This window comes from Nocardia testacea NBRC 100365 (assembly GCF_000308775.1).
Taxonomy (GTDB): Bacteria; Actinomycetota; Actinomycetes; order Mycobacteriales; family Mycobacteriaceae; genus Nocardia; species Nocardia testacea.
Genome location: NZ_BAGJ01000126.1, coordinates 1 through 57,671 on the forward strand (window position 1 = coordinate 1; position 57,671 = coordinate 57,671).

54 protein-coding genes (1 of these 54 running past the window's edge) are annotated in these 57,671 nt (G+C 69.2%); 13 read left to right on the top strand and 41 right to left on the bottom strand.

Going from position 1 to position 57,671, the window contains the following annotated elements; all coding sequences use genetic code 11:
* The 3 genes from ON38_RS17075 to mqo all read right to left on the bottom strand — a co-directional run.
* The coding region (locus ON38_RS17075) for a magnesium chelatase ATPase subunit I (RefSeq protein WP_039825860.1) at positions 1 to 1,246 on the bottom strand (1,246 nt) is incomplete at its 3' end.
* Between the two features lie 101 nt (positions 1,247 to 1,347).
* Positions 1,348 to 1,797 carry a GNAT family N-acetyltransferase gene (locus ON38_RS17080; protein WP_030521743.1) on the bottom strand — a complete coding sequence of 150 codons (450 nt, stop codon included), beginning with the start codon at positions 1,795 to 1,797 and terminating at the stop codon, positions 1,348 to 1,350.
* 129 nt (positions 1,798 to 1,926) lie between these two features.
* Positions 1,927 to 3,387: a malate dehydrogenase (quinone) gene (gene mqo / locus ON38_RS17085; protein ID WP_051164892.1), complete on the bottom strand. Its 1,461-nt coding sequence runs from the start codon at positions 3,385 to 3,387 to the stop codon at positions 1,927 to 1,929.
* Positions 3,388 to 3,714: 327 nt separating this feature from the next.
* Between mqo and ON38_RS17090 the strand changes: the two genes are divergently transcribed.
* Entirely contained in the window at positions 3,715 to 4,746 is a 1,032-nt protein-coding gene (locus ON38_RS17090) for an alpha/beta hydrolase (protein WP_083872749.1), read from the top strand.
* Position 4,747: 1 nt separating this feature from the next.
* Here the strand turns inward: ON38_RS17090 and ON38_RS17095 are convergent, their stop codons facing one another.
* The 5 genes from ON38_RS17095 to ON38_RS17115 all read right to left on the bottom strand — a co-directional run bounded on the left by ON38_RS17095 (position 4,748) and on the right by ON38_RS17115 (position 9,240).
* Positions 4,748 to 5,311 carry a hypothetical protein gene (locus tag ON38_RS17095; protein WP_039825826.1) on the bottom strand — a complete coding sequence of 188 codons (564 nt, stop codon included), beginning with the start codon at positions 5,309 to 5,311 and terminating at the stop codon, positions 4,748 to 4,750.
* 87 nt (positions 5,312 to 5,398) lie between these two features.
* The gene (locus ON38_RS17100) at positions 5,399 to 7,000 is read right to left on the bottom strand and encodes a cobyric acid synthase (RefSeq protein WP_039825827.1); all 1,602 of its coding nucleotides are present in this window, start codon (positions 6,998 to 7,000) and stop codon (positions 5,399 to 5,401) included.
* Positions 6,997 to 7,860 (bottom strand): type I methionyl aminopeptidase, encoded by an 864-nt coding sequence (gene map, locus ON38_RS17105; protein ID WP_039825828.1) that lies wholly within the window; start codon positions 7,858 to 7,860, stop codon positions 6,997 to 6,999. Before map ends, ON38_RS17100 begins: the two co-directional genes overlap by 4 nt.
* A gap of 82 nt (positions 7,861 to 7,942) precedes the next feature.
* Positions 7,943 to 8,590, bottom strand: coding sequence for a GntR family transcriptional regulator (locus ON38_RS17110; protein ID WP_373281228.1), 648 nt, complete (start codon positions 8,588 to 8,590; stop codon positions 7,943 to 7,945).
* 290 nt (positions 8,591 to 8,880) lie between these two features.
* Positions 8,881 to 9,240 carry a DUF4254 domain-containing protein gene (locus ON38_RS17115; protein ID WP_039825863.1) on the bottom strand — a complete coding sequence of 120 codons (360 nt, stop codon included), beginning with the start codon at positions 9,238 to 9,240 and terminating at the stop codon, positions 8,881 to 8,883.
* Positions 9,241 to 10,008: 768 nt separating this feature from the next.
* Between ON38_RS17115 and casG the strand changes: the two genes are divergently transcribed.
* The 6 genes from casG (at position 10,009) to ON38_RS17145 (ending at position 15,762) form a co-directional block, all read left to right on the top strand.
* Entirely contained in the window at positions 10,009 to 11,646 is a 1,638-nt protein-coding gene (gene casG, locus ON38_RS17120) for a steroid-24-oyl-CoA synthetase (RefSeq protein ID WP_039825829.1), read from the top strand.
* A 124-nt stretch (positions 11,647 to 11,770) separates the two neighbouring features.
* Positions 11,771 to 12,640: a helix-turn-helix domain-containing protein gene (locus ON38_RS17125; protein ID WP_039825830.1), complete on the top strand. Its 870-nt coding sequence runs from the start codon at positions 11,771 to 11,773 to the stop codon at positions 12,638 to 12,640.
* 166 nt (positions 12,641 to 12,806) lie between these two features.
* Positions 12,807 to 14,132: an APC family permease gene (locus tag ON38_RS17130; protein ID WP_083872751.1), complete on the top strand. Its 1,326-nt coding sequence runs from the start codon at positions 12,807 to 12,809 to the stop codon at positions 14,130 to 14,132.
* A gap of 99 nt (positions 14,133 to 14,231) precedes the next feature.
* On the top strand, positions 14,232 to 14,759 hold the full coding sequence (locus tag ON38_RS17135; protein ID WP_063126668.1) for a hypothetical protein: 528 nt from the start codon (positions 14,232 to 14,234) through the stop codon (positions 14,757 to 14,759).
* A 68-nt stretch (positions 14,760 to 14,827) separates the two neighbouring features.
* Positions 14,828 to 15,322 carry a peroxynitrite isomerase gene (locus tag ON38_RS17140; RefSeq protein WP_039825864.1) on the top strand — a complete coding sequence of 165 codons (495 nt, stop codon included), beginning with the start codon at positions 14,828 to 14,830 and terminating at the stop codon, positions 15,320 to 15,322.
* 212 nt (positions 15,323 to 15,534) lie between these two features.
* Positions 15,535 to 15,762, top strand: a complete 228-nt coding sequence (locus tag ON38_RS17145; protein ID WP_039825833.1) for a hypothetical protein — start codon at positions 15,535 to 15,537, stop codon at positions 15,760 to 15,762.
* A gap of 25 nt (positions 15,763 to 15,787) precedes the next feature.
* Here ON38_RS17145 and ON38_RS17150 read toward each other — a convergent pair whose 3' ends face one another.
* The 4 genes from ON38_RS17150 to ON38_RS17165 all read right to left on the bottom strand — a co-directional run bounded on the left by ON38_RS17150 (position 15,788) and on the right by ON38_RS17165 (position 20,229).
* Positions 15,788 to 17,575 carry a penicillin-binding transpeptidase domain-containing protein gene (locus ON38_RS17150; RefSeq protein ID WP_039825865.1) on the bottom strand — a complete coding sequence of 596 codons (1,788 nt, stop codon included), beginning with the start codon at positions 17,573 to 17,575 and terminating at the stop codon, positions 15,788 to 15,790.
* Between the two features lie 61 nt (positions 17,576 to 17,636).
* Positions 17,637 to 18,500 (bottom strand): GNAT family N-acetyltransferase, encoded by an 864-nt coding sequence (locus tag ON38_RS17155; RefSeq protein WP_083872752.1) that lies wholly within the window; start codon positions 18,498 to 18,500, stop codon positions 17,637 to 17,639.
* 124 nt (positions 18,501 to 18,624) lie between these two features.
* Positions 18,625 to 19,782 (bottom strand): flavodoxin-dependent (E)-4-hydroxy-3-methylbut-2-enyl-diphosphate synthase, encoded by a 1,158-nt coding sequence (gene ispG / locus ON38_RS17160; RefSeq protein ID WP_039825834.1) that lies wholly within the window; start codon positions 19,780 to 19,782, stop codon positions 18,625 to 18,627.
* Between the two features lie 180 nt (positions 19,783 to 19,962).
* Positions 19,963 to 20,229 (bottom strand): DUF2631 domain-containing protein, encoded by a 267-nt coding sequence (locus tag ON38_RS17165; RefSeq protein WP_039825835.1) that lies wholly within the window; start codon positions 20,227 to 20,229, stop codon positions 19,963 to 19,965.
* A 95-nt stretch (positions 20,230 to 20,324) separates the two neighbouring features.
* Here ON38_RS17165 and dxr point away from each other — a divergent pair, with 95 nt between their 5' ends.
* Complete coding sequence (gene dxr, locus ON38_RS17170; RefSeq protein WP_039825836.1) at positions 20,325 to 21,464, top strand: 1-deoxy-D-xylulose-5-phosphate reductoisomerase; 1,140 nt, start codon at positions 20,325 to 20,327, stop codon at positions 21,462 to 21,464.
* A gap of 125 nt (positions 21,465 to 21,589) precedes the next feature.
* A complete protein-coding gene (locus tag ON38_RS17175; RefSeq protein WP_039825837.1) occupies positions 21,590 to 22,792 on the top strand; it encodes a M50 family metallopeptidase in 1,203 nt (400 codons plus the stop codon).
* Between the two features lie 24 nt (positions 22,793 to 22,816).
* Here the strand turns inward: ON38_RS17175 and lhgD are convergent, their stop codons facing one another.
* The 3 genes from lhgD to rlmN form a co-directional block, all read right to left on the bottom strand.
* The gene (gene lhgD / locus ON38_RS17180) at positions 22,817 to 24,028 is read right to left on the bottom strand and encodes an L-2-hydroxyglutarate dehydrogenase (RefSeq protein WP_039825838.1); all 1,212 of its coding nucleotides are present in this window, start codon (positions 24,026 to 24,028) and stop codon (positions 22,817 to 22,819) included.
* A 51-nt stretch (positions 24,029 to 24,079) separates the two neighbouring features.
* A complete protein-coding gene (locus ON38_RS17185) occupies positions 24,080 to 24,679 on the bottom strand; it encodes a Uma2 family endonuclease (RefSeq protein WP_039825839.1) in 600 nt (199 codons plus the stop codon).
* A gap of 92 nt (positions 24,680 to 24,771) precedes the next feature.
* Positions 24,772 to 25,881, bottom strand: a complete 1,110-nt coding sequence (gene rlmN / locus ON38_RS17190; protein ID WP_039825840.1) for a dual-specificity RNA methyltransferase RlmN — start codon at positions 25,879 to 25,881, stop codon at positions 24,772 to 24,774.
* Between the two features lie 131 nt (positions 25,882 to 26,012).
* Between rlmN and ON38_RS34965 the strand changes: the two genes are divergently transcribed.
* Complete coding sequence (locus ON38_RS34965) at positions 26,013 to 26,408, top strand: LapA family protein (RefSeq protein ID WP_039825841.1); 396 nt, start codon at positions 26,013 to 26,015, stop codon at positions 26,406 to 26,408.
* A gap of 3 nt (positions 26,409 to 26,411) precedes the next feature.
* Here ON38_RS34965 and ON38_RS17200 read toward each other — a convergent pair whose 3' ends face one another.
* The 5 genes from ON38_RS17200 to rpsB form a co-directional block, all read right to left on the bottom strand.
* Positions 26,412 to 27,380, bottom strand: a complete 969-nt coding sequence (locus ON38_RS17200; RefSeq protein ID WP_039825842.1) for a phosphatidate cytidylyltransferase — start codon at positions 27,378 to 27,380, stop codon at positions 26,412 to 26,414.
* 245 nt (positions 27,381 to 27,625) lie between these two features.
* On the bottom strand, positions 27,626 to 28,183 hold the full coding sequence (gene frr, locus ON38_RS17205) for a ribosome recycling factor (protein WP_039825843.1): 558 nt from the start codon (positions 28,181 to 28,183) through the stop codon (positions 27,626 to 27,628).
* Positions 28,184 to 28,233: 50 nt separating this feature from the next.
* Positions 28,234 to 28,962, bottom strand: coding sequence for a UMP kinase (gene pyrH, locus ON38_RS17210; protein WP_039825844.1), 729 nt, complete (start codon positions 28,960 to 28,962; stop codon positions 28,234 to 28,236).
* A gap of 277 nt (positions 28,963 to 29,239) precedes the next feature.
* Positions 29,240 to 30,064 carry a translation elongation factor Ts gene (gene tsf / locus ON38_RS17215; RefSeq protein ID WP_039825845.1) on the bottom strand — a complete coding sequence of 275 codons (825 nt, stop codon included), beginning with the start codon at positions 30,062 to 30,064 and terminating at the stop codon, positions 29,240 to 29,242.
* 147 nt (positions 30,065 to 30,211) lie between these two features.
* On the bottom strand, positions 30,212 to 31,051 hold the full coding sequence (gene rpsB, locus ON38_RS17220; RefSeq protein ID WP_039825846.1) for a 30S ribosomal protein S2: 840 nt from the start codon (positions 31,049 to 31,051) through the stop codon (positions 30,212 to 30,214).
* Between the two features lie 1,799 nt (positions 31,052 to 32,850).
* Between rpsB and ON38_RS17230 the strand changes: the two genes are divergently transcribed.
* On the top strand, positions 32,851 to 33,357 hold the full coding sequence (locus ON38_RS17230; RefSeq protein WP_039825867.1) for a M23 family metallopeptidase: 507 nt from the start codon (positions 32,851 to 32,853) through the stop codon (positions 33,355 to 33,357).
* An 86-nt stretch (positions 33,358 to 33,443) separates the two neighbouring features.
* Here ON38_RS17230 and ON38_RS17235 read toward each other — a convergent pair whose 3' ends face one another.
* From ON38_RS17235 to ON38_RS17295, 13 genes are all read right to left on the bottom strand, one after another.
* Complete coding sequence (locus ON38_RS17235; protein WP_039825848.1) at positions 33,444 to 33,767, bottom strand: DUF202 domain-containing protein; 324 nt, start codon at positions 33,765 to 33,767, stop codon at positions 33,444 to 33,446.
* A 10-nt stretch (positions 33,768 to 33,777) separates the two neighbouring features.
* The gene (locus ON38_RS17240; RefSeq protein WP_051164894.1) at positions 33,778 to 34,137 is read right to left on the bottom strand and encodes a YidH family protein; all 360 of its coding nucleotides are present in this window, start codon (positions 34,135 to 34,137) and stop codon (positions 33,778 to 33,780) included.
* A gap of 656 nt (positions 34,138 to 34,793) precedes the next feature.
* Entirely contained in the window at positions 34,794 to 35,717 is a 924-nt protein-coding gene (locus tag ON38_RS17245; protein WP_039825849.1) for a tyrosine recombinase XerC, read from the bottom strand.
* A gap of 650 nt (positions 35,718 to 36,367) precedes the next feature.
* Positions 36,368 to 37,552 carry a DNA-processing protein DprA gene (dprA, locus tag ON38_RS17250; protein ID WP_245564078.1) on the bottom strand — a complete coding sequence of 395 codons (1,185 nt, stop codon included), beginning with the start codon at positions 37,550 to 37,552 and terminating at the stop codon, positions 36,368 to 36,370.
* Positions 37,549 to 39,060 carry a YifB family Mg chelatase-like AAA ATPase gene (locus ON38_RS17255; protein ID WP_039825850.1) on the bottom strand — a complete coding sequence of 504 codons (1,512 nt, stop codon included), beginning with the start codon at positions 39,058 to 39,060 and terminating at the stop codon, positions 37,549 to 37,551. The genes dprA and ON38_RS17255 overlap by 4 nt, the downstream gene beginning before the upstream one ends.
* The gene (locus ON38_RS17260; protein WP_039825851.1) at positions 39,060 to 39,416 is read right to left on the bottom strand and encodes a YraN family protein; all 357 of its coding nucleotides are present in this window, start codon (positions 39,414 to 39,416) and stop codon (positions 39,060 to 39,062) included. Before ON38_RS17260 ends, ON38_RS17255 begins: the two co-directional genes overlap by 1 nt.
* 121 nt (positions 39,417 to 39,537) lie before the next feature.
* The gene (locus ON38_RS17265) at positions 39,538 to 39,843 is read right to left on the bottom strand and encodes a DUF2469 domain-containing protein (protein ID WP_011210678.1); all 306 of its coding nucleotides are present in this window, start codon (positions 39,841 to 39,843) and stop codon (positions 39,538 to 39,540) included.
* Between the two features lie 138 nt (positions 39,844 to 39,981).
* Positions 39,982 to 40,728 (bottom strand): ribonuclease HII, encoded by a 747-nt coding sequence (locus ON38_RS17270; protein WP_051164895.1) that lies wholly within the window; start codon positions 40,726 to 40,728, stop codon positions 39,982 to 39,984.
* A 178-nt stretch (positions 40,729 to 40,906) separates the two neighbouring features.
* On the bottom strand, positions 40,907 to 41,689 hold the full coding sequence (lepB, locus tag ON38_RS17275) for a signal peptidase I (RefSeq protein ID WP_039825852.1): 783 nt from the start codon (positions 41,687 to 41,689) through the stop codon (positions 40,907 to 40,909).
* A 113-nt stretch (positions 41,690 to 41,802) separates the two neighbouring features.
* Complete coding sequence (gene rplS, locus ON38_RS17280; protein ID WP_030521783.1) at positions 41,803 to 42,144, bottom strand: 50S ribosomal protein L19; 342 nt, start codon at positions 42,142 to 42,144, stop codon at positions 41,803 to 41,805.
* A 122-nt stretch (positions 42,145 to 42,266) separates the two neighbouring features.
* A complete protein-coding gene (locus tag ON38_RS17285; RefSeq protein ID WP_245564079.1) occupies positions 42,267 to 43,199 on the bottom strand; it encodes a hypothetical protein in 933 nt (310 codons plus the stop codon).
* 24 nt (positions 43,200 to 43,223) lie between these two features.
* Positions 43,224 to 45,686 (bottom strand): Tex family protein, encoded by a 2,463-nt coding sequence (locus ON38_RS17290; RefSeq protein ID WP_373281229.1) that lies wholly within the window; start codon positions 45,684 to 45,686, stop codon positions 43,224 to 43,226.
* A 116-nt stretch (positions 45,687 to 45,802) separates the two neighbouring features.
* Positions 45,803 to 47,428: an AMP-binding protein gene (locus ON38_RS17295; RefSeq protein WP_039825853.1), complete on the bottom strand. Its 1,626-nt coding sequence runs from the start codon at positions 47,426 to 47,428 to the stop codon at positions 45,803 to 45,805.
* A gap of 91 nt (positions 47,429 to 47,519) precedes the next feature.
* On the opposite strand from ON38_RS17295, the gene ON38_RS17300 reads away from it, so the two are divergent.
* Positions 47,520 to 48,374 carry a helix-turn-helix transcriptional regulator gene (locus ON38_RS17300; protein ID WP_039825854.1) on the top strand — a complete coding sequence of 285 codons (855 nt, stop codon included), beginning with the start codon at positions 47,520 to 47,522 and terminating at the stop codon, positions 48,372 to 48,374.
* A gap of 95 nt (positions 48,375 to 48,469) precedes the next feature.
* On the opposite strand, the gene trmD is transcribed toward ON38_RS17300, so the two are convergent.
* From trmD to rpsP, 4 genes are read right to left on the bottom strand one after another with little or no spacing between them, the layout of a single operon-like run.
* Positions 48,470 to 49,156, bottom strand: a complete 687-nt coding sequence (gene trmD / locus ON38_RS17305; RefSeq protein ID WP_039825873.1) for a tRNA (guanosine(37)-N1)-methyltransferase TrmD — start codon at positions 49,154 to 49,156, stop codon at positions 48,470 to 48,472.
* Positions 49,157 to 49,169: 13 nt separating this feature from the next.
* Positions 49,170 to 49,694 (bottom strand): ribosome maturation factor RimM, encoded by a 525-nt coding sequence (gene rimM / locus ON38_RS17310; RefSeq protein ID WP_039825855.1) that lies wholly within the window; start codon positions 49,692 to 49,694, stop codon positions 49,170 to 49,172.
* Positions 49,695 to 49,937 (bottom strand): RNA-binding protein, encoded by a 243-nt coding sequence (locus ON38_RS17315; protein WP_030521790.1) that lies wholly within the window; start codon positions 49,935 to 49,937, stop codon positions 49,695 to 49,697.
* Complete coding sequence (gene rpsP, locus ON38_RS17320) at positions 49,937 to 50,380, bottom strand: 30S ribosomal protein S16 (RefSeq protein ID WP_039825856.1); 444 nt, start codon at positions 50,378 to 50,380, stop codon at positions 49,937 to 49,939. Before rpsP ends, ON38_RS17315 begins: the two co-directional genes overlap by 1 nt.
* A gap of 319 nt (positions 50,381 to 50,699) precedes the next feature.
* On the opposite strand from rpsP, the gene ON38_RS17325 reads away from it, so the two are divergent.
* Positions 50,700 to 52,574, top strand: a complete 1,875-nt coding sequence (locus ON38_RS17325) for a vWA domain-containing protein (RefSeq protein WP_245564080.1) — start codon at positions 50,700 to 50,702, stop codon at positions 52,572 to 52,574.
* Positions 52,575 to 52,629: 55 nt separating this feature from the next.
* Here ON38_RS17325 and ffh read toward each other — a convergent pair whose 3' ends face one another.
* From ffh to ON38_RS17345, 4 genes are all read right to left on the bottom strand, one after another.
* Complete coding sequence (ffh, locus tag ON38_RS17330) at positions 52,630 to 54,192, bottom strand: signal recognition particle protein (RefSeq protein ID WP_039825857.1); 1,563 nt, start codon at positions 54,190 to 54,192, stop codon at positions 52,630 to 52,632.
* 375 nt (positions 54,193 to 54,567) lie between these two features.
* Positions 54,568 to 54,906 carry a hypothetical protein gene (locus ON38_RS17335; protein ID WP_051164896.1) on the bottom strand — a complete coding sequence of 113 codons (339 nt, stop codon included), beginning with the start codon at positions 54,904 to 54,906 and terminating at the stop codon, positions 54,568 to 54,570.
* A 126-nt stretch (positions 54,907 to 55,032) separates the two neighbouring features.
* Positions 55,033 to 57,495 carry a [protein-PII] uridylyltransferase gene (locus tag ON38_RS17340; RefSeq protein WP_039825876.1) on the bottom strand — a complete coding sequence of 821 codons (2,463 nt, stop codon included), beginning with the start codon at positions 57,493 to 57,495 and terminating at the stop codon, positions 55,033 to 55,035.
* Positions 57,496 to 57,604: 109 nt separating this feature from the next.
* Positions 57,605 to 57,671: the final stretch of a P-II family nitrogen regulator gene (locus tag ON38_RS17345; RefSeq protein WP_030521796.1), read on the bottom strand. The gene runs 272 nt beyond the window's last position; the window shows 67 of its 339 coding nt (coding positions 273-339); its start codon lies beyond the right edge, outside the window — the gene reads right to left on this strand; it ends in the stop codon at positions 57,605 to 57,607.

Below are 57,671 nucleotides of genomic sequence, written 5' to 3' on the forward strand. Positions count from 1 at the left end.
TCACCACCCGGCCCTGCCGGGTCTGTGCCCGGGACCGCCGGCCGGGGGCGCCCTCACCCACACCCGGCACCTCCCAGCGGGGCGGCCGGACCGGCGCCGCGACCGGCGCGCTCGCCTGCCCCGTCCCACCGGAGCCACCCGGGCCGCCGGAGTTCTCGTCCGCCTCGGCGTCCGCACCGGGTGCCGCGGCACCGCCACCGGGACCGTCGGGGTCGTCGTCGGGATCCGCCGGGCCGGGGGATTCGGGCGCGTCATGGCCGTCGGACGGGTGCTGCTGATCGCCGGCCTGCTCGGCGGCGTCGCGCATGGCGTCGTCGAGCTGTTCGGGGGTGATCCCGGGTTCGTCGAACGGGTCCCGCCGCCGCCGGTGCGGTAGCGCCAGCTCGGCGGCGACGCGCACATCGTCGGCGGTGACCCTGTCGCGTCCGCACCAGGCGGCATGGGCGGTGGCGGTACGGGCCACCACCAGATCGGCGCGCATACCGTCGACGTCGAAGGAGGCGCACACCGCGGCGATCCGCCGCAGTTCCACATCGTCGAGCGCGACCCCGGGCAGCCGGTCGCGGGCGGTGAGCACGCGGTCGGCGATCTCGGCGTCCGCGGCGGCGTAGGCGGCCGCGAAACCGTTCGGATCGGCCTCGTAGTCGAGCCGGCGCCGCACCACGGCCATCCGGACATCCACCTCCCGGGAGGCGGTCACATCCACCGTCAGGCCGAAACGGTCGAGCAGCTGCGGCCGCAGCTCTCCCTCTTCCGGGTTCATGGTACCGACCAGGACGAACCGAGCGGGATGGGAATGCGAGACCCCGTCGCGTTCGATGTGCACCCGTCCCATGGCCGCCGCGTCGAGCAACACGTCCACCAAATGGTCGTGCAGCAGGTTGACCTCGTCCACGTACAGCACACCGTGATGGGCGGCGGCGAGCAGACCGGGCCGGAACGCCTGTTCGCCGTCGCGCAGGACCCGCTCCAGATCGAGCGAGCCGACGACCCGGTCCTCGGTGGCGCCGACCGGGAGTTCCACCAGCCGCGCCGGCCGGGCGCCCGATTCGTCGACCACCGGCGGTAGCAGCCGGGCCAGCGCCCGTACCACCGTGGACTTCGCGGTCCCCTTCTCGCCGCGTACGAGTACGCCGCCGATACCGGGATGCACGGCGCACAGGATCAGCGCCAGCTGCAACTGCTCCTGCCCGACCACCGCGGAGAACGGGAACCCGGCCTCACCGCCGTCCGCGGCGGAGACGATCGGTCGGGGTGCGGGCCGGGCGGTTTCGGTGGAGGACACGGCCCCACTCTAAGACGTGCCACCACCGGGCCCGGCCCTCCCCTGCCTCAGACGGGCGCCGGTCAACCCTTGCGCATCGGTACGTGCGCGACCCCGTCCTCGATGAACTCCGCCCCGTCGACCTCGAAGCCGTGTTTGGTGTAGAGGTCGATCAGGTAGGTCTGGGCATTGAGCCGGACGGTGTGCGATCCGGTCTCGGCGAGCGCGGCCTGCAGCAGCCGGGTGGTGTAACCGTGCCCCCGTGCCTCCACCGCGGTACACAGGCGCCCGATGCGGAAGGACTTGACGCCGTCCTCGTGCTCCTCGAGCAGACGCAGGGTGGCGATGACCTCGCCCTCGTCGTCGAGCCACAGATGCCGGGTCTCCGGCAGCAGATCCTGTCCGTCCAGCTCGGGGTACGCGCACTTCTGCTCGACCACGAACACTTCGACACGCAGCTTCAGCAACTCGTACAGGGTGGGGGTATCGAGATCCTGCGCCCATGACCGGCGGAGTGCAACCGTAGACATCATCGCGCCTTGCTATCACACCTCGGCGCGAGATGCACGCGAATGCCCCGGACGCACCGCCGCGCGGGCGGCGACACGACACGGCCCGCGGGGTTTACCACCCCGCGGGCCGTCGAGCGCGGATTCTCCGGGTCAGACCCCGGCGGCGACCCCGGCGCGCATATCGGACCGGTCGAGCTGCAACGCTTTACCCGTCCAGTCCCACACCTCGCCGAACAGGCGCTGGTTCTCCGAGAGCTTCACACCCAGCGAGGGGACCATTTCCTTCAGCTTGGGCGTCCACTGCTGGTACTCGGCCGGGAAGCAGCGCTCCAGCACGTCCAGCATGGCGGTGACACAGGTGGAGGCGCCGGGCGAGGCGCCCAGCAGGCCTGCGATGGAACCGTCCTGCGCCGCGATGACGGCGGTACCCAGTTCGAGGACACCGCCGGCGCCCTTACGGCGGATCACCTGCACCCGCTGCCCGGCCGTGATGAGTTCCCAGTCCCGGCCCTCGGCCCGCGGGATGAACTCCTCCATGGTGTACACCCGGCCGGACTGCGATTTCATCAACTCGGTGACCAGGTACTTCACCAGGCTCAACTCGGTGACGCCGACACCGAGCATCGGTACCAGGTTGCCGGGTTTGATCGACTTGAACAGGTCGGCGTTGCTGCCGTCCTTGAGGAATTTGGGGGTCCATCCGGCGTAGGGGCCGAACAGCAGACCCGGCTTGCCCTTGATGACCCGGGTGTCCAGATGCGGGACCGACATCGGCGGCGCACCGACCGCCGCCTTGCCGTACACCTTGGCTCCGTGCTTGTCGATCAGCTCCGGATTGGTACACCGCAGGAACTGACCCGAGACCGGGAAGCCCGCGAAACCGCGGATCTCCTTGATTCCCGCCTTCTGCAGCAGCGGCAGCGCCCCGCCGCCCGCGCCCACGAAGACGAATTTGCTGATCAGGGTGCGGGTGCGTCCGGTCCGGGTATTGCGCACCGTGACCTTCCAGCTGCCGTCCTTCTGCTTGGACAGGTTACGAACCTCGTTACCGAAACCGATCTCGCCGCCGCTGGCGCCGATGTAGGCGAGCAGTTCTTTGGTGAGCGAACCGAAATCGATATCGGTGCCGCCGTCGGACCAGTTGAGGGCGATCGGATCGGAGAAATCGCGGCCGCGGGCCATCAGCGGTAGCCGGCGGGCGAACTCGTCGGGGCTGTCGATGTACTCCATCCCGGCGAACAGCGGATGCCGGGAGAGCGCCTCGTACCGCTTGCGCAGGTACTCCACATCGGCGGCGCCGTGCACGAAACTCACATGCGGGATGGGGTTGATGAAGCTCGAGGGATCGCCGAGGATCCCGTTCTCCACCGCGTAGGCCCAGAACTGGCGCGAGACCTGGAACCGCTCGTTGATATCGACGGCCTTGCCGATATCGACCGAACCGTCCGGCTTCTGCGGGCTGTAATTGAGCTCACACAGCGCCGAATGCCCGGTACCGGCGTTGTTCCACGGATCACTGCTCTCGGCCGCGGCGGCGTCCAGCCGCTCGAACACCGAGATCGACCAGTCCGGCTGCAGCTGACGCAGCAGCGCGCCGAGCGTGGCGCTCATGATGCCGGCACCGATGAGGACTACATCGGTCTTTTCAGTCTGGGCAGCGTTCGGCACGGGTGTTCGACTTCCTTGTCCTGATGCGCGGGGCGCACATCCGTGGATGCGGTCCGCTGGGGCACGGGCGCTTGTGCAGTTGTATACGTGTCACGATGGGGAGCCCTACGGGCTCGGCCGAATGTAGGTTACCCACCGTTCACTATTGCCAATTGTGCACCTCGACACGCGCGGAATCCGCAGCCAGGGCGGCGATTGTGACGTAGATTCCTCCTCCGCGTCACCTTCGGGCCTGCCGTTGCTACTCATCGGTCGCCTAGATTGGAGGCCGTGACGAACGAATCCGCGGCCGGTATCAGCGCCCTCGGCCGAGCCGACGACTGGCAGCCGGATGTCCTCGGGGACGGGTACCAATACCGCACCCTGCAACTCGGACCGGATCCCGACGGTGAGGGCGATATCGTCGCCACCCTGGTGCGGCATCTCCCCCCGGCCGACGCGGTGACCGCGGCCGACGCGGTGCTGTACGTGCACGGTTTCACCGACTACTTCTTCCAGCGCCACGTCGCCGAGCATTTCACCGCCCGCGGCCACCGGTTCTACGCATTGGACCTGCGCAAATGCGGCCGCTCCCTACAGCCCGGCCAGACGCCCCACTTCATCAGCGATCTGGCCCTCTACGACCGGGAACTCGACGAATCGCTCCGGCTGATCACCCGCGAAGTACCGGGGAGAGTGCTGGTCGTGGCGCATTCGACCGGCGGCCTGGTGACCTCGCTGTGGCTGGACCGGCGACAGCGCGCCGGGGGCACGGCGGCGGCAGGTATCAGCGGGCTGGTGCTGAACAGCCCGTGGTTCGATCTCCAGGGCCCGGCCTATGTGCGCACCGTGGGCACCCAGCTCATCAAGACGGTGGGCCGCTTCCGGGCGAAGTCGGCGCTGCCACTGGGCAAATCCAGTGCCTATGGCGACAGCCTGCACCACAGTGTGGCCGGGGAATGGGACTACGACCTGGACTGGAAGCCGCGGGACGGGTTCCCGGTACGGGCCGGCTGGTTGCGCGCGATCCGGCTGGGTCAGGCGCGGTTGCACCGCGGGCTGGACATCGGCGTGCCCGCGCTGCTGCTACGGTCCAAGCTCACCAAGTTCGCCCGCGAATACGGGCCCGCGGTGGACGTCGCGGACGCGGTCCTCGACGTCGCGCAGATCCAGCGCTGGGCGGGCTGCCTGGGCGACCGCACGAATATCGTCCCGATCGACGGCGCCCGCCACGATGTGTTCCTCTCCGCCGAGGGCCCGCGTAGCGAAGCCTTCCGGGAACTGGACAACTGGCTCGACTGGCTGGCCGCCCGGCCGGCCTGAGTCACCACATACTGGTCCGCAGCACGATCTCGGTGGCGAACTCCTGATCGGCCTCGGCGGCGACATTGTCGACGTCGATTCCGACCACCCGGAACTCGCCGTACACGTGGCGGCCGGAACTGTCGGCCACCGGCCGCGGCAGCCGTTTGGTCACCAGCACGGTGGTGGGCAGTTCGACCGCCGGACATCCCGGGTCGAGCACCTCCCCGTCCCCGTTCGGTACCGCCGGATGCCCGCGATCGGCGACCACCAGGCTCACGAAGCGGCCGAAACCCTTCGCGCAGACCTCCCACGCCACGCTGGCGCCGGCACCCCGGCCGGCGACATTGGCCCAGGGCACGCCGATCTCATCGAGGGCCGCGTACACCCCGGCGGTATCGAGCCCCTCCGCCGTTTCGAACACGATGGTCCGCAGATCGGAACTGTGCAGCCGTGCGCACACCCGGTCGTAGACGTCCGGTGGATCGCCGGAATCGGGGATCAGCAACACGCTGTGCTGGGTCACCGGCCCGTCCACCCGCACCGTCCAGTCCCGGTCACCGACCGCGATGCGCCGAGATTCCATGCCGGTTGACGCTACACCGCCCACCCCTGCCATGGGGTCGCGTGGGTCAACAGCGCCGAGATCGTGACGCGGGACCGGCGGCGGCGATCAGCCCGCGCCCGACAGCGCTTCCAAGGTGGTACCGACGCTCGGCAGCCCGGCCGGGACGCCCTCGGCGAGGAGCCGGTCCAGCCCGGCGACATCCAGATGCGCGGACACCAGATCGGCGAGCAGGTCCAGTTGCGCGGTCCGCACCGCCGCCACCCGGGTCCCGGGAGCCACCGTGAACCCGGAGCGCCCGGCGCACCGGGCGACCTCGGTGAGCCAGCCCCGCCGGAATTCGTCGGATTCGAGGAGCCCGTGCAGATGGGTGCCCCAGACCGCTCCACGCGCCCCGCCCTCCGGGATACGCTGCCCGGTCACCGGATCGGCGCCGCCCGCCGCCTCCGCCCAGCCGGTGACGTGGAGCCACGGCTGCTCGGCGGTCCGCCGGACCCGGCCGTGATGGATCTCGTACCCGGCCGCGGGCGTATCCGGCACGCCCCGCGCACCGGCCGCGGTGGTACGGCGCAGCACCTTCCGGCGGCCGAATTCGATATCCATATCCAGCAGTCCCAGCCCCGCCACCTCCCCCGCGCCCGATTCCACGCTGTCCACGATCCGGCGGCCCAGCATTTGATAACCCCCGCAGATGCCGAGGATCGGCCCGCCCACCGCGGCCCGGCGGGTCAGCGCGTCGGCGATACCGGTACGCCGCAGCCAGGCCAGATCGTCCACGGTGGCCTTACTCCCGGGCAGGACCACCAGGTCGGCGCCGGCCAGCGCCGCGGCGTCGCTCACCCAGCGCACCGTGACACCGGGTTCACAGGCCAGTGCTTCCACATCGGTCGAATTCGATATCCGCGGCAGGCGCACGGCGGCGACGGTGAGCCATTCGCTGCCGATCGGGGCCGCGGGACGGCCCACCGCCGCGCCGGCCACGGTGCCCAGCGAATCCTCGGCGTCGATCCAGAGGTCGTCGCGGTAGGGCAGCACCCCGAGCGTCGGGCGGCCGGTGCGTGCGGCCAGTTCGTCCAGGCCCGGCCGTAGCAGCTCCACGTCGCCGCGGAACTTGTTGATCACGAATCCGGCGATCAGCCGTTGATCCTCGGGTTCCAGCACCGCGAGTGTGCCGAAGAGATGGGCCAGCACCCCGCCCCGGTCGATATCACCGACCACGAGCACCGGTAGCTGCGCGGCCCGGGCCAGACCCATATTCGCCAGATCGGTGGCGCGCAGGTTGATCTCGGCGGGCGAGCCCGCCCCTTCGCAGATCACCACATCGAATTCCGCGCGCAGGGCGGCGAGCTCGGCGGCCACCACCTCGCGCAACCTGGTGCGATGGGTGAAATAGTCCGCGGCGCCCACCGTGTCCACCACCCGCCCGCGCACCACCAGCTGGGACCGCCGGTCGCTCCCGGGTTTCAGCAGGACGGGGTTGAACCGCACGCTCGGCTCCAGCCCGCACGCCTGGGCCTGCAGCGCCTGGGCCCGGCCGATCTCCCCGCCGTCGAGGGTGACCACGGAGTTGTTCGACATGTTCTGCGCCTTGAACGGCGCCACCCGCACCCCGCGCCGCCGCAACATCCGGCAGATACCGGCGACCACCACGCTCTTACCCGCGTCGGAGGTCGTCCCGGCGACCAGCAGCGCCCCGCCGGGCCCGCTCACGGCAGGGTCAGGATCTCGGCGCCGGTCTCGGTGACCACCAGGGTGTGCTCGAACTGGGCCGTCCACTTACGGTCCTTGGTGACCACGGTCCAGCCGTCGTCCCAGATCTCGTAGTCGATACCACCCAGATTGATCATGGGTTCGATGGTGAACGTCATGCCCGGTTCGATCACCGACTCGACCGCGGGCTGGTCGTAGTGCAGGATCACCAGGCCACTGTGGAAGGTCGGCCCGACGCCGTGGCCGGTGAAATCCCGGACGACGCCGTAGCCGAAGCGGTTCGCGTAGGACTCGATGACCCGGCCGATGACGTTGAGGGCCCGTCCCGGACGCACCGCCTTGATGGCGCGCGCGGTCGCCTCCTCGGTACGTTCGACCAGCAGTTTCACCTCTTCGTCGACCTCACCGGCGAGGAAGGTGGCATTGGTGTCCCCGTGCACGCCGTGGATGTAGGCGGTGACATCGATATTGACGATGTCACCGTCCTGGACCACGGTGGTGTCGGGGATACCGTGGCAGATCACCTCGTTGAGCGAGGTGCAGCACGATTTGGGGAAACCCTTGTACCCGAGGGTGGAAGGGTAGGCGCCGTGGTCGCACATGTACTCGTGGGCGATCCGGTCGAGTTCATCGGTGGTGACGCCCGGGGCGACCGCCTTACCCGCCTCGGCCAGCGCCCGGGCGGCGATCTGCCCGGCGATCCGCATCTTCTCGATGGTCTCGGGGGTCTGCACCCAGGGTTCGGACCCCTCCTTCGCCGTTTTCTTCCACACGTACTCGGGCCGTTCGATCCCGCGCGGGACCTCGCGGATCGGAGTGGGGTTTCCTGGAAGCAGCGGCTGGCGGGTACGCACGGACATGCGCTCCAGAGTAGTCGGCGCAGGCCGGGCGGTCGCCGGGAACGTTCCCGGACGATGCCGCACGCCTCGCGCCGGCTCCTCCTCAGCGGACGCGAGCCCCCGTACGGACCTCGAATGCCACGCGGTCACCCCGATAGAGGGCGGCGACCCGTTCGATCGGACGGCCCTGGGTATCCACCCCGCGGCGTACCACCCGGATCAGCGGGACGGCGGGCCGGCAGCCGAGCAGCCCGGCTTCCCGGGGCGCGGCGAGCACGGTCTCGATCCGTTCGGTGGCACCGCCGTATTCGACACCGGAACTGCCGATCGTCGCCGACAGCGAACCGAGCGGATCGAAACCCGCGCGGAGCCAGCCGAACCGGTCCAGCGACAGATCGATTCGTTCCAGCGCGATGGGTTCGCCGTCCGCGTGCAGCATGCGCTCCAGGGTCATGATCGGGGTGTGCAGCGGAAGTTCCAGGTCCCGGGCGATCTCGGCATCTGCCTCGGTGTCCTCCCAGGAGAGCAGACTGCGCACGACCCCGGACCCGTCCTCACCGGCCGGCTCGGGCGCCAGCGGGCGCACCACCTTCGGGCGGGCCAGCACGGTCCCGCGGCCCTGTCTGCGGATGCGACCCTCGACCGCGAGGTCGCGCAGGGCGTGACGCACGGTTTCCCGGGCGACTCCGAAACGCCCGGCCAGTTCCCGTTCGGCGGGCACCCGGTCGCCGGGGCGTAGCTCGCCGAGCATCGTGTCCAGTTCGGCCCGTACCCGGTAAACCTTGGACAGTGCGGTGATTCCCGGCACCGCGGCTGTCTCTGTGTCGAGATCTTCGCGCGCCGTCACGGCACCTACGACCCCTTCGGTCTGCCTCATGGCAGAAACTACCTCCAATTGGCCTGTACCGATGCGTTAACCGGGCATTCGCCGTGCGGTTCCATCAGGTCTAGGCCATTCGACAATCTGCGGTCTTTCGCGTGCCCAACTCGGAGGTTCGACGACGTCCAGCGGACTGAACGTGGCGGTGATCCGCCGAACCCCTATTGCACCGGCAGCCGCCGGCGCCCACCCGCTACCTCGGCGATCAAATCGGTGTAACCGTCGACCAGTTCGGCGAGGTGGTACCAGTGCCGGTGGGTCCGATCACTGCGCACCCCGTCGGCCTCGATCGCCTGGTTCGCGGCCACCCAGCTGAACGCCATCCGATCGATCACCGCGCCGAGGCTTTCGGTGTGCAGTGAGGCGCCGTTACGGTGCTGCGGCATCCTGCGGGTGATCCAGTCGTTGATGTCGTCCACGAGTTCTGTTCTACGACAGTCGATTTCCGCTATCTGCGCCATATCCCGAACCTGCGCGCGGCGCTTGTGCAGTTCGACCAGTGCGTGCGCGAAGCGCAACAGCACTCGCTCCTGGACTTGCCGCCCCTGGAAGGCGCACAGCAGTTGAGGCGCAGTCGGCAGAGTTCCCAGAGTGGGTGCGCTCATCCGCACCCCTCGAACTCGCCCGGCACCATCACACTCTGTACCAACATGATCGGCTCTCGATTCGGTAATCCCGGACATCGGATCGTTGTTCACAACAAGGCTAGCTGGATCATGCTCTTACATATGCAAGAACACAAGACTTCGGTACGCAATGTTGCGAACAGCGTCGTGCGCGAGCCTAACGATCCCTTCCGCGGTACCTGGACGCGGTCCCGCCGAAATCGCGTACCCGCCAAGATCCTTCCCGTCGGCGGTCCGAATCCCCGCCGCTGCGAACCATACCCGGAACACACTCCGGACCAGGCATGACAGCGCGTTATGCGACCACATCGCAACCGTGCCGAGATCTGGGCGCGGCACACACCGGGAACCATACCGATCCCTATGGTCCTGTGACACAACGCCCCCGGGCCCATCACCCGCCGTCACCGGCCTTCTTCGTGACACCGCGGGGGCGCGTGGCGAAACGGGCGGCGACGCTCCGGCCTTGCATCCGGGATGCACGCGCAAACCCACAGCGCCGGTAGCCGACTGTTTGCCGATGGGCCGAGACATTCGGGGCCGTGCACAATTCGCCGGCTCACGGACAATCGCGCCGACGCCCGGCCACGACGGTCGGTCACCGCCCCGCCCGCGCCGTGCGGTATGGATGCTGTGGACAGTCGCCGACAAGGATGTGGACCCATGAGCAGTGCCCCCGACCCACGAATCGCGCAGGCGGCCGCCGCGCTCACCGGCCCCGGTGGCCCGTTCGAACTGTCCACCGAGACAGTGCTCGGCACCCCCCTCGCCGTCCGGCGCCGACGGCACCGCTCACTGCGCGAACTCCTCGATCACTCACAGTCCTGGGGTGACCGCGACTACCTGGTCACCGCCGACCGGCGGATCTCGTTCACCGAGCATGCCGCCGACGCCCAGGCGCTGGCCCGGGCGCTGGCCGACCGGTACGGCGTCGGGCGCGGCGACCGGATCGCCATCCTGGCCGCCAACGGTCCCGAGTGGGTGATCACTTTCTGGGCGGCACAGTGCCTGGGCGCGATCGCGGTCGCGTACAACGCGTGGTGGGCCTCGCCGGAGGTCGAATTCGGTATCCGGCACACCGAGCCCGCGGTCGTCGTCGCCGACGCGGCCCGCGCCGCCCTCGCCGCGGACACCGGGGTGCCGGTCCTGTCCGTCGCGGCGGACCTGCCCCGCCTCATCGCCGGATATCGGGGCTCGGCCCCGGCGGTCCCGGTCGACGAGGACGATCCGGCCGTCGTCCTCTACACCAGCGGGACCACCGGCCACCCCAAAGGCGTGGTGCACACCCACCGCAACCTCATCGCCATCGCCGACTACCACCGCTACACCGATGCCCTCGGCGCGGTACTGGCCGGGCGCGCACACCGGGAGCCCAGCGACAAGCGGTTCCTGCTCACCTCCCCGCTGTTCCATATCGCCAGCCTCCACAATCTGGTCGTCCCCCGACTGGCGACAGGCGCGGCGGTGATCGTGCACACCGGCGCTTTCGCGGCCGACCGGGTGCTGTCGCTGATGGCGCGGGAGCGCGTGACCAACTGGGGCGCCGTGCCCACCCTGGCCGCCCGGCTGCTGGAACACGATCCGGCCGGTTACGACCTGTCGGCACTCACCGCGCTGTCCCTGAACGCCGCCCCGTCCTCACCGGCCTTCCAGCAGCGGCTGCGCGCCCGGCTGCCCGGCACCGGGATCGCACTCACCACCAGTTACGGCCTCACCGAAAGCGGTACCGCCGCCACCGTCGCGACCCCGGCGGAACTCGCCGCCGACCCGGAGACCGTCGGCCGGCCGATTTTCGGTGCCGCCGTGGAGATCCGCGATCCCGCCGGAGTCGCGGTGGCCGAGGGCACCGAAGGCGAGATCTGGGTGCGCAGCCCGTATGTCATGCTCGGCTACTGGCGCGACGCGGCGGCCACCGCCGCGGCCATCGACGGTGAACGCTGGTTGCGCACCGGCGATTTCGGCACCCTGACCGACGGTCGGCTCCGAATGGCCGGGCGCCGGCCCGATCTCATTCTGCGCGGCGGAGAGAACGTGTATCCCACCGAGATCGAGAATGTCCTCGACGAACATCCCGCGGTCCGCGAATCGGCGGTCCTCGGCGTGCCCGACGAGGACCTGGGACAGCGGGTCGCGGCGGTGGTGGTGACCGACGACCCCGACGCCCTCGATACCGCTGAACTGCGCGGGTTCGTCGCCGAGCGGCTGGCGTACTTCAAGGTCCCCGAACACTGGACGATCACCGCGGCACCGCTGCCGCGCAACGCGACCGGAAAGGTGATGCGCCGCGAGATCACCCCGTGAGCACGGGTTTGTGACCACTGCCGGCCCACCGACGGGATTTCCTCGTTATTGTTGCTCCACAGGAGGCGCGGCGGGCGAGGATCGTGGTCGGCGGGCCGCGCCGGGCGCGAGGGAAAGGGATGACATGGCAGGCAAACGCACCGTCCTCACGGCGGGCCTGCGCCGGCTCTCGGTGCTGCTACTGGAGATGCGCGACGACGCGAAGCTGAGCAAGGAAGACGTCAGCGCGCGCACCGGCATCAATGTGACCACGCTCTACCGCATCGAGACCGCCCAGGCCCGGCCCCAGCGCCGCACCCTCATGACCATGCTGGATCTCTACGGCGTCGAGGAGGCGCGCCGTCAAGAGGCGCTCGAGCTGCTCTCCGACGCCCAGAAACCCGGGATGTCACGGCCCTACGAGGCCAGCCTGTCCGAGGTGTACGCCGCGTACATCAATTTCGAATCGGTGGCGCTGTCGGCCCGGCACTATCAGACCTCTTTCATCCCCGGCCTGTTGCAGACCGAGCAGTACGCCATGGCCGTGATCGATACGTGTATGCCGAAATTGGAGGCGTCGGATCTGGAGCGGCGTGCCCGGGCCCGGATGGACCGGGCGGCGGTATTGGCCAAGGACGAGCCGCTGGAACTGTGGGTGGTGCTGGACGAGGCCGCGATCCGCCGGATGGTGGGTGGACCGGCGGTCATGAGCGGGCAGCTGCGCCGACTGGGCGAGGCGACCAAACGCAAGAACGTGATCCTGCAGATCCTGCCGTTCGATGCGGGCGCGCATCCGGGTATGGCCGGGTCCTTCACGATCCTCGACTTCCCCGACCCGACCGATCCCGAACTGGTCTATGTCGAGGGCATCTCCGGCGACGCACTCATCGAAGGGCATACCGAGATCCGGCGCTTCGGTGTCATGTTCGACCAATTGCGGGCGATGGCCCTCAGTCCCCGCGATTCCGCGGTGGTGATCGCCGAAGCGGCCGCGGCGGCCGAAGCCCTGGCCTGAACGCGTGAACAGCCCGTGAACGAGGAGTCCGGGCCATACCGAGTGGGTATCCAGATCTGAACTGTCCGATTCAGAGCTCGTACGGCTACCGCGGAGATGAGGGGTTCTCTTGGCAGACGTCACCGACCGGACCGATCCGGCGCAGCAACCCGAGTTGAAGAGGGTTATGGGCCCGTGGCTGCTGTTGCTGTTCATCGTCGGCGATATTCTCGGTACCGGTATCTACGCACTCACCGGCCGGGTGGCCGGTGAGGTCGGCGGGGCGGTGTGGGTCCCCTTTCTGGTCGCCTTCGGGGTCGCGCTGGTCACCGGACTCAGCTATCTGGAACTGGTCACCAAATACCCTCAGGCCGCCGGCGCCGCGCTCTACACCCACAAAGCGTTCGGGATCCATTTCCTCACCTTCATGGTGACGTTCGCGGTGATGAGTTCCGGTATCACCTCCGCCGCGACCGCGGCCAAGGCCTTCGCGGCGAATTTCGCCGAAGCCTTCGAATTCGACGGCAAGGGGCCACTGCTCACCGTGATCGCCTTGGCTTTCATGGCGGCGGTCGCCGCGATCAATCTGCGCGGCGTCGGTGAGAGCGTCAAGGCCAATGTCCTGCTCACCTGTGTGGAACTGTCCGGTCTGCTGATCGTGGTGTGCATCGGATTGTGGGCGCTGGGATTCGGTAACGGCGACTTCGGCCGGATCGTCGAATTCGACACCGGCGACCGCACCGCGTTCGGCGGCGTCATCGCGGCGACGACCCTGGCCTTCTACGCCATGGTCGGCTTCGAGGATTCGGTGAACATGGCCGAGGAGACCAAGGAGCCCAACAAGATCTTTCCCCGGATCCTGCTCACCGGGTTGCTGATCACCGGGGCGATCTATGTGCTGGTGTCGATCACGGCGGTGGCGCTGGTCCCGCCCGGGAAACTCGCCGAAGGCGACACCCCGCTGCTGCAGGTGGTGGAGATCGGCGCCCCCGGGTTCCCCACGCAGATCTTCGCGTTCATCACGATGTTCGCGGTGGCCAATTCGGCCCTGATCAACATGCTCATGGCCAGCCGGCTGCTCTACGGCATGGCCAAGCACAAGGTGATCCCCCGGGTACTGGGCCGGGTCAACCGGAACCGGCGCACCCCGCATATCGCGATCCTGTTCACCACCCTGCTGGCATTCGCCCTGCTCACCTTTGTCGACCAGGTGCCCGAACTCGGCGGCACCACCGCCCTGCTGCTGCTCGTGGTGTTCACCATCGTCAATATCGCGGTTCTCGTACTCCGGCGGGACCGGGTGGCACACGAGCATTTCCGCGCGCCGACACCACTTCCCGTGCTCGGCGCGGTGTGCTGCGCCTATCTGGCCACACCTTTCACCGACCGCAATCCCCAGCAGTACGCCATCGCCGGGGTGCTGCTGGTCGTCGGCGTCGTGCTCTGGGGGTTCACCGCGCTGTGGAACAAACAGCACAATGTCCGGCCCCTGGGTCCGGGAGTGGACATCTGACCACCTACCGCGCCGTCCGCCCAGGTCGCCGGTTTCGCACCGGTGCGCGGGAATTCGCGGAAGTGACGAGTCGACCCGCGATCGGTAACGTATTCGCCGATGACAAGCATGGACGCCAGGTTCGGCGATGCGGCTGGGTCGGTGCCCCTGCCCAGCCCGTGGGACCTCAACGCCTACCTCGCCGAGGTGGCCGCGCACCGCAAGCGGCCGATCTCGTTACAGCCGGCCCACCGGTCGGCGCTGGCCGATCTCGGATGCAACGGCAACGGCCTGTGGATCGCCCGCAAGAACGACGACATCATCGTCTACGACGCGTCGGCCTCCGGCCGCAACGCCGACCACATCGTGCTGCACGCGATCGGCCATATGCTGCTCGGCCACGGCGGCCCGGGTGCCGAGGACCCCGACACCACCCGCATCTCGCTGGGTGCGCTGAACGCCTCCCTGCTCGACGCGCTCGCCACGATCGCCCCCGGATCGATCACGCAGATCCTGGGTCGCGACGATTTCGGCCCCGACCGGGAACGCGAGGCCGGGGTTTTCGCCGAGATGACCATGGTCTACGCGGCACTACCGCGGCGGCGCACCCGCTCCTTCTGGCCGTTCGGACGCCGCCGCAACAAATAGCGGCGGATACGGCACGCGGACGGGCGCAAGTACTGCACGTGCCGGCCGAGCGGCTACGCTTGTGGGCCGTGGCCGAACCGCAGACACCCGCCCCGCATCCCGATATCGCCCCGCTGGGCGGCTTGCTCGGTACCTGGCGTGGTCGCGGCCAGGGCGACTACCCGACGATCGAGCCATTCGGGTATCTGGAGGAGATCACCTTCGGGCATCTGGGCCGGCCCTTCCTGACCTACCGGCAGCGTACCCGGCATGCCGACGACAACCGCCCGCTCCATGTGGAGACCGGATATCTGCGCTGCCCCGGCCCCGACCGGGTGGAGCTCATCCTCTCCCATCCCACCGGGATCACCGAGATCTGCGAAGGAAAACTCACCCTCGGCGACGACGAGATCCGCCTGGAACTGGAGTCGACCGCGATCGGTCTGAGCAGCACGGCCAAATCGGTCACCGCCCTCAGCCGGACCGTGCACATGCACGGCGGGGTCATCGACTACACCCTGCAGATGGGTGCCGTCGGGTTGCCGTTACAGGATCACCTCGCGGCGAGTCTGCACAAAATCTGAATGGAACATAACGACTGGATCACGGATAACGTGGCCTGGATCACGATTTGCTCGTCATCGATTTAATCGACCTTTCCGTCTTGTCTCGGTGGGTACTCCCCGCTTAGGTTGACTGAGCAGCAAATCACCAGATAACTCTTCCGCAGAGCCCGGTCGCCAGCAGCAATCCGAGCTCGCTGTCTGTCGAACCTCTGAATCGGAGGGAGCCGGAAATGAAGCGTTCCACCGTTGCTTTCATCACCGCCGGGTTGATCCTGGGGGGTACCGGAGTCGTCGAGATCCTGGAAACCGATACCGCTTCGTCCGCACCGGTCACCGACCGGACCGTATCGGTCGTGGCGCCCGCCCGGGTGAGCGATTCGGTGACCACCGACACCCGCATCACCGATATCGGTCACCGTTATGCGACCGCTTCGCCCACCGAGTCCCCCGGCCGGTGACGGCCCCGGGGGGTAGCGACCGGAATCAGTACCCCGGCGGCAGCGCCGCCAGCATATCCCGCGTCACCGCCACCGCATTATCCGAACTTCCGCCTCTGACCAGCAGCGTCGCGAAGGCGATATCGCCCCGGTAACCGACGAACCAGGAATGCGAACCACCCTCCACCTCCGCTTCGCCGGTCTTACCGAACACCTCCCCCTGATCGGCGATCCGCTCCGCGGTGCCCGTGACGACCACCTGGCGCATCATCGCCCGCAACCCGCGCACCACCGCCGGTGCGAGGGCCGGCCGTGAACCGTCGACCACCGTCTCCCGCCCCGCGATCAAATAGGGGGTCGGTGCCGAACCGGACGCGACGGCCGCGGCAAGCAGCGCCATACCGAAGGGACTCACCACCACCCGTCCCTGACCGATCCCGTCCTCCGTGCGCTGAGTGCGGTCGTCGGTGGCGGGCACCGATCCGGAAAAGGTCGGCAGGCCCGCCACCGTGTAATCCGGTCCGATGCCGAAAGCCGCCGCGCTGTCGGTGAGGGCCGACTCCGGCAATTCGCTGGCCAACCGGGCGAACGAGGTATTGCACGAGCGGGCGTAGGCGGTCGTCATGGGCACATCACCGACAGAGAATCCGTTGTAGTTCGGAATCATCCGCTCGCCGATGGTGACGGCACTGGGACAGGAAACCACGGTATCCGGTGTCGCGATCCCGGCGGCCATCGCGGCGGCCGCGGTCACCGTTTTGAACACCGACCCCGGCGGGTACTGGCCGATCGTGGCCACCGGCCCGTCCCGGTCGGCGGCCGCGTTCTGGGCCACCGCCAGGATTCCGCCGGTCGACGGCTCGATCACCACCATCATGGCCTGCTCCCGGCGCCCATCGACCGCGCGCTGGGCCGCGTTCTGGATGCGACGGTCCACACTCAGCGCGAAGGACGGCGCCGGTTGCGCCGCCACCTCGTGCAGCACGCCGGTCTCGGCACCGCCGGCATTGCGGGCCACCACCCGCCAGCCGGACCGCCCGTCGACATCATCGATCACCGCCTGCCGGACCTGGGTCATCAGATCGGGAGCGAATCCACGGTCGGTGGGCGTCATATCCCACTCCTGGGTCACCCGGACGCCCGGGAGCCCGATCAACCGGGGTCCGGCCCGGCCGAACTCGACCTCGTTCAGCACGATCACCGTGTACACGCCGTCGGCGGCGCGTGCGGAATCCAGGATCCGCTCCGGCGTGAGCCGCTCGTCGATATCGGCCAGCGCCCGGGACAGCGCCGTCGCCACCCGCTGCGGTTCGGCACTGTCGGCGGCGTCGAAGGTCACCCGTGACACGGTGCCCGGCACCAGGACATCGGTCCCGGACTGCTCGTTGACCCGGGCCCGCGGCGCGGGCTGTATCGACAGTGCCATGGTCTGCGTATCGCCGAGGCGCGGATGCACGGCCGCGCCGCTCCAGCGCACCGTCCACGAGCCTCCGCTGCGCACCATCGGCAACTGCCCCGAATAGTTCCAGGTGCGGCCGGCGGGCAGCGTCCACTCGTAGGTGTAGTCGACGGTGGCGGTATCTCCGGTGATGCGGGCCGCGCCGGTGTCGGCGTGCAGTTCTTCGGCGCCCAGTTCGTCCCAGGCCGAAGCCAGTGCGGCGAGAGCCTTTTCGGGCCGGGTGGTCCGGTCGGCGGCGGCCTCGATATCGCGCGCGGTGAAGGCGGCGAGAAAATCGTCCGCGGCGGTGATCGGCCCGGAGGAGCCCGCCGCGCACCCGGTCACGGCGAATACGAGCGCCGCGACCGTGATCACGAGTACCGATCGGATCGCCATCGGAGCCGATGGTAGGCGACCGGAGCCGGTGATCACCTGCGGCACACCGGATCCGGTCCGGTCAGTCGAGCAGGACCGTGGCGAAGGTGGCGATCTGACGGAACCCGACGGCCCGATAGGCCCGCCGGGCCACCTCGTTGTAGTCGTTGACGTACAGGCTCGCCGTCCGTCCGGTGGCGACCACCGAGTTGGCCACCGCCGCCGTACCCGCCGTGCCCAGGCCCTGCCCCCGATGGTCGGGATGCACCCAGACGCCCTGGATCTGCCCGGTGCGCCGGGATTGCGCACCCACCTCCGCCTTGAACACGACCTCGCCGTCGGCGAACCGCGCCCAGGCCCGGCCGGCCTGGATCAGTCCGGCCACACGGCGCCGATAGCCGCGGCCCCCGTCCCCGGCCCGCGGGTCGATCCCGACCTCCTCGATGAACATCGCGATCGCCGCCGCGAGATACCGGTCGAGTTCTTCGGGGCGCACCTGGCGCACCTGCGGGTCGGGGGCCGACAGGGCGGTATCGGTGAGCGCCAGCAACGGCTGCGCGCCGCGCAGTTCCCGTTCCGGACCCCAATGGTCGGCGAGCATCTCCCACAGCGGCAGGGCGAGTTCCTGCCGGCCCACCACCGACGAGCAGATCCGGGGCCATCGGATGGCCCGGTCGGCGAAGGCGCGCAGCGCCTCACGCCCGCCGCGCAGCGGGATGAGATTCACTCCGGAGAAGCACAGTGATTCCGAAGGGCCGCCGTGACTCCACAGCTCACCCTGACCGCACCGGTTGTCCAGACCGTATTCCTGTAACCGGGCGGCGACCATGCAGGTGGCCACCGGATCATCGTCGAGGACCCGGAGTACCTGGGCAAGGTCCCGCTTGGCGAGCTGACGCGCGGGAACGTATTTCGCGCGCCGGGTCGGCTCCAGCAGACTCCGCACCTACAACAGCCTGCCATGAACCGCACCGGGACGGTACGAATATCCGGAAAGCGTCCGCGCGGCGCGTCCGGATCGGGCAGCGCCCACCGGCTCGCCACGTCGGCGAGCCGGTGGCGCGGGGAACTCAGCCCACGCTGACGACCGGTTCACCGGTCCCGGCGTCCTCACCCATCTCCTCGGCGATCCGCATCGCCTCTTCGATGAGGGTTTCCACGATCTGCGCCTCGGGCACCGTCTTCACGACTTCACCCTTGACGAAGATCTGCCCCTTGCCGTTGCCGGAGGCCACACCGAGATCGGCCTCGCGCGCCTCGCCCGGACCGTTCACCACACAGCCCATGACCGCGACCCGCAGCGGTACCTCCAGACCGTCCAGCCCGGCGGTGACCTCGTCGGCCAGGGTGTACACATCGACCTGCGCGCGACCACAGGACGGGCAGGACACGATCTCGAGTTTGCGGGGCCGCAGATTCAGCGACTGCAGGATCTGCCCGCCGACCTTCACTTCCTCGGCCGGCGGCGCGGACAGCGAAACGCGGATGGTGTCGCCGATTCCCTCGCTCAGCAGCGCGCCGAACGCGACCGCGGATTTCACGGTGCCCTGGAAAGCCGGGCCCGCCTCGGTGACGCCGAGGTGCAGCGGGTAGTCACACTGCGCGGCCAGCTGCCGGTACGCCTCGACCATCACCACCGGGTCGTTGTGCTTGACCGAGATCTTGATATCGCCGAACCCGTGCTCCTCGAACAGGCTCGCCTCCCACAGCGCCGACTCCACCAGCGCTTCCGGGGTGGCCTTGCCGTACTTGGCCATCATCCGCTTGTCGAGGGAACCGGCGTTCACGCCGATCCGGATCGGGATGCCGGCGGCACCGGCCGCCTTGGCGACCTCTTTCACCCGGCCGTCGAATTCTTTGATGTTGCCCGGGTTCACCCGGACGGCCGCACAGCCCGCATCGATGGCGGCGAAGATGTAGCGCGGCTGGAAGTGGATATCGGCGATCACCGGGATCTGCGATTTCTTCGCGATCGTGGGTAGCGCGTCGGCATCCTCCTGCCGCGGGCACGCCACCCGCACGATATCGCAGCCCGAGGCGGTGAGCTCCGCGATCTGCTGCAATGTCGCGTTCACATCGTGCGTTCTGGTCGTCGTCATCGACTGCACCGAGATCGGGTGATCGCTGCCCACACCGACACCGCCCACCATCAGCTGGCGGGTTCTGCGCCGCGGTGCGAGCACCGCGGCCGGTGCGGTCGGCATCCCCAATCCGATTGTGCTGGTCACTTTCGGCTGCCTACTTTCGTACTGGTCCGGCCGGTCGGTGCCGAGTGTAGTCCCGCCCCGACCGGGGGCCGTGGAGACATGGACAACAGCCGGGACCGGCACCGGCACGTCACCGGGACGTCACCTCGCCGTAGCCCGCGGAACCTCGCGGGGCAGAGCAGCCGCAGAAGAAACCGCCGGTTACCGCGGTTTGCGGCGCAGCAGCGCGTCCCGGACGACAATGATCGCCAGGGCAGCGGCGAATCCGATCAGGTAGAGATCCTCGACCTTGCCGTGGTGATTGCCCTTGAGCATGCCCAGCAGGATCACGATCACCACGACCGCGGCCACCTGGAACGTCCGGCGGGACTCCCCGCTCCAGCCCCAGGCCGCCGACGGAACCTCTGCGGGATCCACCTTGGTGACGACAGCCTTGTCGCTGGTGGTTTCGACTTCCGTGGCGGCCACGATCGCTCCTCCTCGAGAGAACGGATACTGCCCGATATCGTGGCATACGACCGCCCGTCGTAGCCAGCAGGGGCACGGTCGGTGACAATGGGCAGGTGTCAGATCTCCGCAGAGTCCTCCTGCTCGGCAGCACCGGGTCCATCGGCACCCAGGCCCTCGAGGTGATCGCCGCGAATCCGGACAGATTCGAAGTCGTCGGTCTGGCCGCGGGCGGCGGGAACACCGAATTGCTCGCCGCGCAGATGGCCGCCACCGGCACGACCGCGGTGGCCGTGGCCGATCCGGTCGCGGGCGCCGAACTGGGGGTCCCGCTGACCGGCGCAGGCGCGGTGACCGAGCTGGTCCGGCGCACCGAGGCCGATGTCGTACTCAACGCGCTGGTCGGGTCACTGGGCCTGGAGCCCACGCTGGCCGCGTTGGAAACCGGCGCGACGCTGGCGCTGGCGAACAAGGAATCGCTGGTGGCGGGCGGGTCGCTGGTTACCCGGGCCGCTCGTCCGGGCCAGCTGGTACCGGTCGATTCCGAGCATTCCGCGCTGGCCCAGTGCCTGCGCGGTGGGCGGGCCGAGGAGGTCGCCACACTGGTCCTGACCGCGTCCGGTGGGCCGTTCCGCGGCTGGACCACCGAAATGCTGGACGGCGTGAACCCCGCCGAGGCGAAAACCCATCCCACCTGGTCCATGGGTCCGATGAACACCCTGAACTCGGCCTCCCTGGTCAACAAGGGCCTGGAACTGATCGAAACGCATCTCCTGTTCGGTGTCCCCTACGACCGCATCGAGGTCACCGTGCACCCGCAATCCATCGTGCACTCCATGGTCACCTTCACCGACGGCTCCACCCTCGCACAGGCCAGCCCGCCGGATATGAAGCTGCCGATCGCCTTGGCGCTGGGCTGGCCGGATCGGGTCCCCGGGGCCGCCACACCGTGCGATTTCGGTACCGCCGCCACCTGGACCTTCGAACCCGTGGACAACGAGGTGTTCCCAGCTGTGGAACTGGCCCGGGAAGCCGGTACCGCCGGCGGCTGCGTACCGGCTGTGTACAACGCGGCCAACGAGGTCGCGGTGCAGGCCTTCCTCGACGGCCGGATCCGGTTCCCGGAGATCGTGCGCACCGTGGAGCAGGCGGTACGCGACGCCGGCCAGTGGCGCACCGAACCCACCGAACTCGCCGAGGTACTCGCGGCCGACGAGTGGGCACGCGAGCGTGCCCGTACCCTCGTACAGCGGTAATCGATGTCGCGGATGGTCGAGGCACCGCACGCGGGCGGTTACTGTGGACACGTGCTCGCGGCCGCTCCGGTCTCTGTGCGGGCCGGGAGTAATGATCTGCGCACCGCAGGAGGGCTGTAGACCACATGCTGTTCGTGTTGGGGTTCGTGCTGTTCGCCCTCGGCATCACGATTTCGATCGCGCTGCACGAATGCGGGCACATGTGGACCGCGCAGGCCACCGGTATGAAGGTGCGCCGGTATTTCATCGGGTTCGGCCCGAAGATGTTCTCGTTCCGGCGAGGGGAGACCGAATACGGCGTGAAATGGCTCCCGCTGGGCGGGTTCTGCGATATCGCCGGAATGACCGCGCTCGACGAGCTGGAACCCGAAGAGGTCGACCGGGCCATGTACCGGCAGGCCACCTGGAAACGCCTCCTGGTGATGTCCGGTGGTATCGGGATGAACTTCCTGCTCGGCTTCCTGCTGATCGTCGTCCTGGCGGTCGGCTGGGGCCTGCCGAACCTGAACCAGCCGCCGGAGACCACGATCGGCGATATGAGCTGTGTCGCGCCGCAGAACCCCGACCGTACGCTGGGCGCCTGCACCGGCCCGGGCCCCGCGCAGCGCGCCGGGCTCCAGCGCGGCGACGTGGTGACCGCGATCAACGGCGAGAGCGTGGACACCTGGGAAGAATTCCAGACCCGGACCCAGCAGCAGAATGGACCGTTCACCTACACCGTCGACCGCGACGGGCAGACGCTGACCCTCGAGGTCGTCCCGGAACAGGCCATGCGTTACCCCCGTGACGGCGGCCCCGGCCGGGAGGTGAGCGTCGTCGGCGTCGGCCAGGAGTTCTACGGACCGGTCCAGTACGGCGTTCTCGGCGCGATCCCCGCGTCGGCCGCGTTCACCGGCGAGATGTTCGTTCGCACCTTCCAGTCGCTGGCCCAGATGCCGGCCAAGGTGGCCTCGCTGTGGGACGCGGTGACCGGGGGCGAACGCGATCGGGAGACCCCGGTCAGTGTGTACGGCGCCAGCAAGATCGGTGGGGAAACCGCCGAGCGCGGCTACTGGAATGCTTTCATTCTCATCCTGGCCAGCTTGAACTTCTTCCTGGGCGCGTTCAACATCCTGCCCCTGCTGCCACTGGACGGCGGGCATATCGCGGTGGTGCTGTACGAGAAGATCCGCAACACCATCCGCGGCTGGAAGGGGCTGTCCCCGGGCGCACCGGTCGACTACCTGAAACTGCTCCCACTCACCTACGTCGCGGTGGTCGTCGGTGGTGCGTACATGTTGCTCACCCTCGCAGCCGACATCATCAATCCGATCCAACTCTTCCCCTGATCCCGCGCAGAGGCCATCTCCCGGTCAGCGCGCTGTGGTGTTCTCGCCTTCGATGACGTCGACCACATATTCGGCGATGGCGAGCGACGACGTCGCCGCGGGTGAGGGCGCGTTCCGGACGGCGGTGACCCGGCCGAGCCGGTCGATCCGGAAATCGTCCACCAGGGCGCCGTCGGCATCCAGGGCCTGTGCCCGCACGCCGCTGCCCCCGCGGACCACATCCGTGGCGCCGATCTCCGGAATGTAGCGCTGTGCCCTGCGCATGTACGCGGCCACCGACAGCGAGCCGTACATCTCCTCGAGCCCGGTGCGCCAGTGCTGCCGTGCCATCCGGCGGAACCCGGGCCAGCGCACGGTATCCGCAAGGTCGCGCAGCGAGAAATCACCACGCCGATAGCCTTCGCGCGCGAAGGCGAGGACCGCGTTGGGCCCGACCTCGACCGTGCCGGAGACGCGCCGCGTGAAATGCACTCCCAGAAACGGGTAGCGCGGGTCCGGCACCGGATACACCAGCCCGCGCACCATATCGGCTTTCGCGGCAACCACGTTCATGTATTCGCCGCGGAACGGCACAATCCGCGGCCCGGGTTCGGCGCCGGCGAGCCCGGCCACGGTATCGGCGTGCAGCCCCGCGCAGATCACCACCCGGTCCGCACGCAGCACCTCTTCCCCTGTCGCCAGCTCGATGCCCGCTACCGTCGGGGAGATTCGGTCCACCGCGCACGACAACCGCACCTCCCCACCGGATTCCGTGAGATCCGTGGCGAAGGATTCCGCCACCCGGCGGAAATCGGTGATAGCGGTATGCGGCGAATACAACGCGGCGATGCCTTCGGCGAAGGGTTCGATCTCGCGGATCTCCGCCCGGTCCACTCGGCGCAGCCCGGGAACCGCATTGGTCCCGGCCCGTGCCCGCAGTGCTTCGAGCCGGGGCATTTCCTCGTCGTCCACCGCGATGACGAGTTTGCCGCATTCGTCATAGGGCAGCTCGCGCTCGGCACAGTAATCCCGCAGCAGCGACCGGCCCCGGGCGCACAAGGTCGCCTTCAAACTCCCCGGCGGGTAATAGATCCCGGCGTGCACCACTCCCGAGTTGTGGCCGGTCTGATGGACCGCGACCCGGTCTTCCTTCTCCAGCACCACGATCCGGTCCGCGGGGCGCCGGCGGGCGAGTTCCCGCCCGATCGCCAGCCCGACGATCCCGGCCCCGACGATCGCGACGACCTGCTCACCCATGTATCCGTTCCCCTCACACCACGTTCGACTGCACCCGTTCGGGTCCGCCACTCAGGGTTGTTCCAGCGAATCGAAGGGGATCGTCACCTCGACCGGCTCGTCGAGCAGCAGCACCCGGCGGTGCACGGTGTACACCGAATACCGTCGTCCGGACCAGTCCAGGCGGTATTCCTCGATTTCCTCGATCCTGTCTTCCTTCTGGTCGAGCCGAATGATCAGATAGCGGGGGATACCTGCAGCCGCATACTGGATACGTTTGTCGATGATATCGACATCGATGGTGGATCCGGAGGTGACCTCGACGATCAGCAATATGTGGTCCCGCACTGTATTGACGTCGTATGGTTCACAGTCACGAATCCAGATATCCGGATATCGGATGTTCAGCCGTCGATCCGGGGCGGGTGAATCCGAGTCGGCGAACCGCACGGCAATATCGGAGTCGATGACCATGCACGGACCGCCCTCACGACGTCCGCTTTCGAGCAGGCCCGCCAGGCGCCGGATAACCCTGCTGTGCAGCGGGCTCTGGGCCATGAGCCGTATGACACGGCCGTCGACGATCTCCATATCACCGAGTTCGGCCGCGGCACCGTCGGCGAACTCTTCGGCGGTGAGGCGCAGCTCGTCATGCTCATCGGAGGCGCTCATGCAGGCATCATGTCAGGTCGGGTGCCCACGAGCCACAACGAAGCCGCTCAACCCGGCTGCCCTCCGGCGAAGGCTCCGGCACCGTCCGGAACTCAGCCCTCCGCGGCCAGCTGACCGCACGCCGCGGCGATCTCCTGACCGCGGGTGTCGCGCACCGTGCACGGCACGCCCTGTGCCTCGACCCGGCGCACGAACTCCCGCTCCACCGGCTTGGGGCTGGCATCCCATTTGCTGCCGGGGGTGGGATTCAGCGGGATGACATTGACGTGCACGCGGGAGCCCAGCGCCTTGTGCAGCTTCTGGCCCAGCATGTCCGCGCGCCACGGCTGATCGTTGATATCCCGGATCAGCGCGTACTCGATGGAAACCCGCCGACCGGATTTGTCGGCGTAGTAGCGAGCGGCGTCGAGTACCTCCGATACCGGCCAGCGGTTGTTCACCGGGACCAGGGTGTCACGCAGTTCGTCGTCGGGGGTGTGCAGGGATACCGCGAGCGTCACCGAAAGGTCCTCGTCGGCGAGTTTGCGGATCGCCGGAGCCAGACCCACTGTCGACACCACCACATTGCGCTGGGAGATGCCGAGACCGTCCGGCGCGGGCGAGGTGATGCGGCGTACCGCGTTCACCACCCGCTTGTAGTTGGCCAGCGGTTCACCCATTCCCATGAACACGATGTTGGACAGCCGCCCCGGACCGCCGGAGACGGCGCCGTCCCGCAGATCGGCCGCCGCGGCGCGGACCTGGTCGACGATCTCGGCGGTCGAGAGGTTTCGGTTCAGCCCGCCCTGCCCTGTCGCGCAGAAGGGGCAGGCCATACCGCAGCCGGCCTGGCTGGAGATGCACAGCGTGGCCCGATCCGGGTAACGCATGAGCACGCTTTCCAGCAGGGTCCCGTCCCCGGCTCGCCACAGCGTCTTCCGGGTCTCCCCGGCATCACAGGCGATCTGCCGGACCGGAGTGAGCAGCGGCGGGAACAACGCCTCCGCCACTTTCTCGCGGACCGCGGCCGGTAGATCGGTCATCTCCGCCGGATCGGCCTGCAACCGCCCGTAGTACTGGCGCGCGATCTGGTCCGCGCGGAACTTCGGCAGGCCCAGCTCGGCCATGGCGGCCCGACGGCCGTCGGCATCGAGATCGGCCAGATGGCGCGGCGGCATACCGCGGCGCGGGGCGTCGAAAACCAGGGGCAAGGAGACGGTCATAGTCCTACCAGTGTGTCATCTCCCTGAATGTGACCTGTGCCGAGCCGCCGCGACCGACCGGTGCCCGACCGATATCGACCGGCGGGCCGGAAATCCGTGCACAGCCGATAGCTGTCGGCAATCATCGAAATATGGCAACACCTGATGAACCGACACCCGAGACCCGCGCGCTACCGAAGGAGCCACCTGCGACACGACCGGGGGCGCCCACCGGAGCCGGGAAACCCGCGCCCGATGCCACCGGCCGGCCTCCCGCGGCCGACACCCGCCGACGCAAGGAGGTGGAGAAGTCCCGGGTGGGTAATGCCTGGGTGGCGCTGATCGTGGCGGCGCTGCTCGGCATCGTCCTGCTGATCTTCATCCTGCAGAATTCCGAGAGCACCGAGGTGGAGATGCTGTTCTGGAACTTCTCGCTCCCGCTGGGCGTCACGATCCTGCTGTCGGTGATAGCCGGAGCACTGGTCATGGCGCTGGTGGGCGGGGTGCGCATCGTTCAGTTACGGCGCGCCGTGCACCATCGCGCCTGAACCTCAGAGCAGGGTGCTGAGCACCAGCCAGGACACGAAGGCCGAGGGCAGCATCGAATCGAGCCGGTCCATGATTCCGCCGTGCCCCGGCAGCATGGTGCCCATATCCTTGATGCCCAGCTCGCGTTTGATCTGCGATTCGACCAGATCACCCAGGGTGGCCACGACCACCAGGCCGATCCCGAGCACCACGCCGATCATGGAATTCGCTTCGAGCAGCAGCGTGACCGTGAGCAGGCCGCCGATGATCGCGAAGACCAGCGAACCGCAGAAACCCTCCCATGATTTCTTCGGGCTGATCGAGGGCACCATGGGATGGCGGCCGAACAGCACCCCGGCGACATAACCGCCGACATCGGAGCACACCACCAGGATCATGAAGGTCAGGACCCGCAGATTGCCGTCCGGCTCCTCGAGCAGGAGCAGCACCGCGAACGAGGCCAGCAGCGGGATCCACGCCAGGGTGAACACCGTGATGGCGGTATCGCGCAGGAAGTTGCGCGGGGCGGTGCGCAGCCCGTGATCGAACAGCCGCCACACCATGCAGACCAGTGCTGTCGCCGCGAAGGCGCCGGTCACCCCGCCCGGGCCGAACGGCCAGCCCAACCAGAACACCGCCTGCCCGCCGACGATCAACGGCGTCCGGGGCACCAGCACATCGGCTTCGCGCAGCCGCTTGGCGACCTCCCAGGTGGCGATACCCACCGCGAGCCCGGCGACACCGATGAACACCTTCGGCACGAACAGCAGGACGACGATGCACAACACCCCGAGGGTCGACCCGACCGCCAGGGCCGCGGGTAAGTTCCGGCCCGCGCGCGAGCGCCGGGGTTCGGTGCCCCCGGGCGCTCCGGCCGCGCCGGGCGCTCCCGTCGGTGCCGGTGTCGGTTCGGATATGCCCTCGGCCGGCGGCTGCGGTCGGGCCGCACCGGTCGCGGCGGCTTTCTCGGCCACGATTGTCCCGTCGCTCAACTCGTCGTCGTTCCGTTCGTTCCCACCCGTTGCGGGCGTTGCTCGCTCCGCTGTTCCCATTGTGCGGCAGTTCACCGGCCGGCGGGCCGGGTGAATTACCGGTCCGGTGCCCGTTCACCACGGACACCGCATTCCGCGCGGCACCTACCGCTCGTGCCGCTTCGGACGTCACGCGCACCGGCAGACCGGCACGCCTGCGCAAGGTACCACCGCGGAGACGACGGGCTCACCGCCCGGCCACCGCTCTAGACCTCGAGCAGTTCGGCTTCCTTGTGCTTCACCAGGTCGTCGATCTGGCCGACATATCTGGCCGTGGTCTTGTCCAGTTCCTTCTCGGCGCGCCCGACCTCGTCCTCGCCGGCTTCGCCGTCCTTCTGGATCCGGCCCAGCTCCTCCATCGCCTTGCGGCGCACATTGCGGATCGCGACCTTGGCGTCCTCGCCCTTCTGCTTGGCCTGTTTGACCAGCTCACGGCGGCGCTCCTCGGTGAGCTGCGGAATGCTGATCCGCAGGATGTCACCGTTGTTGGTCGGGTTCACGCCCAGATCGGAATTGCGGATCGCGGTCTCGATCGGGCCCAGCTGCGCCTGCTCGTAGGGTTTGACCACCACCATCCGCGGCTCCGGCACGGTGATACTCGACATCTGGGTGATCGGGGTCGGCGCTCCGTAGTAGTCGACCACCACCCGGGCGAACATCCCCGGATTCGCGCGCCCGGTACGGATTCTGCCGAGATCGTCCTTCGCCACCGAGACGGCCTTCTCCATCTTCTCCTCGGCGTCGAAGAGCGCTTCTTCAATCACGACCGTTCCTCCACTGCGTCGTCATCGTCATGACCCGCGGGCCCGCGGTATCAGGATCGAACCAATGTGCCGATCTTCTCACCGGCCACCGCCCGGGCGATATTGCCCTTGGTCAACAAATTGAACACCAGCATGGGCATCTGGTTGTCCATGCACAAACTGAACGCCGTCGCGTCGGCGACCTTCAGATCGCGTTCGATCACTTCCTTGTGCGTGATCTCGTGGTACATGGTGGCGTCGGGATCCAGCCGGGGATCGGCGTTGAACACCCCGTCGACGGCCTTGGCCATGAGCACCACCTCCGCACCGATCTCCAGCGCGCGCTGCGCGGCGGTGGTGTCGGTGGAGAAGTACGGCATCCCCATACCGGCGCCGAAGATCACGACGCGGCCCTTCTCCAGATGCCGCTTGGCGCGCAGCGGCAGGTAGGGCTCGGCGACCTGGCCCATGGTGATAGCGGTCTGTACCCGAGTGTCCACACCCTGTTGCTGGAGGAAGTCCTGCAGCGCCAGGCTGTTCATCACGGTACCGAGCATGCCCATGTAATCGGACCGGGCCCGCTCCATGCCGCGTTCCTCGAGTTCGGCGCCGCGAAAGAAATTCCCGCCGCCGATCACGACCGCGACCTGCACACCGGAGCTCACGATCTCGGCGATCTGCTCCGCCACGGTCTCCACCACGTCGGGGTCCAGGCCCACCGCGCCGCCGCCGAACATTTCACCACCGAGTTTCAGCAATACCCGGCGATATCCTGGGCGGTCGGTCCCCGGGTACGTCATCGGCTGGCGTCTCCTTCGGCAATCGGTGTGTTCGCGGTCGGTCGTGCTCATCGTGGTGGCGGGGCGGGGACGCCGGAGCCCGGCGCCGTCCGCTGCCACGGCCGGCCCGGTCCGAGCGGGATGTGGCATACCGGGCGCGGCCCCAACGGAAAGCGGCCTCTATCCTGCCCTACCCGCCCGCGCGCCTCGGTACCAGGGACCCCTGCGGGCCGATCTCAGAACGAAACCCCCGCCGCGTCCACCGCGACGGGGGTTTCCTCCGGAGTCGAGGATCGGCTCAGGCCTGGCCGACCTCGAAACGGGCGAACTTGGTGACCGTGACACCCGCCTCGTCCAGCAGCGCCTTCACGGTCTTCTTGTTGTCGGTGACCGACGGCTGCTCCAGCAGGACGACATCCTTGAAGAACCCGTTGACGCGGCCCTCGGTGATCTTCGGGAGCGCGGCTTCGGGCTTGCCCTCTTCGCGTGCGGTCTGCTCGGCGATGCGCCGCTCGTTCTCGACGATATCGGCGGGTACCTCATCGCGGGTGACGTACTTCGCCTTGAGCGCGGCGACCTGCATGGCGGCGCCACGGGCCGCTTCGGCGGCGGCCTCGCCGGAACCGGTGTACTCCACCAGCACGCCGACGGCGGGCGGCAGGTCCGAGGCACGCTTGTGCAGGTAGGTGGCGACGGGGCCGTCCAGGGAGACGACGCGACGCAGTTCCAGCTTCTCGCCGATCTTGGCGGCCAGCGCCTGCAGGGCCTCGTCGACGGTCTGACCGTCGAGGGCCACGGCCTTGAGCGCGTCCACATCGGCGGGCTTCGCGGCCGCGGCCGCGGCGGCGATCTTATCGGCCAGCGCCTGGAATTCCGCGTTCTTCGCGACGAAGTCGGTCTCGGAGTTGATCTCGACCATCACGCCGTCCTTGGCGATGACCAGGCCTTCCGCAGTGGTGCGCTCGGCGCGCTTGCCGACATCCTTGGCGCCCTTGATGCGCAGCAGCTCGACGGCCTTGTCGAAATCGCCCTCGGTCTCGACCAGCGCGTTCTTACAATCCATCATTCCGGAGCCGGTGAGCTCCCGCAGCCGCTTCACGTCAGCGGCGGTGTAGTTCGCCATCGGGGGCGAGCCTCCTTCGAGAAAGTCTGGTACCGGGCAGTGGTGGTCACGACTCGGCGAGCCGTGACCACCACTGTGGGAAGTGCGGTCCGGCGGCGCTCACCATGGCACCGGCCGGTGAGCGGCCGCCGAACGCGAGTTTTCGGCTCAGGCGTCGGCCGGGGTCTCCGCGGGCGCCTCGGCCGCGGCTTCCGCCGGGGCCTCGGTGCTCGGGGTGGCCTGCGCGAGCAGCTCCTGCTCCCACTCGGGCAGCGGCTCGGCGGCGCTCGCCTCGGGCTTGTCGTCGCCACCGGAACGGCCGGCCCGGGCCTGCACGCCCTCGGCCACCGCGGATGCGACGACCTTGGTGAGCAGCGCGGCCGAACGGATCGCATCGTCGTTACCCGGGATCGGGTAGTCGACCAGGTCGGGATCGCAGTTGGTGTCCAGAATCGCGATGACCGGGATGTTCAGTTTGCGCGCCTCGCCGACGGCGATGTGCTCCTTGTTCGTGTCGACGACCCAGATGGCCGACGGCACCTTCTGCATATCCCGGATACCGCCGAGGGTGCGGTCGAGTTTGTTCATCTCACGCGTGAGCATGAGGATTTCCTTCTTGGTGCGACCCTCGAAGCCACCGGTCTGCTCCATCGCCTCGAGCTCCTTGAGGCGCTGCAGACGCTTGTGCACGGTGGAGAAGTTGGTGAGCATGCCGCCGAGCCAGCGCTGGTTCACATACGGCATACCGACCCGGGTGGCCTCGGCCGCGATGGACTCCTGCGCCTGCTTCTTGGTGCCGACGAACAGGACCGTGCCGCCGTGCGCGACGGTCTCCTTGACGAATTCGTAGGCCTTGTCGATGTAGGTCAGCGTCTGCTGCAGATCGATGATGTAGATGCCGTTGCGGTCGGTGAAGATGAACCGCTTCATCTTCGGGTTCCAGCGACGGGTCTGGTGCCCGAAGTGCGCGCCGCTGTCGAGCAGCTGCTTCATGGTTACGACAGCCATGGCTCTCGTATCTCTCTTTCGTTGCCGGTTGACGCAGCGGGCCGGCGGCCTGCTGCCCTGGCACCACAGAACGCTCGGACCCGATCGGTGATCGGGACCAGCCGAGACGTCCCCTGTTCCGGAATGCGCCGGCCCTCGCCGGTTCCCGCAGGAACTGGATGGGACAGCGCGATGAACAAGCACGGTGGTGCGCGAAGTCGGTCGGTGCGAACACAGACCGCTCGGCCAGTTTACGGCGTGGGCTGCGCGAACTGGAAATCGCCCGGTCGGACCGGCCTTGACCGACTCATCGGGACACCGTAATGAAACACTGTTTGTTCACAGACAGCGAGTTGTCCACAGGTACCGGAATTGCGGGTTCCGTGTAGCCCACGGCCCACGCAGGCTGAGCATATGACCTGCGAAACCACTCCCACCGAGGCCGCCGGAACGCCCGCGACGGACCCCGGCCTTCCACCCGCGCCACGGAGCTGGCCCCATATCGCGCGCCGCCGCAGATCCTCGCCCCCGGCCGACCATCCGACCCACCCGCTACCGGCATGGCCGCAGCGCACCACGGAGAAACAGCCCCGGGATATCCACCGCGGCCGCGGTGCCGGGCGCTGCACCGGGCGCGGACGCGGCGCGGCCACGGTCCCGGTGGACGAGTCCGGTGCGGTGGGAGACCGCGAGCCCGGCCGAATCGGCGGTCGGCACCGGGCGTCGCCCCCGGCCGGCTTCGGGGATCGTTCGGAACCCGGGGCACACCCGGTCGCGGGACCGAGCGATCTGGCCCGCCGGGCCAGGCGGTACGAGCGAAGGATGACCCACCGCTCGGCCGGGGCCCCCGAGAAGCGCCACACCGATACCGGCTCACCGCAGGCCGAGCGCGGCCGCGGGTCACAGCGGGCCACGCCGATACGCACGACCCGCTTCCCCGTGATCCACCCGCGCTCCACACCGCTCCCCGGGCAGGCACCGGCACGGCACGCACCGGACCGCCACCTCCGGCGTTCTCCCGGGCGCAACCCGGTCCGCGGCCCCGGCGTGGAGGGCTGTCACCTGTCCATTTCCGGCACGCCTCGGCGGCGGCCGGGCCGCCGCGGGCCCGGCCGCCGGCGAAGGGGCCCGGAGAGCCTGATCGGTGCCGCGCTCACTACAGCGTTCCTCGCGTTTCCGCTCGGCCCCGCGCCCACAGCCGCTGCGGTTCCAGCCGATTCCGCCCTGCTCGCGCGCGCCTCCGCGGGTGGTCGGACGACGACCGCTACCCGCCCGCTGAACACCTACCCGGCCGCTCCACCTCCTACGACGGCGTGGGAAAACGAGGCTCCGCTCGCCGCAAGAACTCCGGCCCCGGACTCGACCGCTACCGCACCAGTCGGCACCGGCGTACCGGTATCACCCGCAGATTCCTCGACCGCCACACCGGCCGATGCGGTATCCGGGCCGCCCGGCGTCGGCGCCCCCATGCCCGCCGAGCCGGACAGCGGGCCCTCGAACGAGGTGGCCCGCCGGTCACCGGCCGGGTCGAGCCGGGCCGGTGGCTGCGGCACGGGCTCGAGTTCGGGCTCGGCCACCGGGTCGGGCGCGATCTGCCGGATCCTTCCCCTACTGGAAGATCTGGTGGGCGAACTCGTCCGGCCGGCACCGCGCCCCGTACCACCGCGGTGCCCGTGCCCCGACCGCGGGCGTTGAGCGCAGGCCCCACCGGACCGGACCCCGCAGGACTCGGCCCCACCGGACCGAACCCAGCCGGACCGAGGAGCGGGCCGAGAAGGTCCTTCCGGCCCGGCAGGTCGGTTCGCGGGCCGGCGGTGGTGATGCTCGCGGTCGCCGCTGCGCTCTCCTCCGGTTCCGCGGCGGCGGCCCCGGAGACCGGGTTCGACTGGCCGCTGCGTCCGCGCCCGACGGTCGAGCGGCCGTTCGATCCCCCGGACCAGGACTGGCTGCCCGGCCATCGCGGGGTGGATTTGGGCGGAACAGCCGGTCAGGCGGTCTATGCGGCGGGGCCGGGCATCGTGGTGTTCGCCGGCGAAGTGGCGGGCAAACCGGTGGTGGCGATACTTCACGAGGGAGGTCTGCGGACCACATACGAACCGGTGGAGGCCGAGGTCCCGCTGGGCCGGCGGGTCACCCGGCAGACCCGGATAGGAATACTGACCCCGGGTCACGCCGGGTGCCCCGCACCGGCCTGCCTGCACTGGGGGCTACGCCGGGAGAGCACCGCGCACGCATCCCGCGAATATCTCGACCCGCTCCGACTGTTGGGAAGAACGCCCATCAGGCTGAAGCCGGTGGACGACGGCACACCCTCGGCCGTCGGGTGAGCGGCCGCCTCGGTCGCGCTCAGAGGCCGGAACGAACCGCACCTTGCGGCCCCGGCCCGCGCCGGGCCGGGGCCGCTTCGCGATCCTCAGCCGTGCGGATTCGGGTGCACGATCGCATAACCGGCGATGACCAGCGCGGCAAACGTTATGGCAATGGTGACCGAACCAAGAGTGGCCGCCGCGGAATCGGACGCACCGAGGAGGAGTCGGCGACTACGCCGGTAGCCCAGTACGGCGACCGACAGCAGAACGAGACAGGCGATGCCCGGCAGGAGCGCGGCCGGATCCCACCCCTCAGTCACCACCATCCGCAGGAGCAGGAGGTCGACCACCAGACACGCCAGACAGGTGCGCCGCCACGACAGTGCCGTCCGCTCCGCCGCCAGGCGGATGTCGGTCGAATCGGTCACGACACCGTCCTCAGTGCAGTAGTACGGCCAGGCACGCGAGAATCGCGACGAACGCGGTCCCGGCGGCCAGCACCGGCACCAGCACCGTGCCCGGTAGCGGCTGCCCTTCGTCCATCGCCGCCCGAACCCGTCGCCAGTGCACATATGCGCCGACCGCGAGAACCAGCGACAGCAGCAGACAACTGACGGCCAGCGCGGTGCGGAAATCCACATTCCACTGTTCCTGCACCACCGCGTGCACCGCGACCCCGCCTGCCAGCAAACCGAGGGCGGTACGGATCCAAGCCAGAAAGGTCCGTTCGTTGGCGAGCGTGAACCTGTAATCGATCGGCTCCGCCGCGCGGTCTCGCTCCTCCCGCGGGGAGCTCATCGGGCGACCGTCCCGGTCGTGGTCTGCACGCTCACCTCCCGAATACCGGTCGGCCGCGGTGGGCGGCTCCGCTGGACAGCGTAAGCGCCGTACCGCGGCGAATCCAGCCACCGGGTCGTCGACGGGCCGACGGATCGACTCCCGTCCGCGTCGTGGCCTGCAACGAGGCCGGACAGGGCCCGGCCGTTCACTCGCCGAGTGCGCCGATCGGAGGCATCCCGAGGCGGGGCCGCCCGGCCGGTCGTCGTCCTGGTGGGCAGGGCGGCGGCGACGGTGGGCTCGAGGCTGAGGCCGCACGCGGGTCCGGTGTTGCCGTCGCGGGAGTGAGCGATGCGACGAGCGGCGGACTGCCGGCAGCCATTGTGGCCACCGAAGGCGGACCGAGCAGCGGATGTCCCCGGTCCTGGATTGATCGGCCCAACTACCGCGGTTCAAACGGGGCATGATGTTGGCGTACCGGCCATTCGAGTGGTCGGACGCGGGGGCATGGTCATGATTTACCGGCCCACCATCAGCGGTTCAGGCGCGGGCTTGATCGTGGCGTATCGGCCCCTACTCACAGTGTTCGGGCGGGGGCAGGTCATGACTTACCAGCCCACCAGCAGCAGCCCAAGCGCGGGGAGCTGGCCGTGACCCACCAGCCCACCACCAGCGATTCAGGCGCGGGGGTGGGCCTGGTCGTGGGCTTTGCGCAGACGGTCGATGGAGACGTGGGTGTAGAGCTGCGTGGTCGCGAGGCTGGCATGACCCAGGAGTTCCTGTACCACTCGCAGATCGGCGCCGCCTTCGAGTAGGTGGGTGGCCGCCGTATGGCGGAGACCGTGCGGTCCCAGGTCGGCCGTGCCCGGGACGGCGGACACCACGGCGTGTACCACCGTCCGGGCCTGCCGCTGATCGAGGCGCCGGCCGCGCCGGCCCAGGAGCAGCGCGCGGCCGGAATCGGGCGTGGCAAGGACAGGCCGCCCGTAGCGCAGCCATTCGCCCACGGCGTGGTCGGCAGGACCGCCGAACGGCGCGGACCGCTCCCGGTTGCCCTTGCCCAGGACGCGCACCACCCGCCGTTCCCGGTCGATATCGTCGATATCGAGTCCGCACAGTTCACCGACGCGGATCCCGGTGGCGTACAGCAGTTCGACGATGAGCCGATCCCGCAGCGCCATCGGATCGTGCTGCTCGGCGCCCGATTCCGCGGCGTTCATCACCCGGCCCGCCTGCTCCTGGCCGAGGACGGCGGGCAGGCTGCGGTGGGCCTTCGGCGCGGCGAGCCGCAGCCCGGGGTCCACGGTCAGCCGACCGGTCCGGGTCAGCCACGCGGTGAATGCCCGCGCAGCCGAAGCCCGCCGAGCCATACTGGTCCGGGCCGCGCCACGCTCCGAATGCGCCGCCAGCCACGCGCGCATGGCCGGTAGATCCAGTTCGCGAAGCGAGGCATCGCCGGCATGGTCGACGAGATGCGCCAGCAGCGACCGGATATCACCGAGGTAGGCGCGCACCGTATGTGCCGACCGATTGCGACCGAGCCGCAGATGCCGCCCGTATTCGGTCAGCAGCGCTTCCAGATCCTCGGGCAACTCACGCACCGTCCCACCGTCGTCCGCCCGACCCCGAAGCGCAAGCCCACGCGCCGTACCCATTGCCGGCGGCCCAGGCGGCCACCGACCATCCGACCCCGCCCCGACTGCTGCGCGCGGTCGCGCTCCACCTGACGACGTCGGGCGGGACCGGCCCGGTTTTCGGTATCCGCCCTCGTACTCCTTCGCGCCGCGACCCGACGCCACGCCTCGTGACCACGCCTGCGTCCCCACAAACCCTCGCGTCGGCGCGTAACCCACATCGATGCGGCATTCGACGTCCTGGACGGTGCATGTCCCCGCAAGTCCGCCGCCCACTGACAGACCTATCGAATCCGGGCCGCTTCGCGAGCGGGGCCCCGGGAGATACCGTCACCGTCGCGGAAGCGACTACATGGCCGATACCCGGCCTTGGCGGATCCCCTGCCGGCCTTCGGCTCTCCGGTGTCATGGCCGCGATCACCGGCTTCGTGCGCGCCCTGCCATCGCGGTGACACCAACCGCAGGCATCACCACATCGACGAGCCATCCACCACATCCGCCAGTGCCAGGACACCAACCGGTACGCCGTGCGCCCCTGCTGTCCGCCCCCGCCCGGGCCACGGCCGGGCTTCTACAGCCGAGCTCCGTGCCTGGAGAATTCGGGTCGACCGAGGTGTTCACCCTCCTCGCTCCGCCTCCCGGCCCAGCCGGTACCAGCCCAGCTCGCCGCGCCCGGCAATGCCCGCGAGATCGAGCGCGACAAGTGCGGCGCGCACCTCGGTGGCCGCGATCCCGGTCTCGCCAGCGATATCGTGTGGCCACCGGCCCCCGGCGGCGGGTAAGGCCGCCAGTACCCGGGACTCGATGCCACTGCGACGATCCAGGCCGGACGAGCCGGTGGTCAGCGGCAGGTGGAGAGGCGCGATTTCGGCGAGTACGTCCTCCGAGCCGGTGACGAGGGTCGCTTCTCCGTCGCGGATCATCCGGTGACATCCCGCGGAGGCCGCCGAATCCACCGATCCCGGGACCGCGAGCGCCGGACGACCGATCCGGCGTGCCCATTTCACCGTGTTCCGGGCTCCACTGCGTAACCCGGCCTCGACCACCAGCACACCATCTGCCAGGGCGGCGATCAGCCTGTTCCGGGCCAGGAAATGGTGTTTGCGCGCGACCGTACCGGGCGGGTATTCGCTGACCACCAGCCCGGTTTCGGCGATCCGGGCGATGAGGCGGTCGTGCTGGGCCGGATAGGGCCGGTCGGCGCCGCAGGCCAGCACGGCGACGGTGACGCCGCCGACCGCGAGCGCGGCCCGGTGCGCCGTACCGTCGATGCCGAAGGCGGCGCCCGATATCACCGTCCAGCCGCGGGCCGCCAGGTCCCCGGCGATCGCACCGGCCGCCCGGTCGCCGTATCCGGTGCTGCACCGGGCGCCCACCACCGCCACCGCACGCTCGGTGAGTTCGCCGAGATCCCGGCTGCCACGCACCCAGAACACCAGCGGAACGGCACCGTCCGGATCGCGGCCGGGGGTGAGCCGAGCCAGACCCAGCATTCGCCAGGCCGGCCATTCGGCGTCGCCAGGGGTGACGAGCCGGCCGCCGCTGTCGCGGATCAGCTCCAGATCCCGCGCGGCCGTGTCCAGCTCGCGCCGACGTTCGGTCGCGGTACGCAGCACCGGCGGCAGCGCGCGCTCCCGGACCGCCCGCGCCGCCTCGCGCACCCCGACCGAGTCGATGAGGGCCGTGAGGGCCGGACACGGGCCGAGTACCACTCGGGACAGATACGCCCAGGCCAGCTGGCGTTCTTCGCATTCGCCGGCCGTCTCCCGCCGGGCCGGTGAGCCGATATCCGCCGTGTTCACTGTGGACTCCGCTGCCGGAAGTCGAGTGCCTGCATCACATCGTGGGCGGTGGGCATATCGCCGCCGCGCAGATCGCAGACGGTCCACGCGACCCGCAGCGCCCGGTCGGCGCCGCGCGCCGAGATACGGCCCAGCCGCAAAGCCGCCTCGACCGGAGCTGTCGTCTCCGCGGGCAATGGATACAGCCGGCGCAGTGCGTGGCCGGGGACCTCGGCGTTGGTGCGCCATCCCGCGTCGCGCCACCGGGCGACGGCGGCGGCGCGGGCGGCGGTCACCCGACTGCGCACGGTCGCGCTGTCCTCCGACTCCACCGCGGCCAGACCGGCGCCCGACAGTGGATGCATCTGCAACCAGATATCGATGCGGTCCATCAGCGGACCCGAGAGCTTGCCGAGATATCGGCGCCGGGCGAGCGGGGCACAGATGCAGTCCACATCGCGGGCCGGGGCGCACGGGCAGGGGTTGGCGGCGAGGACCAGCTGGAAACGCGCCGGATAGCGGGCCACTCCGTCGCGGCGCGCGATCCGTACCTCCCCCTCTTCCAGCGGTGTCCGCATCGCCTCGAGCACCTTGGCGCCGATCTCGGCGCATTCGTCCAGGAACAGGACCCCGCGGTGGGCGCGACTCACCGCACCGGGCCGCGCCGATCCCGAACCGCCGCCCACCATGGCGCTCACCGACGTCGAATGGTGGGGGGCGACGAAGGGCGGACTGGTGATCAGGGGTTGTTCGTCGGAGAGTGTGCCGGCGACCGAATGGACGGCGGTGACCTCGAGCGCCTCGTCCTCCGACAGTGGCGGGAGTACTCCGGGCAGGCGTTGGGCCAGCATGGTCTTCCCGATTCCGGGCGCCCCCGTGAGCAGCAGATGGTGACCACCGGCCGCGGCGACCTCGAGGGCCCAGCGCGCTTCGTGCTGCCCGGCGACATCCCGCAGGTCTCCGCCCGGCGCGCTCGGCTGTGGTGGGTGCACTCCCGATGGCTCCTCCAGGCCCCCTTCGCCCCGTAACCAGTCGACGGCGGCACGCAGTGTCGGTGCGCCCAGCACCCGGATTCCGGCGACGAGGCCCGCTTCCGGAAGGGCCGCCGCGGGGACCACCACCGTCTTGCGGCCGGCCCGGCGCGCCGCGAGCACGGCGGGCAGGATGCCACGGACCCTGCGCAACCGCCCGTCGAGGGCGAGTTCGCCCAGCAATACGGTGCCCGTGAGGCGCTCGGAGGGCACGATATCGGCCGCGTCCAGCACCGCGACGGCCAGCGCGAGATCGTAGACCGAGCCCACCTTCGGTAGCGTCGCCGGCGACAGGGCCAGGATCACCCGGCCATCGGGCCATTTCTCGCCGGTGTTGGCCACCGCCGCCCGGACCCGGTCCCGGGATTCCTGCAGCGAAGTATCGGGCAGCCCTACCAGATGTACCGACGGCAGCCCTTGGCCGATATCGGCCTCGATCTCCACGACCTGCCCGTCGATCCCGCGCACCGCGATCGAGCAGGCCCGGCCCAGCGGCATCAGAACACCGCCCGCAGATGCTCGATCACGGGCTGGGCGGTACGCGGGAGCAGGATCGAGACGACGTCGAAACGGATCCGCTGCCAGGGACCGTCCTGTTCGGTGAGCCAGAGCAGTGCCAGGCGGCGGATCCGCTGTTGCTTGTCGTAGGTGACGGCCTCGGCCGGTGTCCCGAATCCGAGCCCCGATCTGGTCTTCACCTCGACGAAGGCGGTCACTCCCGCATCGCGGACCACCAGGTCCAGTTCGCCGTACCGGCACCGCCAGTTACGGCAGACGATCTCCATACCGGAGGCCTGCAGATACCGGGCCGCCAGCTCCTCCCCTTGTGCGCCGAGCGCCGTGTTGTGTGCCACGTGCCCAGCATCCGCCGCCGACTCGCCGGCCCACGGCGCCGACCTGCGCAAACAAGCGACCTGTGGACAACCGGCGGCCTGTGGACAAGTCCGTCAGGGGCACGAGCACGCAGCGCTCAGCTCATTCGGGCAGGCGCAGGTCCGGTTTCTCCAACTCCTCGATGTTCACGTCCTTGAACGTGATCACCCGGACATGTTTGACGAAGCGCGCGGGCCGGTACATATCCCAGACCCAGGCGTCGCTCATCCGTACTTCGAAGTACACCTCGCCGTCGGCGTTCTGCGGTCGTAGCTCCACCGAGTTGGCCAGATAGAAGCGGCGTTCGGTTTCCACCACGTACGAGAACTGACCGACGATGTCCTTGTACTCCCGGTAGAGCGAGAGCTCCATCTCGGTTTCGTATTTCTCGAGGTCCTCGGCACTCATCTGGTGGAACGTCCTCCTTCTCGCCGCCTTGCGTCTGCTCACATCATCGCTCATCGCGCCCGGGCATGTCACCGTGGGCCGGGGCGCACACCGTCGCCGCACCGCGCGGCGGGCCGCGCCGGCCCGCGTTAGCCCCGGTCAGGCGGCGCCGCCGGCCTCCACTGTCGCCAGTGCCAAAGATTCCGCCGCCCCGGGGACCGGCGTGCCGCATTCGCGCACCGTGCGCCACGACCGCCGATGTTCCGGGCAGGGCCCGAGCCGGCGCAGCGCTTCCAGGTGCTGCGAGGTGTTGTAACCCTTGTGCTCGGCGAAACCGTAGCCCGGCCGCTGCCGGTCGAGTTCGACCATCATCCGGTCCCGGGTGACCTTGGCCAGGACGCTCGCCGCCGCGATACAGGCGGCGCTGGCGTCGCCGCCGATCACCGGCAGCGACGGGACCGCCAGCCCCGGCACCCGGAACCCGTCGGTGAGCACATAGCCCGGCGAGCAGTCCAGCCCCGCCACCGCACGGCGCATCCCCTCGATATTGGCAACGTGGATTCCGATGGCATCGATCTCCGCGGCGGGAATCACGACGACCTTCCAGGCGAGAGCCAGCCGCTTGATCACCGGGAACAGTGCTTCACGGGCGGACTCGCTCAGTTTCTTGGAGTCGTCGAGTCCGGCGAGCGCTGCGGATGCTTTCGGGGCGAGGACACACGCGGCGACCACCAGCGGGCCGGCGCTCGGACCGCGGCCCGCCTCGTCGACACCCGCGACCGGCCCCAGGCCGCTGCGGATCAGCGCCGAATCGAGGGTCCGCAGGCCCGCGGCCTTGCGCACCACCACCCGCGGCGGCCAATTGCTGCCTCGCCCGGCACCCGCGGCACGGTTACTACGTGTCACTGGCCACCTCGCGACAGATGATCGGGAACCACCGCCCGATTATCGCGCACCGGACCGAGCGCGGCACCGGTAGGTCCGGTGGAGGCCCGGTCGAACAGCTTGTCCGGCAAGGTGATCGGCGCCGCGACCGCGCGGACCGCACGGTGGTTTCCGTGGAGCGAACGCGAAAAGATCGCGCCTACTGTGGATTCTGCGATGTCACCGGACCGATCCGGCCGGGCGGCCAGATCTTGAAGACTGCCTTGCCGCGGACGTTCTCGATGGGCACCGTGCCCTGCAGATCGTCACCGACATGGGCGCGGGAGTCACGCGACTCGTTGCGGTTGTCGCCCATCACCCACAGGTGGCCCGGGGGTACCAGCACCGGGCCGAAGACCCGGCCCACCGGATAGGCGGCGTTCTGCTGGCCCGCCACCCATGGGTAGTCGTCGGCGACGTAGGGCTCGTCCAGCGGTTTCCCGTCCACCATGACCCGGCCCTGTTCGTCGCAGCACTCCACGGTCTGGCCGCCGACCGCGATCACCCGTTTCACCAGATCGTTCTCATCGGGCGGGACCAGGCCGAAGAAGGCGAAGAAGTTCTGGATACCGCGCACCGCGGGATTGTCGGAGCGGATCGAGACGTAGTGGTCGTTCCAGGACGGCGGGCCGACGAACACGACCACGTCACCGGGCTTCGGATCGCTCCAGTAGTAACTCACCTTCTGCACGTAGATCCGGTCGCCGGTGCAGCCGGCGCACCCGTGCAGGGTGGGTTCCATGGATTGGGAGGGAATGACATAGGGGCGGCCGACGAAGGTGACCATGAGGGCGGCGATGATCGCCGCGATGACCAGCAGGATGGGGAGTTCCTGCCAGAACGGCCGCTGCCGCTTCGCTTTGACCTGCTTTCGCGCACGACGCCTTCTCGGCGGTTCGTTCCTGGAATCGGATCCCGAAACCGACCAACTCTCATCTGCCACGCGAACAGCGTAGCCCGGTGCCACAACGGATTCGTGGCACCGGGCTACATAGACCGTTCGCCGAGGTCACCGCGGTGCGCCGTGGCGCACGGGTGTCGGCGGTCAGCGACGGGTCAGCGCTTTTCTTTGATCTTGGCGGCCTTACCGCGCAGCTCGCGCAGGTAGTACAGCTTGGCCCGGCGGACGTCACCGCGGGTCACCACATCGATGTGATCGATGGTGGGGCTGTGCACCGGGAAGGTGCGCTCCACGCCGACACCGAACGACACCTTGCGCACGGTGAAGGTCTCGCGGATACCGCCGCCCTGGCGCCGGATGACGACGCCCTTGAAGACCTGGATACGTTCCTTGGAGCCCTCGATGACCTTCACGTGCACATTGAGGGTGTCGCCCGGACGGAAGTCGGGGACGTCGCTGCGCAGCGAGCTCTCGTCGACGAAATCAAGGGTGTTCATGATCATCCTTCTGATGGTCGCGCGAACAGAGGAACCTGGCGGCGCATATGCTCGACCGGTTCGTGCTCCGAATGTGGGATGCGCCCGGGTGATGCCCAGGCCAACCTGTGCATTGTGCCAGATCAGCGGTCGCTTTCGGAAACCGGCCCGACCGGACCCGCCGGTTCCTCGGCGTCACCGCCTCGATCATGCGGCCACAGGTGCAGATCCTGCAGCAGCGGATGCTGCCGCGGCGGTGGCGGCGGCGCCGGTACCACCTTACGCGTCAGCTCCACCTCGGCCGCCGACCGCGCGTGATCGACATCCGGGCTACCGGCGATCAGGTCCTGGACGAAGATCTTGGCCCGGATCACCGGGCGCCGGTACCGGCGTTCCCGCACGATGGCGCGATACATGAGCCGCCGGCGGCTGCCGTAACGCCAGCGCGCCCACGGGGCACCCGGCCGGCTGAGCCGCAGTGCGCCCACGACCAGCAGCGGCAAGAAGAACATGCCGAACAGCCCGGTCCAGATCTTGCCCTTGGCGATGACCACGGCGGCCAGCGCCAGATTCACCGCGGCGAATCCGGCGACCAGCAGTCTCGTGCCGGCGCCGGGCTGGTGCCGCACACCGTTGATTTCCAGCAGCCACAGCGGATGGAACCCCAGCAGCAGCAGGCCGGTGACCGCGAGAGCGACGAACACCGCGTCCACCGAGGTCCGGCCCTGCTCCTCCCAGTACACATCGCGCAGGTAGTACAGCAGGGCGAATTCGTCGAGCACGAGCGCGGCCCCGACGCCGAAAACGGCCGCCAGCACCGACGCGGTGGTGGTGCCGGTGCCCCCGGCTCCGGCGATCATGCCGATACCGGAGATCAGCACCAGCACCACACCGAACACCATGTGGTGGATATGCACGCCGCCGGACTGCAGGTTGCCGGGCCACCAACGCACCCGGGCCCGGATGAGCCGGACGCTGACCCGGATCACCAGGAATCCGGTGATGAAGCCGAACAGAAAGCAGAGCAGCGGGAGCCGGCCCGCGGCGATCACGTCCTCGGACAGCCACTGCCGCATACCGGCCCCCGATTCAGCTCGTGGTCACTTCCCGAAACCCGCCCGGCGCAACGCGTCGGCCATGGCACCGTTCACCGGTGCATTATCGCGCCGGCCGTCCCGGCCCTGCCCGCGATTGCGTCCCTGACCGCCACCGTTCCCGCCACCGCGGCCGCTCTGCCCGTTGCCCTGCGCGCCCCGGTTCTTGTCGTTGCGGCCCTGGCCGCGGCCACCACCGTCGCGCCCGCCGGTCCGGGCGGCGTCGCGACCACCCTGGCCGCGGCCACCGGAGCCCTGGCCGCGTTCGGGTTTGCCCGACCCGGGTTCGTCGTCGAGGCGCAGCGACAAGCCGATGCGCTGGCGCGCGACGTCGACCTCGAGCACCTTGACCTTGACCACATCGCCGGATTTGACCACCTCGCGGGGGTCGCGCACGAAATTGCGCGACATCGCCGAGACATGGACCAGCCCGTCCTGGTGCACACCGATGTCGACGAAGGCGCCGAACGCGGCGACATTGGTGACGACGCCCTCCAGTACCATCCCGGGCTCCAGATCGGCGACCTTCTCGATCCCGGCCGCGAATTCCGCGGTCTTGAACTCCGGGCGCGGGTCGCGACCGGGCTTCTCCAGTTCGCCGATGATGTCGGTCACCGTGGGTAGACCGAATTTCTCGTCGGTGAAATCGGCCGGGCGCAGCGTGCGCAGGACCGCGCCGTTACCGATGACCTCGGAGATCCCGGTACCGGTGGAATCGAGGATGCGGCGCACCACCGGATAGGCCTCCGGGTGCACGGCCGAGGTGTCGAGCGGATCGTCACCGCCGCGGATCCGCAGGAACCCCGCGCACTGTTCGAACGCCTTGGGGCCCAGCCGCGGGACGTCGAGCAGAGCGGTACGACTCCGGAAGGGACCGTGCCGGTCACGATGGGCCACAATGCTCTCGGCCACCGAACCGGTGACACCGGAAACCCGCGACAGCAGCGGCACCGAGGCGGTGTTCACATCGACGCCGACCGCGTTCACCGCGTCCTCCACCACTGCGCCCAGGGACCGGGCCAGCAGGGTTTCCGAGACATCGTGCTGGTACTGGCCGACACCGATGGACTTCGGCTCGATCTTCACCAGTTCGGCCAGCGGATCCTGCAATCGGCGCGCGATGGATACCGCGCCGCGCAGCGAGACGTCCATATCGGGCAGTTCCTGGCTGGCGTAGGCCGACGCGGAGTACACCGACGCCCCGGCCTCGGAGACCACGATCTTGGTCGGCTTGTTCTCCGGGATCCGTTCGATGAGTTGCGCGGCCAGCGCGTCGGTTTCCCGGGACGCCGTACCGTTACCGATGGCGATGAGTTCGACGCCGAACCGCGCCACCAGGGCGCCGAGGACCGCCAGTGATTTCTCGGTCTGGTTCTGCGGTTTGTGCGGGTACACGACCTCGGTCGCGAGAACCTTTCCGGTGCCGTCGACGACGGCGACCTTGACGCCGGTGCGGTAGCCGGGATCCAGGCCCATGGTGGTGCGCGTGCCGGCCGGCGCGGCCAGCAGCAGATCGCGCAGATTGGCGGCGAAAACGTCCACCGCGTCGCGTTCGGCGGCCTGCCGTAGCCGCATCCGGGTGTCGATACCGAGGCTCACCTGGAGTTTGGTCCGCCAGGCCCAGCGCACGGTGTCGAGCAGCCAGCCGTCGGCGGCGCGACCGGCCTCGGCGATCGAGAACCGCTGGGCGATCCGCGCCTCGTAGATGCTGCGCTCGCCGGGTGCGAGCTCGGAATCGGCGGGTTCGGGATCGAGGTGCAGGCTGAGCACCTCCTCCTTCTCGCCACGCAGCAGCGCCAGGATGCGATGGGAGGGCAGGGCGGCGAATTCCTCACCGAATTCGAAGTAGTCGGCGAATTTCGCCCCGGCCTCTTCCTTACCAGGACGGACCGTGGCGGTGAGACGGCCCCGGTTCCACATGAGTTCGCGGAGTTCACCCACCAGATCGGCGTCTTCGGCGAAACGTTCGACGAGGATGGCGCGCGCGCCCTCGAGCTGTTCGGCGGAATAATCGGCCGGATCGGTCTCCGGATTCTCGAGCAGCGCGTCGGCGACGGGTTCGTGCCCGGCCTCGCGCGCGATCTGAGCCTTGGTGCGACGCTTGGGCTTGTAGGGCAGGTAGATGTCCTCGAGCCGGGCCTTGGTCTCGGCCAGCAGCAGCTGCCGGTGCAGGGCGTCGTCGAGTTTGCCCTGGCCGCGAATGGATTCGATGATGGCGGCCCGGCGTTCGTCGAGTTCGCGCAGATAGTGCAGGCGTTCCTCGAGCGTCCGCAGCTGAGCGTCGTCCAGACCGCCGGTGATCTCCTTGCGGTACCGGGCGATGAACGGCACCGTCGACCCGGCGTCCAGTAGCTCGACGGCAGCCCGGACCTGGTTCTCCCGCACCGAGAGTTCGTCGGCGATGCGCCGGCTGACGGAGCCGGACACCACCGGGCCGGTGGCGGGGTCTGCAGGCGAGTCGGTGGAAATGGTCTCGGGGTCCGAGGTCTGCGGCACTGTCGTCACCACCCGCACACTACATTCGCCCGATGACAGCCCGGCCGCGCCCGGCCCCGGGCGGGCGGGGCCGGGCACGGCGGACACGGTCACCCGGCGACGCGTCCCTGCTGCCGCAACAGGAACCGCTGCACCTTGCCACTGGGCGTCTTGGGCAGCGTGGAGACGAAATGCACCCGGCGCGGGTAGGCGTGCGCGGCGAACTTCTGCTTCACCAGCGTCTGCAGCTGTGCTTCCAGTTCAGGGGTACCGGTGGTGTCCCCGCGCAGCACCACGAACGCCTCGAGCACTTCGCCGCGCAACTCGTCGGGCAGGCCGACGACCGCGGCCTCGGCGACCTGATCGTGCAGCACCAGCACACTCTCGACGTCGAACGGGCCGATGCGGTAGCCGGACATGATGATCACATCGTCGTCGCGTGCGGAGAAGTGGAAGTATCCGTCGGCATCGCGCGAACCGGCGTCACCGGTGAGATACCAGCGGCCGTCGGCGGTGAAGCGCTGGGCGGTCTGTTCGGGCGTGTCGAGGTAGCCGAGGAACCACAGCAGTGCGCTGCGTTCGGTGTCGATGGCGATCCGGCCCAGCTCGCCGGTGGGGGCTTCGGTATCCGCGTCGTCGGCGAGGACGGCGCAGGCCCACCCCGGAAGTGGGCGGCCCATGGAACCCGCGGGTGCGGGCGCATCGAGATCGTCGTGCCAGGCATTGCAGATGACCATGCCGTGCTCGGTCTGGCCGTAGTGGTCACGGACCGCCACCCCGAGATGTTCCGCCGACCAGGCCACCACCTCCGGTGTCAGCGGTTCGCCCGCCGAGGAGGCCCGGCGCAATCGGACGGGATTCCCCGGCTCGGCGGCGCGCAGGGCCCGATAGACGGTCGGCGCGGCCGCGAAGTTGGTGACCCCGAATCGCTCCAGCACCTGCCAGGTCAGTTCCGGGGAGAAGCCGGCGTGCAAAAGCAGGCTGCGGGTCCCGGACGCCAGCGGGCCCAGGATCGCGTAGTAGAGACCGTAGGCCCAGCCCGGGTCGGCGGCGTTCCAGAAGACGTCGCCGGGGCGGACGTCGAGCGCGAACTCCTGATAGGCGTGGAACGAGGCCAGCGCCCGCACCGGAATCGGCACTCCCTTGGGTGTTCCGGTCGTCCCGCTGGTGAACAGCTGGACCAGCAGTCCGTCGCCGCCCACCACGGCCGGTGGTTCGGTGCCGGCACCGGCGGCCGGCAACTCGTCCATCCGCAGGGCACCGGGGGCATCGGCAGTGCCGGTGACAATGGTCCGCCAGGGCGGCTCCGCGGGCATATCGTCACCCGGCGCCAGCTTGCCGACCTGGTCCGGATCGGCGATCACCACCGAAGCCCCGGATGCCTGGAGCCGGAACGCGATCGCGGGCGGGGCGAACGCGGTGAACAGCGGGACGTGTACCGCGCCGCGACGCCAGATACCGAGCAGCACCACCACCAGATCGACCGATTTCGCCATCAGGGTGGCGACCTGGTCGCCGGCGCCCACGCCGAGCCCGGCCAGGGCCGCGGCGAATCGCTCGGACCGCGCGCGCAGTTCACCGTAGGTCAGATCGACCGCCGACAGGTCGCTGTCGATCACCGTGAACGCCACGGCATCGGCCGGATGCCGGTCGCACAGCAACTCCGCCGCACAGGCGTCGGGCCCATCGTAGGCGTCCAGCAGTTCGCGTACCCGCGCGTTCGGGTCGGCATCCATCTCACATCTCCTCGGTCGTCCGGCCGGTGTGTTGCCATAGGATGTAGGTCACACCAGGTCCGGCACTACCCCCGAAAAGGGGTGACAACCCATGTCCACTCCCCCGCCGCTGCTGCGTCCGCGCGACGGCGACGCCCTGCGCGCCGAGATCCGCCGGCTCGCGGCGGTCGCCGGGGTGCCGGTGGTCTTCGGCGGCGAGGTCAGCGCCGACACCCTGCGACTGACCGAGTTCGCCGGGGTCCGGACCAACGGTCTGCGTGGTCTGTCGGTGACCCGCGCGTCCGGACTGGGTGGCCGGGTCGTGGATTCGCGCCGGCCCGCCGCGGTCTCCGACTACGGCAACGCCCTCTCGATCACGCATCACTACGACGGGCCGGTCCTCGGCGAGGGCATCCGGTCGGTGGTCGCGGTACCGGTGGTGGTGTCGGGTCGTTCGCGGGCAGTGCTGTACGCGGCGACCAGAGGCACCGGGCCGATCGGGGATCGCACGGCCGACGCGCTGGTGCAGGCGGGGCGCCGGCTCGCCGCCGAGATCGGCGTGCGCGACGAGGTGGACCGGCGGCTGCGCCTGCTGGACGTGGCCGCTCCCGCCCCCACTCCCGACGGTGTGCTGGCCGAGGAATTGCGCGCGGTGCAGGCGGAGTTACGCGCTATCGCGGACGCGGCGGGCGAGAAGCAGATGCGGGACAGATTGCGGGAGGTCGGTGACCGGCTGACCCGCGCGCTCGCCGGAGAGCCGGCCCCCGGTGCGCCGGTGCTCGCGCGCCGCGAAATCGACGTACTGTCGCAGGTCGCGCTGGGGTGCACCAATCAGGCTGTCGCACAACGTCTTTCGCTGGGCCCGGAAACGGTCAAGAGTTATCTGCGTAGCGCCATGCGCAAACTCGACGCGCATTCCCGGCACGAGGCCGTGGCCACCGCCCGCCGCCTCGGCATGATCCCCTGATCGGAGCGCGGGATCCGGGAAGTCCCGGATCGACGGCGCTCGTCGCGCCGTGCGTCGCCCATGCCGCGCCCACCACGGTGGTACGGGTGGCGCGGTCAGTCCGTATCGGGCAGCAGATCCGGCCGTCGCTCCCGTGTACGGATCAGCGACTGCTCCCGCCGCCAGGCCGCGATCCGGGCATGGTCTCCGGACAGCAGGATCGGCGGTACCTCGAGTCCGCGCCAGGTCACCGGACGGGTGTAGCTCGGCCCTTCGAGCAATCCGTCGGAGAACGAATCCTGTTCGTGCGACTGCCGGTTGCCGAGTACGCCGGGGATCAACCGGACCACCGCCTCGGTCATGACGAGGACCGCGGCCTCGCCGCCGATCAGTACGTAATCACCGATACTGACCTCTTCGACGCGGACCCGGCGGGCCGCGTCGTCGAACACCCGCTGGTCGATACCCTCGTAGCGGCCGCAGGCGAACACCAGGTGTTCTTCCCGGGCCCAGCGCTGCGCGGTCTCCTGGGTGAAGGGCACGCCGGCGGGTGTGGGCACCACGAGCAGAGCGTCGTCCGGGCACACCGCGTCGAGCGCATCCCCCCAGACGACAGGTTTCATCACCATTCCGGGTCCGCCGCCGTAGGGCGAATCGTCGACGGATTTGTGCACATCATGGGTCCACTGCCGCAGATCGTGGACATCCACCGAGACAACGCCCTTGTCGATGGCCTTGCCCAGCAGCGCGGTGCGCAACGGGTCCAGGTACTCGGGGAAGATGGTGACCACGTCGATCCTCATGACGCCGACCACCTCATTCCGGATCCAGCAGGCCTTCGGGCGGGTCGATCACGATCAGCGCGTCGGCGATCGACACCGTCGGCACGATAGCGGTGACGAAGGGGATCAGGATCTCCCGTCCGTCCGCGGCGGCACGGACGGAGAGCAGTTCACCGGCCGCCGAATGCAGCACTTCGGTGACGGTGCCGACCACGGTCCCGTCGGTGAGCTGGACGGACAGGCCCTCGAGTTCGTGATCGTAGAACTCGTCCGGGTCCTCCGACGGACCGAGATCATCGCTGTCCACCAGCAACAACGTGCCGCGCAGGGCGTCGGCGGCGGTCCGGTCGGTGACCCCCACCAGATTCACCAGGAGCCGGCCCGAATGTTCCCGAGCCGACTCCACGGTGAAGTCACGAACCTGATCCGAGCGCGCCGCGCGTCCGCGCAGTACCGCGCCGGGCGCGAAGCGGACCTCCGGTTCATCGGTGCGTACCTCGACGACCAGTTCGCCCCGCACCCCGTGGGAGCGGGCGATCCGGCCCACGACGAGTTCCATCTACTGGTCGGTGTCGACCACGTCGACCCGGATGCCCCGGCCACCGATACCGGCGACGAGGGTGCGCAGGGCGGTCGCGGTGCGACCACCCCGGCCGATGACCTTGCCCAGGTCGTCGGGGTGGACGTGCACCTCGACGGTGCGTCCGCGCCTGCCGGTGATCAGCTCGACGCGCACGTCATCGGGATTGGCGACGATACCGCGAACCAGGTGTTCCACGGCATCGGCGACGACGACGCTCATTACTCGGCGGCCTCAGCGGACTCGGTCGCCTCGGCGGCGTCCTCGTCCTTGTCCTTCTTGGCCTTCTTCTTGGGGGTGACGGCCTCGGCGACCGGCTCGTTCTCGGCGGCGGCCAGCGCGGCGTTGAACAGGTCCAGCTTGGACGGCTTGGGCTCGGCCACCTTCAGGGTGCCCTCGGCGCCCGGCAGGCCCTTGAACTTCTGCCAGTCGCCGGTGATCTCCAGGAGCCGCTGCACCGGTTCGGTCGGCTGCGCGCCGACACCCAGCCAGTACTGCGCCCGCTCCGAGTCGATCTCGATCAGCGAGGGCTCTTCCTTGGGGTGGTACTTGCCGATGGACTCGATGGCCCGGCCGTCACGACGGGTGCGGGCGTCCGCGACGACGACGCGGTACTGCGGGTTGCGGATCTTGCCCATACGGGTGAGCTTGATGCGAACAGCCATCTGCTGATCTGCCTTTCATAGTGGTCACGGCGCAATTCAGCGACTCACGCGGTCTCGCGAGCCCGGTTTTGCGAATGAAGTGTGTGACCGCCGCGCGGTACGTGACCGGAGACGGGCTGACACTGTCCAGAAGGACGGTCGACCATTCTGCCAGACACCGCGGCCGGCCCGGAAACCGCCTGGGTACATGAGCTCGCGGCCGGGCGCGTCGTCCCGTGGGCGGGGATCCACCGGTTGGCAACCGGTCAGTCGTCTGAGTAGCGTCCGACCGGCCGTATCCGGGCAGGATGCGGCCGAGTCGAATGGGAGTGCCGACCACGTGTCATTTTCGAACAGAATTCTGGCCGCGGCCGGGGCGGCGCTGATCGGCCTGGTGCCGGTCTCGGTTCCGGCCCTGGCCCAGCAGTCGCCGCAGCAGCCGGAATACGCGCCGACCATGCTGGTCCTGGACGCCTCCGGCTCCATGGCGGCGCCCGACACCGGCGGCGGCACCAAGATGGACGCGGCGAAGAATGCGGTGCGGTCGTTCGTGACCGCGGCACCGGCGACGGCGCAGATCGGGCTGACCGTGTACGGCACGTCCACGGGATCCACGGACGCGGAGAAAGACGCCGGGTGCCGCGATGTCCAGGTGCTGCATCCGGCCGAGACCCTGGACAGACCCGCGCTGACCGGTGCCGCGGACCGGATCGTGCCCAGCGGCTACACCCCGATCGGCACCTCCCTGAGGGCCGCCGCCGCGGCCCTTCCCCAGGAGGGCCCGCGGTCGATCGTGCTGGTGTCCGACGGACTGGACACCTGCGCCCCGCCGGACCCGTGCGAGGTCGCGCGTGAACTGTCCGCCCAGGGCGCCGAGATCGTGGTGCACGCCATCGGCTTCGGTGTCGACGATCCGTCCCGGGCCCAGCTGACCTGTATCGCCCAGGCCACCGGCGGCACCTACACCGATGCCGTGGACGGGAAAACGCTGGAACAGGTGCTTCCGCGTGTGAGCGCCACCGCCCTGCGCACCTACGCACCCTCCGGCAGCCCGATAGCGGGTACCGGAGGCTACCGGGACGCACCGGTGGCCGTCCCGGGCCAGTACCTGGATGTCCTCGGGCAGCGCGCGCCGCGCTACTACGCGGTGGACGTACCCGAGGACGCGACGGCCTATTTCAGCGCCACCGTCTCCTTTCCGCGCGGCGGGGACGCCGTGTTCGCGAACAATCGCCTCGACCTGCGGGTCTACGGCACCGACGGGGAAGACTGCCATGTCTACGAGAACGAGCTGGCCACCCGCTCCACCGACGGGGTGGCGCTGACCGTCGGCAGCGCGTGGACCGGCGCGGCCGAACCCGATACCGGTAGCCCGAGCGCCGACCGGTGCCGGGGCGGCGGACGCTACTACTTCGCCCTCGAATGGGCTCATGTCGCCGAGAACGCCCCGGCACAGCTGCCGGTGGAACTGCTGATCGGGGTGGAGCCCGCGGTCGCCGACCCGGGGCCCGCTCCGGACCCGGATCCGGTGGAGTTCGCCGCACCGGACGGGGTGGCCGTCCCGGCGATCGGCGGGGGTTCGTTCAATGTCGCCGCCGCCCTGCCCGGTTCCGGCCGGTACATCGATACTTTGCAGCGCGGGGAATTCGTCTTCTACCGGGTGAAACTGGAGTGGGGACAGGGGCTGGCGTACCGGGTGCGCTTCGCCGCCGTCCCCGAGCGCGGCAGCGACTACGTGTCGAATATCAACACCACGCTCTACAACCCGTACCGAGCGGAACTGGATTCCGATTTCGCCGCCTACACCGGAACCGAGAACATCCTGCCCTCCAACGACACGGCACTGGCCACCACACCGATCAGGTTCCTGAACCGGGAAGCCGCCGAGCACACGGTGCACGGCCAGGCGATGGCCGGCTGGTACTACATCGCGGTCAAGCTGAGCCCCGCCAACGGCGAGCAGGCCCGGGTCGCGCCGGTACCGATCGAGCTGGAGGTGGACGTCAGCGGCGCCCCTGAGGCGGGACCGCGCTATGTCGGCGACCCCGCGAGTACGGGCACGTTCGGTCCGGATCCGCAGGCCGGTACACCGGATACCGCCACCGACACAGCGGCCGACGGCTTGCCGCCGCTGGTGTGGGTGGCCGTCGGCGGGGCGGTGCTGGTGGTCTCGGCGGCGACCGCCTTCGTACTCGGCCGGCGCAACCGACGCTGACCGAACTCGTCGGGCACAGCCGGTACGCACCCGTCCGCTGTGCCCGCCCCGAGTCCTACTTGTCCGGGAACTTGAACTTGGAGAGGTCGAAGTTCTCCAGGCCGGGGGGCAGCTGATCGAGACCGGGCGGCATATTGGACAGATCCGGCATACCACCGCCACCGGGCAGACCCGGCATTCCGGGGAAACCGCCGCGCATCTTCGGCTGGGTGGGCCCACGCCCGCCCTTCTTCCCCTTCTTGCCCTTCTGCTTCCTGTTGCGACGGTTGGCGCCGGGCATACCCATCTGCCGGCCCATCATCGTCATCATCTTGCGGGCCTCGAAGAAGCGGTCGACGAGCTGGTTCACATCGGAGACCTGGACTCCCGACCCATTGGCGATCCGCAACCGGCGGGAGGCGTTGATGATCTTCGGGTTCTCCCGCTCGGCGGGGGTCATACCGCGGATGATCGCCTGGACCCGGTCGAGCTGTTTGTCGTCGACCTGGGCGAGGACATCTTTCATCTGGCCGGCGCCCGGCAGCATCCCGAGCAGATTGCCGATGGGTCCCATCTTGCGGATGGCCAGCATCTGGTCGAGGAAATCCTCGAGGGTGAGTTCGCCGCTGCCGATCTTGCGCGCCGCCTCCTCGGCCTGCTGCGCGTCGTAGACCTGTTCGGCCTGTTCGATGAGGGTGAGCACATCGCCCATACCGAGGATGCGACTGGCCATCCGGTCGGGATGGAAGACGTCGAAATCTTCGAGTTTCTCGCCGGTGGAGGCGAACATGATCGGCGCGCCGGTGACATTGCGCACGCTCAGCGCCGCGCCACCGCGGGCATCACCGTCGAGTTTGGTCAGCACGACACCGGTGAAGCCGACGCCGTCACGGAAGGCCTCGGCGGTGGAGACCGCATCCTGGCCGATCATGGCGTCGAGGACGAACAGGGTCTCGTCGGGTTTCACCGCGTCGCGGATACCGGCGGCCTGCGCCATGAGTTCGGCGTCGATACCGAGTCGGCCGGCGGTGTCGACGATCACCACGTCGTACTGTTTGGCGCGCGCCTCGGCGATACCGGATTCGGCCACCGCGACCGGATCGGCCGCGGTGATCCCGAGGGCGTTGTCGCCGCCGCCGATCGAGGTGCCGGGATGCGGCGCGAACACCGGCACACCGGCGCGTTCGCCCACCACCTGCAACTGGGTCACCGCGCCCGGGCGCTGCAGGTCGCAGGCCACCAGCAGCGGCTGGTGTCCCTGGTCGCGCAGCCATTTGGCGAGCTTGCCGGCGAGCGTGGTCTTACCCGCACCCTGCAGGCCGGCCAGCATGATCACCGTCGGCGGGGTCTTGGCCAGCGTCAGGCGCCGGGTCTCACCACCGAGGATCCCGACGAGTTCTTCGTTGACGATCTTGACGACCTGCTGGGCCGGGTTCAGGGCGGCGGAGACCTCCGCGCCCTTGGCCCGCTCTTTGATCCGGGCGATGAAACCGCGGACCACGGGCAGCGCGACATCGGCCTCCAGCAGCGCCAGGCGGATCTCCCGGCAGGTGGCGTCGATATCGGCCGGCGACAGGCGTCCCTTACCGCGAAGATCCTTCAGGGCACCGGTCAACCGGTCGGAAAGGGATTCGAACACCTGGCGCGCTCCTGATCTCGAGTGACGTCACTGAGTCCCAGGGTAATGGGCGTCCCAGAGTAGCGGGCGGCCCGGCGGGGCCGGGGCCCGCACCGGACTGCGCGCACACATCACCGGAGATCGCCGCCGGGTGGCCGTCCCGAAGGTCGGGCGCCCTCGCGTGGGAACGCGTGCGATGTGCGGTTGGCCGCTTATAGAACGGTGACCATCGAGCACTTACAGTGACGTGGACCTACCCGGGCCGGTCGAGTTGAGCGGCCACACACAACTCAGCCCAGGTCCGGATGGTCGACCCTCGAGGTCGGGGCCCGCCCCGGTTCTGGAGCGACAGAGCGAAGGAGCGCAGCGACTGAGCGGCGGAGTGAAGAACCGGGGTCACGAGGGCCCCGACCCTGCGGCGCCGGAGGCGTCGCCGATGTACTCAGTGAACCCGCGGCGGTAGTCGTGCTGTTCCACGGCGACCAGATAGGCCGCCTCGCGCCCGGTGAGGCCGAGTTCGCGGGCCAGGGTGTCCAGCCGCGACCAGTCGTCGTCGGGCGGTAGCCCGTTGGTCGCTACGGCGGCGGCCACATTCATCGCGGCCATCGCCTGGGGTTCGGTGAGTGTGCGCCCCGGCAACCAGGACACCACCCAGTAGGCGTCACCTACACATCGGGCGATGTGCGGTGTCATATCGCTGGTCATGATCGACGAGGTCACCACTTGGATTGCCACCGACCTGCTCCCCTCATGAGCGCGACAGCTGACCACCCGAATGTTAGGGGCCCGATCACCCCCCATCGCCGACTCGCTGGCAAACGGTGAGCAATCGACGCGCAACGGTGACCTTCGTCTCGAACGCTAGTTCTGCTCCGGCTCCGGGGGTTTGCGCGGAGCCGGGCGCGGAACCACCGCGAGGAACGCCGATTCGAGCTCCGCGCGCCGGTCGGGGCCGGATCGCACGCCCAGATCCACACAGAACACATCCACCACGAACGAGCCCATCGTCACGACCTTCGCCCAGCGCACATCGACTCCCGCACCGGCCAGGACCGCGGCCAGCCGGCAGAGCAGGCCGATACGGTCCTCGGCCCGTAACTGCAGGATCAGCTGTCCGGGAATGGCGGTCTCCGCCCACAGCAACCGGGGCTCGGCCTGGGCGTATCGGGCGGCGCCGAGGGTCTCGCGTTCCCGCGCGTCCAGTGCCGCCCGCACATCCAGCTCCCCGGCCGCGGCCCGCTTGATCTCCTGCCGTAGCAGGCCTGCGTCGGGCGGTCCACCGAAAGTCGGTGTCACCACGAAGGTGTTGATCGCCGAATCTCCCGCCCCGCCGACCGATGCCGAGAGCACCCGCAGGGAATGCAAGGCCAGCACACCCGCGGTATTCGAGAGCAGGCCCGGCGTGTCCGGGGCGATCACGGTGGCGATATGGGTGTATTTCCCCTCCCCCGGCGTCAATTCGACGTGCACACCGCCGGCCGCGGCGCGGACCAGCAATTCCTCGGGAATGGGTTCCGGTTCGGGCAGGGCCTCCCCGGCCATCACCGTGCGGCAGCGCCGGACCAGTTCGCCGATGAGGGTGGCCTTCCAATCGCCCCACACACCCGGGCCGGTGGCCAGCGAATCCGCCTCGGCCAGCGCGTGCAACAGTTCGAGCCGGCGCGGATCGTTGTCCAGGGCGTCGACCACGTATCGCACGGTGTCCGGATCGTCGATATCCCGATGCGTGGCGACATCGGGCAAGAGCAGATGGTGGCGGACCATGGCGCTGAGGATCTCCACATCCGAGGGCCACAGGCCCAGCCGGCGCCCGATATGGGTCGCCAGGTCGGCGCCCACCGCGCAGTGGTCCTCCACGCGGCCCTTGCCGATATCGTGCAGCAGCGCACCGAGTGCCAGCAGATCGGGCCGGGCCACCCGAGTGCTCAGCGCGCTCGCGTAGGCGACCGTTTCCACCGAGTGCCGGTCCACCGTCCACACATGCAGCGCGTCACGTGGCGGCAGATCCCGGACCGCGCCCCATTCCGGCAGGAGCCGCCCCCACAGACCGGTCCGGTCCAATGCCTCCACCGCATCGATCACGCCCCGGCCGGCACCCAGCAGCACCAGCAGATCGTTCAACGCGTCCTTGGGCCACGGCTCACGCAGTTCGGGGGCGTCCTCGGACAGCCGGTTCAGCGTGGTTGCCGACATCGGCAGTCCGGTCTGCGCGGACGCCGCGGCCACCCGCAACACCAGCCCCGGGTCACGCTGGGGCCGGGCATCCCTGGCCAGCACCACTTCTCCGGCGTGTTCGACCACACCTTCGTCCAGCGGCCGCCGCACCGGCATCCGGCGCAACCGGGCCAGACCGCGGCGCGGCAGCGCGTTACCCGCGGTACGCAGCCCCACATCCACCGAATATCCGACGGTGCGCGCCGCGTCGCTGAGTGTGCGGGCCAGATCGAACCGGTCACCGATGCGCAGCGCGGCCCCGATCTCGTCGGCGTCCTGGGCGCGCAGCTGGTCGCGGGCCCGGCCCGCGACCCGGTGCAGTTCGGTGCGCACATCCAGGAGCCGCCGATGGGCCTGGGCCAGACCGCCGCCGGGCGCGTCCGGGCCCAGCCCGGGCATAGCGTCGGTGAGCTGAGCGATCGCGAGGGCGTCCAGCAGTTGGATATCCCGCAGGCCGCCGCGCCCGTTCTTCAGGTCCGGCTCGCTGCGGTGCGCGACCTGGCCGCTGCGTTCCCAGCGCGCGCGGACCCCGGTGACCAGTTCGTCGAAGCGGCCGCGTATTCCACTGCGCCAATCCTTGCGGATCCCCGCGACGACCCGGTCGCTGAGATCGGAATCACCCACGATGTGACGGGCGTCGAGCATGCCGAGCGCGGCCACCAGATCGTCGGAGGCCACCTTCAGGGCATGCGGGACCGTGCGCACACTGTGGTCGAGTTTGATATGCGCGTCCCACAGCGGATACCAGAGCCGGTCGGCGATCTCGGCGACCCGTTTCGGGTCCATATCCTCGTGCAACAGCACCAGATCCAGATCGGAGTACGGCAGCATCTCCCGGCGGCCGAGCCCGCCCACTGCCATGATCGCCAGCCCGCTGCCCGGCGTGATCCCCACTTCGGCGCCCTTGCCGGTGAGCCACAGCTCGTACAGATCGACCAGGGCCGCGCGCAGCGATTCGGCGTCCAGCCGCGGATGTCGCGGCGCGCCGCCACCCAGCAGTTGATCCCGGGCCCGCACCAGATCCGCGGCGCCCTGCGACAGCGCGGCCGCTTTTCCGGGACGTCCGCCGCCGGCCCGCCCGGGCCCCCGTTCCTGCCGGTTGTCTCCCAACGAAACCACCACCCGTTCACGCGGGCGACCCCGCCCCGACCGGCAAGCGGTGGGAGCGGGGCCGCGTTGTCGTTGTGCACCCGCCGGCGCGCTCGATGCGCGCAGGGGTCTATAGCGCGTCGGTACCGCGTTCCCCGGTCCGGACCCGGACGATCGTCTCGACCGGGGTCACCCAG

What these genes read in the sequence shown, in the direction of transcription:
- ON38_RS17095 (WP_039825826.1), bottom strand. Translation starts at nt 5,311, where the DNA reads ATGGAATCTCGGCGCATCGCGGTCGGTGACCGGGACTGGACGGTGCGG.
- ON38_RS17150 (WP_039825865.1), bottom strand. Translation starts at nt 17,575, where the DNA reads ATGGCGATCCGATCGGTACTCGTGATCACGGTCGCGGCGCTCGTATTC.
- ON38_RS17185 (WP_039825839.1), bottom strand. Translation starts at nt 24,679, where the DNA reads ATGAGCGCCTCCGATGAGCATGACGAGCTGCGCCTCACCGCCGAAGAG.
- ON38_RS17130 (WP_083872751.1), top strand. Translation starts at nt 12,807, where the DNA reads ATGGGCCCGTGGCTGCTGTTGCTGTTCATCGTCGGCGATATTCTCGGT.
- ON38_RS17295 (WP_039825853.1), bottom strand. Translation starts at nt 47,428, where the DNA reads ATGGATGCCGACCCGAACGCGCGGGTACGCGAACTGCTGGACGCCTAC.
- ON38_RS17255 (WP_039825850.1), bottom strand. Translation starts at nt 39,060, where the DNA reads ATGCCGCTGGGCCGGGCCTGCTCGATCGCGGTGCGCGGGATCGACGGG.
- mqo (WP_051164892.1), bottom strand. Translation starts at nt 3,387, where the DNA reads ATGAGCGCCACGCTCGGCGCGCTGCTGCGTCAGCTGCAGCCGGACTGG.
- rpsP (WP_039825856.1), bottom strand. Translation starts at nt 50,380, where the DNA reads ATGGCTGTTCGCATCAAGCTCACCCGTATGGGCAAGATCCGCAACCCG.
- pyrH (WP_039825844.1), bottom strand. Translation starts at nt 28,962, where the DNA reads ATGACGTACCCGGGGACCGACCGCCCAGGATATCGCCGGGTATTGCTG.
- ON38_RS17135 (WP_063126668.1), top strand. Translation starts at nt 14,232, where the DNA reads ATGACAAGCATGGACGCCAGGTTCGGCGATGCGGCTGGGTCGGTGCCC.
- ON38_RS17285 (WP_245564079.1), bottom strand. Translation starts at nt 43,199, where the DNA reads ATGCGGCAGTGGCTGTCCGAGGACGTGATCGCCGCGGGCCGGCTCCCG.
- rpsB (WP_039825846.1), bottom strand. Translation starts at nt 31,051, where the DNA reads ATGGCTGTCGTAACCATGAAGCAGCTGCTCGACAGCGGCGCGCACTTC.
- casG (WP_039825829.1), top strand. Translation starts at nt 10,009, where the DNA reads ATGAGCAGTGCCCCCGACCCACGAATCGCGCAGGCGGCCGCCGCGCTC.
- ON38_RS17080 (WP_030521743.1), bottom strand. Translation starts at nt 1,797, where the DNA reads ATGATGTCTACGGTTGCACTCCGCCGGTCATGGGCGCAGGATCTCGAT.
- ON38_RS17125 (WP_039825830.1), top strand. Translation starts at nt 11,771, where the DNA reads ATGGCAGGCAAACGCACCGTCCTCACGGCGGGCCTGCGCCGGCTCTCG.
- tsf (WP_039825845.1), bottom strand. Translation starts at nt 30,064, where the DNA reads ATGGCGAACTACACCGCCGCTGACGTGAAGCGGCTGCGGGAGCTCACC.
- ON38_RS17315 (WP_030521790.1), bottom strand. Translation starts at nt 49,937, where the DNA reads ATGAGCGTCGTCGTCGCCGATGCCGTGGAACACCTGGTTCGCGGTATC.
- trmD (WP_039825873.1), bottom strand. Translation starts at nt 49,156, where the DNA reads ATGAGGATCGACGTGGTCACCATCTTCCCCGAGTACCTGGACCCGTTG.
- ON38_RS17230 (WP_039825867.1), top strand. Translation starts at nt 32,851, where the DNA reads ATGCTCGCGGTCGCCGCTGCGCTCTCCTCCGGTTCCGCGGCGGCGGCC.
- ON38_RS17300 (WP_039825854.1), top strand. Translation starts at nt 47,520, where the DNA reads ATGTCCACTCCCCCGCCGCTGCTGCGTCCGCGCGACGGCGACGCCCTG.
- rplS (WP_030521783.1), bottom strand. Translation starts at nt 42,144, where the DNA reads ATGAACACCCTTGATTTCGTCGACGAGAGCTCGCTGCGCAGCGACGTC.
- rlmN (WP_039825840.1), bottom strand. Translation starts at nt 25,881, where the DNA reads ATGACCGTCTCCTTGCCCCTGGTTTTCGACGCCCCGCGCCGCGGTATG.
- ON38_RS17175 (WP_039825837.1), top strand. Translation starts at nt 21,590, where the DNA reads ATGCTGTTCGTGTTGGGGTTCGTGCTGTTCGCCCTCGGCATCACGATT.
- lhgD (WP_039825838.1), bottom strand. Translation starts at nt 24,028, where the DNA reads ATGGGTGAGCAGGTCGTCGCGATCGTCGGGGCCGGGATCGTCGGGCTG.
- ON38_RS17110 (WP_373281228.1), bottom strand. Translation starts at nt 8,590, where the DNA reads ATGCTCGGCGAGCTACGCCCCGGCGACCGGGTGCCCGCCGAACGGGAA.
- map (WP_039825828.1), bottom strand. Translation starts at nt 7,860, where the DNA reads ATGTCCGTGCGTACCCGCCAGCCGCTGCTTCCAGGAAACCCCACTCCG.
- rimM (WP_039825855.1), bottom strand. Translation starts at nt 49,694, where the DNA reads ATGGAACTCGTCGTGGGCCGGATCGCCCGCTCCCACGGGGTGCGGGGC.
- ON38_RS34965 (WP_039825841.1), top strand. Translation starts at nt 26,013, where the DNA reads ATGGCAACACCTGATGAACCGACACCCGAGACCCGCGCGCTACCGAAG.
- ON38_RS17145 (WP_039825833.1), top strand. Translation starts at nt 15,535, where the DNA reads ATGAAGCGTTCCACCGTTGCTTTCATCACCGCCGGGTTGATCCTGGGG.
- ON38_RS17240 (WP_051164894.1), bottom strand. Translation starts at nt 34,137, where the DNA reads ATGAGCTCCCCGCGGGAGGAGCGAGACCGCGCGGCGGAGCCGATCGAT.
- ON38_RS17265 (WP_011210678.1), bottom strand. Translation starts at nt 39,843, where the DNA reads ATGAGTGCCGAGGACCTCGAGAAATACGAAACCGAGATGGAGCTCTCG.